Below are 54880 nucleotides of genomic sequence, written 5' to 3'. Positions count from 1 at the left end.
TGTTTTGCCGTGGTTGTCCGTTATGCTTGATCTCGCTGCTTTTACGAGGTTGGCAGTCCGGATAACGGGCTTCCTTTCCAGTGAAAGAAGTTGCGCGCGAGTGGCGGAACGGCAGACGCGCTGGCTTCAGGTGCCAGTGTCCGAAAGGGCGTGGGGGTTCAAATCCCCCCTCGCGCACGCAAATGGAAAAGCCCCGGTCTTAGGACCGGGGCTTTTCCGCTTTAACCACACGCTCCGAGGGTTATAGGACCACGCTCCGACCTCATTTCCCCGCCGCGCGACGTCGATCGCGCCAGCCCCCATCTAACTGACAGTTAACTTCGCTGAAACGGCTCAAGCAGATTCCTGAAACAACCGTTCCATAGTGTCGGTGCCAGACGGCCCCCGGGGGCCGCTTTCACACGTGACCGCCTCCCGATTTGGAGTAGAAGAATGACGGCTTTCAGTTCGGACAAAGGACCGCTGCGCCCATCGCGGCGGATGGTGCTGGCAGGATTTTCGTCGGCCGCCCTGGTGGCGCTGACCGGCTGCGCAGCCGAATCCGGCGCGACGGCTCCGGCCGCTTCAGGTACGGCTTCCGGGGCGGCCGCCGAGTTCGGCACGCTTGAGGTCCAGCTTTCGTGGCTGAAGAACGCGGAATTCGCCGGTGAGTATTTTGCCGACAGCAAGGGCTACTACAAGGACGCGGGCTTTAGCGCAGTCAACCTGATTGCCGGCGGCCCGGGAGGGGCATCGGCGGAGACCATGGTCCTGTCCGGCAAAGCCCTGGTGGGCACCTCCTCGCCGGTGGGCGTTGCGCCGGTGGTCCTCAACGAGGGTGCGCCGCTGAAGATCATCGGCTCCACCTACCAGAAGAACCCGTTCACCATCGTGTCGCTGGCGGCCAACTCCATCACCGCCCCGGAAGACCTCATCGGCAAGAAGATCGGCGTCCAGGCAGGCGTCAACGAAACGTTGTTCGATGCCCTGCTGGAGGTCAACAAGATCGACGCGTCAAAGGTCACCAAAGTACCGGTGCAGTACGACCCGCAGCCGCTGCTGAACGGCGACGTCGAGGGCTTCTTCGCGTACCTGACCAATGAGGTGCTCACGCTTGAGCTGGGCGGGCACAAGACGGCGGTCCTGCCGTTCGCGGACAACGGCCTGCCTTTCATTGCCGAAAGCTTCGTGGTTACCGAGGAATCCATCAAGGACAAGAGGCCGGAGCTGAAGGCGTTCCTTGTGGCCACCATCAAGGGCTGGAAGGATGCCCTGGCCGATCCGGCGGAATCGGCGCGGCTTGCCGTTGAGGTCTACGGCAAGGAACTGGGCCTGACCATGGCCAAGGAGAAGGGCCAGGCGGAAGCCCAGAACACCAAGCTCATTGCCACGCCGGAGACGGACAGCAACGGCCTCTTCACTGTGTCCAAGGAGCTGATGGACAAGAACATCGAGATCCTCAAGCTCGCCGGCTACGACACCACCGCGGACGCGATCTTCGACCTGAGCCTCCTCGACGAGGTCTATGCCGAAAACCCCGACCTTAAGTAGGACGCATGACTGAAGTGAGCACGGACGCCGTCGCCGGAGGACTGCTCTCCGGGACGGGCATATCGCTCAGCGGCCTGGGCAAGAGTTTCCGGATGGGCCGGAAGAGCGTGGTGGCACTGGAGGACGCCAACCTGATGACGTCCAAGGGAACGTTCCTCTCCCTGCTGGGACCCTCCGGATGCGGCAAGTCCACCATCCTGAGGATTCTTGCCGGCCTGGAAACCCCCACCACCGGACAAGTGACGGTGGACGGTCACACGCCGGCCGAGCTGCGGACGCGGCATGAACTGGGGATCGCCTTCCAGGATCCGGCTTTGCTGCCCTGGCGGAGCGTGGTGTCCAACATCCGGCTGCCTTTCGAGGTGGCCGGGCTCCCCGTTGACCACGCAATGGTGGATGACCTGGTGGAGTTGATCGGTCTGAAGGGCTTCGAAAAGGCAAAGCCGGGCCAGCTGTCCGGAGGCATGCGGCAGCGGGTGTCCATCGCCCGTGCCCTCGCGCTCAAGCCGTCGGTGCTGCTGCTTGATGAGCCTTTCGGTGCACTGGACGACATGACCCGCCAGCGGCTGAACCTTGAGCTGCTCCGGATCTGGACGGAGAAGCCCGCCACGACCCTGATGGTCACCCACGGCATCGCCGAGGCCATGTTCCTCTCCGACGTGGTGGCTGTGATGAGCGCCCGGCCGGGCCGGATCAAGGAGATCATCACCGTGGACCTGCCCCGTCCCAGGACTCCGGAGATGATGCGCACGCCGGAGTTCCACGCGCTGTGTGACCGTGCGTCCGAGCTCCTGTTCGGCGACGCCGGCGCGCCCCTTGAGGAAGTGGAGTCACCGTGACACGGCCCTTTCTGTTAAGTGCGAGGCTGTTAAATACGACGGCGGCCCGGCCGCTGCCGCCGTGGGCCGCGGCCGCGATCGGCGTGTCAGCCACGGTTGCGCTCTGGTGGCTGGCCGCCGCAACGGTGCTTTCCGGGGTGGGCGCCAGTGCGGACGGTTCCGGCGGTGCCGTGCCGACGCCGCCGGAAGTCCTGGGGCAACTGGCGCGCGACGGCGTCGGGTTTTACTGGCCCAACCTGGCGGTGACAACGGCCGAAGCGTCCGCGGGGTATCTGTGGGGGAACGCCGCTGCACTGCTGCTGTCCGCGAGCGTCCTGGTGCTTCCGTCCCTGGAACGGCTGGTCACCCAGCTGGCGGTGATCAGCTATTGCCTGCCCATCGTGGCCATCGGGCCGCTGGCCTTCATCGTCATCGGCTCGCCCGCACGCGGGGAATCGTCCGGCACGGCCGTCCTCTTGGCGGGCATCTCGGTTTTCTTCACCACCGTGGTGGGCGCGCTGGCGGCGCTGAAGAGCGCGGACCGGGCCAGCCTGGACCTCGTGGCGGTCTACGGCGGGGGACGGCTGATGCAGTTGGTGAAAGTCCAGCTCATCTCCGCATTGCCTGGGATCCTGAACGCGTTGAAGATCGCCGTCCCGGCCGCCGTCCTGGGCGCCGTGCTGGGCGAATACGTGGGCGGCGTGGACCGGGGCATCGGACCTGCCCTCGTCAACGCGCAACAAAACCTCGAGATCGCCAGGGCCTGGGGTGTCGCCCTGGTGGCGGGACTGCTTGCCGGGGCCGGCTATGGAGCCTTCGCGCTGCTGGCGCGGTTCGTGGCTCCGTGGTCCTCCGGGCGCCAGGCGGCATCATGAATGCCGGCCGTATGAAGACGGGTCCGGCGGCCGGCCTGGCCGCACTGAAAGGTGCGGGCCGCGCGGGCGTGGGCCTGCTGGTTTCCCTGGCCGTGGTGCTGCTGCTGTGGGTGGCGCTGCTCAAGATCTTCAACATCTCGCCTTTTGTCGGCAAGGGCCCGCTGGACGTGGTCAACTTCCTGTTCGCTGTGCCGGCCGCGGAAACCAACCGTCAAGCTGTCCTGCAGAACCTCGGCCAGACCATGGTGGACGCGTTCCTCGGGTTCACCGCGGGAATGGTGGGCGCCGTGGTGATTGCCGGTGTGTTCGTCCTGTTCCGCGGTGTGGAGAACGCCCTGATGCCGGTGGCCATGCTGCTGCGCTCCGTTCCGCTCGTGGCGCTGGCGCCCATCATCATCCTGGTCTTCGGCCGGCAGGAACCGGCGGTCGCAGCGATCGGCGGAATCGTGGTGCTGTTCCCCGCCCTGGTCACCCTTGTGTTCGGGCTGCGCTCGGCGTCCCCGGCCATGCTCGAAGTCATCGACGTCTATGGCGGATCACGCTGGACCGCCCTGCTGAAAGTGGCCCTGCCGTCGTCCCTGCCGGCCTTCTTCACCGCCGTGAAAGTCTCCATTCCCGGGGCTATCACCGGCGCGCTGCTGGCGGAGTGGCTCGCCACGGGGAAGGGGATCGGCTACGCCATCATCTCTGCCGTGTCCCGGGCAAGGAACAACGAGGTGTGGGCGTCGGTGGTGGTGATCACCCTGGTGTCGATCATCCTCTACACCGTGGTGGCGCTGCTCGAGGAGGCCATGCTGCGGCGGTCCGGGAGGTTGCCGTCGGCGTCCGGGTGACCCGCCGTCGTCGTCCGTTCCTTGAGGAAGTACACCAGGCCGGCGGCGAGGGTGGATGCCGCCGCCAGGGCGAACAGTCCCGGCACCACGCTTCCGGTCTGTTCCTTGATGATGCCGAAACCGAACGGCGCCACGAAGCCGCCCAGGTTGCCGAGCGAGTTGATGATGGCGATGGCCGGTGCCAGGACCAGGGGATGCAGGCCCGACTGGGGAATGGTCCAGAACAGCGGGGACGCGCTTTTGAAACCCATCGCGGCGACGGCCAGGAACACCAGGGCCAGGACCGGAGTGGCGACGGCCGCCGCGAACGTTCCCACGGCGGCCACGAGCAGGGCAACCACCAGCAGCGGGCGCTTGGAGGTGGCCTTGTCCTGCCACTTGGCCGCGAAGTACATGGCGACGACGGCGCACACCCAGGGAATGGCGGACAGGAAACCGACGCTCAGGTCCGTGGTGCCGGGGATCTGCTTGACGATGCTGGGCAGCCAGAAGGTGTTGGCGTAGATGGACAGCTGGACCGAGAAGTAGATGCCGCACAGCAGGAGGATCTGCGGGTTCAGCAGCATCTTCCAGCGGTTGATTTTGGTGTCCTGGCTGCTGGTGTGCTGGGCATCCTCGCTGGCGATGGCGCTGATGAGTGCAGCCTTTTCCTTGAGGGTCAGCCATTTGGCGTCCTCGATCCTGGCGTCCAGGAGGAAGTAGACGGTGATGCCAACGACCACTGAGAGCAGTCCTTCGAAACCGAAGAGCCACTGCCAGCCGCGGAATCCCAGGGCGCCCTGGAGGCTGAGCAGCATTCCGGCGATGGGCCCCGACAGGGCGGCGGCAACCGAGGAACCGGCGATGAAAATGGCGGTGGCCTTGCCCCGCTGGCCGGCCGGTACCCAGCGGGCGAAGTAGAAGATGACGGCGGGGAAGAATCCCGCCTCGGCCGCTCCCAGCAGGAAGCGCAGCACATAGAACATCATTTCGTTCTGCACGAAAGCCATCAGGAAGGAAACGATGCCCCAGCTGACCATGATCCTGGTCAGCCAGACCCTGGCACCGAATTTCTCCATCATCACGTTGCTGGGCAGTTCAAAGATCGCGTAGGCGATGAAGAACAGCCCTGCCCCGAAACCGTAGGCTGCGGCGCCGATGCCGACATCCGCTTCCAGGTGCTCGTGGGCGTAGCCGATGTTCGAACGGTTCAGCTGGTTGCAGACGAGCATGACCAGCATGATGGGCAGGACGCGCCGGAAGAACTTCTTGGTGGCAGACGCCAGATCCGTGACAGCGATGTCGACAGACTGCATGGGAAAAATCCTCTGAATCGATGAAAAAGCATGCGCTGCGGGGGACCGGGCGGCCAGTCCTTTGTGGTCCTCGCCACAGCTTTCCCTTTGACTTTATTCAACCGCGGCGATGCACGTCCAACACGTTTTTTGCATTGCGTGATACCCATGGGGCACTGCGGGGAATCCGGGGCGAACTGGCCGCGGCTCAGGTCCGCGGGCCGACGTCGGCTTTCACCGCCGTGACCGGGCATCCTGCCTCAAGGATGACACGCTGGGCAGTGCTGCCAAGAAAAAGCTTCCCCACCGGGGAGCGGCGCCGGACGCCTATCACCACCAGTTCAATATCTTCCTCGTAGGAGGCGTCGATCATGACGTCCGCTGCGTCAATGCCCTCGTTGGGTCGGAGGGTAGCTTGGACGCCCGCTGCGGCCGCGGCAGCAATGGCTTCGCGGATGTCCGACTCCGCCTCCGCGGAAGCTTCGCCCGCCACCGGGCCCATGATCTGCAGCCCGGTCTTCCTCAGTGCAGCCTCTCCGATGGCGGCACCCAGGGCGGCCCGGCCCTCCTGGCTGGCAACATATCCCACTGCGACGCTCATGCCTGCACCGCCGTCAGGACCGACCCGGACGCAACGAACTGCCGCAGGTTCGCGAGCGTAAGTTCCGCCATCGCCGCCCTCGTTTCGTGGGTTCCGCTGCCCAGGTGCGGCAGGAGGACCACGTTGTCCAGGGCGAGGAGGTCCTCCGGGACTTTCGGCTCCTCCGCAAAGACGTCCAGGCCGGCCCCGGCCAGCCGCCCGGCCAGCAGCGCAGCCACGAGGGCGTCCTCATCCACCACCGTTCCCCGGGCGATGTTGATCAGGTAGCCGTCAAGACCGATGGCGTCGATGACGTCGGCGTCCACGAGTTTGGCCGAGCCGGACCCGCCCGCGGCGGCGACAATCAGGACGTCGCAACCGGCAGCAAGCTCGCGCGGTGAGGCCTTGTATTCATAGCTGACCCCGTCCACCGGATTGCGGCTGTGGTAACTGATCTCGCAGTCGAATCCTTCCAGCCGGCGGGCGATGACCCGCCCAATCCGGCCGAGGCCCAGGATGCCCACTCTCTTCCCGCTGGCCCTGGTGGCGAGGGGGAAGTTGCCCTTGCTGAGCCAGTCACCGCGGCGGACGAACCGGTCCGCGGCGCTCACCCGGCGCAGGACGTCGAGGTACAGGGCGATGGCGGTGTCCGCCACGCAGTCGTTAAGGACGTCGGGGGTGTTGCTGACCGTGATGCCGCGCCGGGCGGCCTGGGCAACGTCCGTGGTGTCATAGCCGACGCCGAAGTTGATGACCGCGCGGAGGCCGGGAAGGGCTCGCATCAGGTCCGGGCCGACGCCGAACTTTCCGGAGGTCACGGCGACCTCGAAGGATCCGCCGTGGTGCTGCAGGAATTCCTCCCGCTCGGGGGTGGAGTCGGGGAGGCGCACGGCGTCGTACTCGCTCCGGATGGCTTCTTGGACGGTTGGCATCAGTGGCCCTACCTGCAGGACGGCGGTGTTCTTCATATCTGCACCCTAGGTTTCGGATCCATACGCGTCCAACATGTAAATGGCATGGTTCGATGCCCGAAGTGAATCGATTGAGGTACTCCGGCGGAACCACGCGGATTTCCGGGATGAGTGGTGCCCGTCACAGGGCGCCGGTGCCCGGAAGCGGCCCTGCGGCGCGGCTCCGGCGGCCGGCAGAAACCTTGTGGAGCCTGTGGACCTCAACTAGCTTGAGTCCAGCGCGGCCCGAACGACCTGATCTTGTTGCCCGGTTCCACTGGTGCAAGAGCACCCCCTGCCGCAAACACCCAATTCGGAGGAATCCAATGACGTCTTCTTCAAAGCCCCCATTTCCCGCCGCCTTGCTCAAATGGCCGGCCCTGGCATCCGTCGCGGTGCTCGGTCTGAGCGGCTGTTCCGTGGCCAATTCCGACGCCGGCGCCGCCTCCTCGACGACGGTGCGCGTGGTGCTCGGCCAGGAGCCGCCCACGCTGGAAGCCTGCGAGTCGAACCTGACGTCCACCGGTGTCGTGGTGCGTTCGAACGTCACCGAACCCCTGATTGAACGCAATCCCACGAGTGGCGAACTCGAGCCCAAGCTCGCCACTGAATGGAAGGCCACCACGGATACCGAGTGGACCCTCAAGCTGCGCGAAGGTGTGACCTTCCAGGACGGCACGCCGTTCAATGCCGAAGCCGCCGCCTTCACCATCGAAAGGGCGGTCAACTCCAAGCTCGGCTGCAACGTGGAAGGCTACGTCTTCGGCGACGCGGACCTCGCCGTGAAGGCCGTGGATGCCACCACCCTAACCGTCACCACTCCCGAACCTGATCCCATCCTGCCGCTGCGCCTTTCCTTCCTCGAGGTGGTTCCTACGTCCACCAGCGCCACGGAGAAGGTCCGTGAGCCGATCGGCACGGGTCCCTACAAGATCGAGAAGTGGGACGCCGGCCAGAAGATCACCCTCTCCAGCTGGGACGGGTACTGGGGAGACAAGCCCGCCTACGCCAAGGCCGAGTACCAGTGGCGCTCCGAGAGTTCGGTGCGCGCTGCCATGATCACCAGCGGCGAGGCGGATGTTGCCATGGGGCTGAGCCCGGACGACAACATCGGAGACCTCGGGGTGGACTACCCCAACAACGAGACCGTGGCCCTGCGGCTCGATGCCAATGAGGCGCCGCTCAATGACATCCGTGTCCGCCAAGCAGTCAACTACGCCCTCGACAAGGAGGGAATCGTCAACTCGCTCTACCAGGGCAAGCACCAGGTAGCCGCACAGCTGGTTCCCGAAGGCATCGTGGGGCACAACTCAGCGCTGAAGGCCTGGCCGTTTGACCTGGACAAGGCGAAGTCCCTCGTTGCCGATGCCAAGGCCGACGGCGTTGATACGTCCGCTCAGATCTCGCTGGTGGTCCGGAGCGCGCAGTTCCCGAAGATCACCGAACTCGGCCAGGTCCTCCAGGAGCAGCTGAGCCAGGCCGGCCTGAACGTCAAGCTCAAAATGCTCGAAACCAGCCAGCACCTGACCTACCAGGTCCGTCCGTTCCCCGATGATGAAGGCGCAGTGGCCCTGATGACCCAGCACGGCAACCAGGCCGGCGATGCAGCCTTCACCGTGGACCAATACATGCTGTCCACCGGAGCACAGAGTTACTTCGGCACCCCCGAGTTCGACGCCATGATCAAGAAGGCGGATGCGGCCTCCGGTGACGAGCGGAAGAAGGACTTTGAGGACATCTTCGCCTACCAGAACGACAAAGTGGTCCAGTTCGCCCACATCTCGCACCAGACCGGCATCATCGGCAAGGCGAAGTCCGTGAAGTACACGCCCAATTCGTCCAGTGGCGACGAGCTGCGTGTTTCGGAAATGACCCCGGCAAACTAGCCCGGACCCGGAGATAAGGACAGCCATGCTGATCTACTTGAGAAAGCGGATTGTCTCCAGCGCCTTGCCGCTGGTGGTGGTGATTGTTGGTGTGTTCGCGCTGGCCAGGATGACGGGAAACCCCGCCAGCCTGTACCTGCCGCTGAATGCCACACAGCAGATGCGCGACGATTTCACCGCACGCAACGGACTGGACCAGCCGCTGCTGGTGCAGATGGCCGACTACTTTGGCGGCGTGCTCCGGCTCGATTTCGGGCAGTCACTGCGCACGGGGCAGGATGCCGCGGCCATGGCACTGCGGGCTTTCCCGGCCACCCTGCAGCTGGCCGCCACCACCATGCTGCTGGCCGTGCTGCTGGCGCTGGTGGTCGGGTGCTGGGCTGCACTGAAGCCCAACGGCATCGCGGACCGCATCTCAAGTTTCGTCTCCATGGCTGCCGCCTCGATTCCGGACTTCTGGCTGGCAATCGTGGGCATCTGGGTCTTCGCCATCACCCTGGGCTGGCTCCCGACATCTGGTGTGTCGGGGGCCGGCGCCTGGGTATTGCCCATCGCCACGTTGCTCCTGCGGCCGTTCGGCGTGCTGGTCCAGATTGTCCGCGGCTCCATGGTCTCAGCCCTCTCGGAGCCTTACATCAAACTGGCCCGAAGCCGCGGCGCGGGCGAACTCCGAGTGGTCACGCACCACGCACTGCGCAACGCTGCCGCGCCCGCACTGACGGTGGCCGGCGACCTGACCGTGGGCCTCGTGAACGGCGCGGTGGTGGTGGAGACCATCTTCGGCTGGCCGGGCATTGGAAAGCTCATGATCGATTCGATCCTGCAACGGGACTTCGCTGTCCTTCAGGCCGCCGTCCTGCTCACCGCCGTCGCGATCTTTGCCCTGAACATCCTTATCGACATGGGCTACGCGCTGCTGGACGCGCGCGTCCGTCCCGTCACGGTCAAGGCCTAGGAATAGCCATGAAGAGTTCACTGACTGAGGGCACGGCACCCGAGACGCTGCCGGCGGCCCTCGAACCCCAGAATGAAAAGAAGGACGGAAAACAGGATGGAAAGCTGAGCCTCTTCCGTCTCCTGCTCAGGGACCGCTTTGCCACCGTCTCTGCGCTGATCCTGGTCTTCATCGGCCTGACCGCGCTCGTCGGACCTGCGCTGATGGGTGACCTGGCCACCAAACAGAACCTGCTGTTCGCCAACAAGGCACCGTTCACACTGGCGCACGGCTGGGAATACTTCCTGGGCAGCGATTCCCTGGGCCGCAGCATGCTGGCCCGGCTGGTCGTGGCGAGCCGGACCACCCTGTCCGTCGCCTTGCCTGCGGTGGCCGTGGCCCTGGTGGTCGGCTCCCTGTGGGGCGTGTGGGCCGGCTATCACCGGGGCTGGCGGGAGAACGTTTCCATGCGCATCGCCGACGTGATCATGAGCTTCCCCTCCCTGCTGCTCGCCGTCGTCGTGCTTTATGTCTTCAGCCCCAGCGCAGCGAACATCGTGCTGATCCTGGCCCTCACCCGCATCCCGATCTACCTGCGCACTGCCCGCGCCGAATCGGCGGAGCTGCAGAGCCGGACGTTCGTGGATGCGGCGCGCACATTCGGTGCCAAGCCCAATGCCATCATCGCCCGGCACGTCATTCCCGTGGTGCTGCCGACGCTCCTGACGCTGGCCACCCTCGAGTTCTGCTATGTCATGCTCGCCGAGTCCTCGCTGAGCTTCCTGGGCATCGGCATCCAGCCGCCGGACGTCAGCTGGGGCCTGATGGTCTCCCAGGGCAGGCAGTACCTGCAGACCGCCTGGTGGCTCTCGATTTTCCCGGGCGTCGCCATCGTGGTCACCACCATCGCCGCCAACGTCCTCGCCGCCTGGCTGCGGATCGCCACCGATCCGGCCCAGCGCTGGCGCCTGGCACTACCCCGCAAGCGGCTGATCGCCCGTATCCCAGCCAAGGAGGCACAGCCGTGAAAACAGCTGCCCAACAAGCCCCTATCCAGCGCGCCGGCGAAGCTGCCGGCGCTGCCACCGGCCAGGCCAAAGCGCACGACGTCGTCCTGCAGGTCCGAGACCTTGCCGTGGACATCCGCACGCACCGCGGCACCGTGCGCGCCGTCAACAGCGTGGCATTCGAAGCCCGTGCCGGGGAAACCCTGGCGCTGCTCGGCGAATCAGGGTGCGGAAAGTCCATGACAGCGAAGGCCCTCGCCGGGATCATGGACCCCGTCTGCGACCTCGCCGACGGCGAGATTGTCCTCAACGGCACCGACCTCGCCGCGCTCAGCGCCAAGGAACGGCTCAAGTTTGCCGGGCCCGAGCTGGGCATCGTTTTTCAGGACGCGCTGACTGCCCTGAACCCCGTCTACACGGTGGGGACGCAACTGGGCGAGGCCTTCCGCATCCACCGCGGGCTGAACGCCAAGCAGGCGCGGGCTGAAGCGATTGATCTGATGAAACGCGTCGGCATCCCCGAGCCGGAATCCAGGGTCAATTCCTACCCGCACCAGTTCTCCGGCGGCATGCGCCAGCGCATCCTCATCGCCATGGCCGTGGCCCTCAACCCGCGCCTGCTGATCGCCGATGAACCCACCACGGCACTGGACGTCACGGTCCAGGCACAGATCATGCAGCTGCTGCGGAAGCTCCGTGAGGAGGGCCAGATGGCCGTCATCCTCATTACTCACGACCTTGCGGTGGTGGCCGAGGAGGCCGACTCCGTGGCCGTGATGTACGCCGGGAATGTGGTGGAAAGCGGACCCGTCTCCGAAGTTTTCGCCGATCCGCGCCATCCGTATACAAAGGGACTGCTGGAGTCCGTCCCCGTCCACCTGGAGCGCGGCGCCAAGCTCAAGTCCATCGCCGGCAGCCCGCCGGAGCTCCACGACATTCCCGCCGGCTGCGTCTACCAGTCCCGCTGCCCGCTGGTGCAGGACATCTGCCGGGCCGAGCGGCCCGTGCTCCGCCCGGCAGCCATCCCTTCCGGCACGGAACCGCGGCCTGCCCGCACGGCCGCCTGCCACTTCAGCGAGGAGATCAACAATGTCTGAGCCGCTTCTGACAATCGACGGAGTCACCAAGACCTTCCACGTGGCCAGGAGCGCCAGCGGGAACACAAGGCTCAAGGCCCTGGACGGGATCAGCCTGACTGTCGGCAGGGGCGAGACCCTGGGGCTGGTGGGCGAGTCCGGCTGCGGCAAGTCCACCCTGGCGCGGACCCTGATGATGCTGGAAACACCGGATGAAGGAACCGTGACCTTCGAGGGAACCAACCCCTTCGGGCTTCGCGGGAAGGAACTGCTGAGCTGGCGGCGGCGCGTGCAGATGGTCTTCCAGGACCCGTTCGCGTCCCTGAACGCCCGGATGAACGCCGGCGACATCATCGCCGAGCCGTGGGCCACCCACCGCGGCCTCTACCCGACGTCCCGGGAGCGCCAGGCGCGGGTGAGTGAGCTGCTGCACATGGTGGGGCTGCGTCCCTCAGACGCCAGGAAGTCGCCGCAGGAATTTTCCGGCGGGCAGCGCCAGCGCATCGGCATTGCCCGGGCCCTGGCGCTGAACCCGGACGTCATCATCCTCGACGAGCCGGTCTCGGCACTGGACCTTTCCGTCCAGGCGCAGGTCCTGAACCTGCTCAATGAGCTCCAGCAGGAACTCGGTGTTTCCTACATCTTCATCTCCCACGACCTGACCGTGGTCCGCCATGTGGCGGACCGGGTGGCCGTGATGTACCTCGGACGGATCATCGAGACCGGGGCCACCGAGGAAGTCTTTGACCATCCCCGCCACCCCTACACGGCGGCCCTGATGTCGGCGTCCCCGAAGCTGGACGTCAGCGGAACCAGGCGGGACAGGATTGTCCTCCAGGGTGAGCTGCCCTCTCCGCTGGATCCACCGTCGGGCTGCCGCTTCCGGACGCGCTGCTGGAAAGCCCAGGACATCTGCGCCGAAGTATCACCGGAACCGCAGGTCCTGGCCGCCCCTGACGGTACGAAGCATGTTGCAGAATGCCATTTCCCGCTCGACTCCATCAAAGGCCTGACCGGCGCCGCTGCACCTGCCGCTGCCGTGCCCGTCCAGTGAGTGGTCCCGAGTGACCGGTGCCGAATATGCCCTCATCGCCGGGGTGGTCTTCCTGGCCGCATGCCTGCAGGCGTCCAGCGGCTTCGGCATGGGCATGCTGGCAGCGCCGGTGATCGCGATGGTGGATCCGGCGCTGCTTCCCGCCACGCTCATCCTCCTGGCCCTGCTGGTCACCGTCATGGTCACTGTGCGGGAGCGGCAAAGCCTGGACCTCCGTGGCACGGGCTGGGCCCTGGTAGGACGGATTCCCGGGAGCTTCCTGGGGGCGTGGCTGGTGACGGCACTGTCCCGCGAGGGCCTGGCCTGGGTGGTGGTGGCCGTGGTGCTGAGCGGCCTGGCGCTGGCGGGCCGCGGCTGGGCTCCCCGGCCCGTCCGCGCCAACCTGATCGCCGCGGGCGCAGCCTCCGGCATCATGGGCACCGCCACCTCCATCGGGGGACCGCCCATGGCCCTGGTGTGGCAGGGACACGACGGCCCCCGCTTGCGCGGCACGATGAGTGCCTTTTTTATGGTGGGATCGTCGATTTCGATGCTGATGCTGTGGATGACCGGAGCTGTCACCGCGGAGATGCTTTTGCTGGCGCTGTGGATGGTTCCGGCGGCCGTCTGCGGCTACGCGGCATCCCGGTTCGTGAACCGCTTCCTCAACGCCGCACGCCTGAAGGCCCTGGCCTTGGGTGCGTCGGCGCTGGGAAGCGCCCTGCTGATCGTGCAGCTGGTCCTGGCGGCTACGTAGACGGGACGGGACCAGCAGCCGGGACGGGCCGCGGCACCAGGTTTGCGAGTTTCCCGCCCCGTGCGAGCAGCCCGATGTTGGCGGCAATATCGGCCGCCCTGCGTTCAAAGGTGGTGCGTGCATGGCCGGAATGGTGCGGGGTCAGCACGGTGTTCTGCAGGGACGCGAAGGGCAGTTCAGCGGGCGGAATCACGCCGTCCGCGGGTGATCCCCACCAGACGTCGAGGCCGGCTCCGGCGATCCGCCGCTCCTTCAGGGCCGCGTACAGTGCCGCCTGATCCACCACCGGCCCGCGTGCCACGTTAATAAGGAACGCTGAGGGTTTCATGGCGGACAGTTCCGCCGCCCCGATCATCCCCTCCGTGCCGGAATCCAGCGGCACGGTCACCACCACGACGTCGGACGCCGCCAGGAGCCCGTGGAGCTCGTGGTTTCCGCCCACCCAGTCGAGGCGGACCCCCGGCGGCAGGGCGGCTGCCGGATTGCGCCGCACAGCGCGGACCTTCATGCCCAGCGCTCCCGCCACGCGGGCGACTTCGGCTCCGATGGACCCCAGGCCCACCAGGCCCAGTGTCAGGTCGGCGAGGACGGGATGGAACGGCACGTCGCGGTCCGTTGCGATGGTCCGCCACTGCCCCTGGCGGACGTCCCGGTCGGCGGCAGCGACATTGCGCGACAGCATCAGGGTGACCATCAGGACGTGCTCGGCGATGGGCCGTGCGTGATGGAAGGTGTTGGCCACCACGGCTGACGGCAGCAGGTGCGGGAAGGAAATCTTGTCGTAGCCAGCACCCGTCACATGGACCAGGCGCACGCGGCCGGCAGCTTCCGCTTCCGCTGGGCCCAGGGAGGAGCAAACCACGACGTCGGCGCCCGCCAGGGCGTCCAGCCGGCGGCCCGGAGTCCAAGCCGCCGCCATGTCCCACTGGTGAGTGCCGCCGTCGACCTTTAACCGGTCCTCGAAGCGGCTGATAATGGGGTCGGTGACCACGATTTTCAGTGATTCAAGACCATCCGGAGCCTGGTCCGCGGTGGTTACCACCGGGGGCCCTGGAGCTCGTAGGAGGGGTGGAGCCGCTGCATGTAGCCGGTGTCGTCCCGGCTCCTGATCCCGCAGTCCAGGTACTGGCGGTGCAGGCGTTCCAGGGCGTCGCGGTCCACCTCGACGCCGAGGCCCGGGCCGGTGGGGACCTGGACGGCGCCGTCCTTGAACGTGAACACACCGCCGGCAATGACGTCCTCCGACGGGTCCTTCCAGGGCCAGTGCGTGTCGCAGGCGTAGTCGAGGTTGGGGGTTGCCGCCGCCAAATGGACCATGGCGGCGAGGCTGATGCCAAGGTGGGAATTGGAGTGCATGGACAGGCCAAGGCCGAATGTCTCGGTGATGCCGGCCAGGAACTGGGTCCGGCGGAGGCCGCCCCAGAAGTGGTGGTCCGAGAGGATGACGTCCACGGCGCCGGCCGCCACGGCAGGGGCCACATCCGCGAAGCTGACCACGCACATGTTCGTGGCCAGGGGCATGCCGACCTCGCGGCGGACGGCCGCCATGCCTTCGATGCCTGGTGTGGGGTCCTCAAGGTACTCCAATACGCCGTGCAGTTCCTTGCCCACCCGGATGGAGGTCTCCACTGTCCAGGCGCCGTTGGGATCGATGCGGAGGGGGAGGTCGGGGAACTCGGCGCGGAGGGCGTGGATAGCCGCAATCTCTTCTTCCGGCGGGAACACGCCGGCTTTGAGTTTGAGCGCGCTGAAGCCGTAGCGGTCCACCATGGTCCGGGCTTGCCGCACAATCCCGGCGGGGTCCAGGGCCGCACCCCAGGCGTCGTCCGCCTGGCCGGGATGGCCCGCCCACTTGTAGAACAGGTACCCGCTGAACTGCACGGAGTCACGGACGGCGCCGCCCAGGAGGTCGCTGACCGGCCGGCCGAGGAGTTTGCCCTGGATATCCAGTGCGGCGACGTCGAACGCGGAGAGCACGCGGTCAGCTGTGCTTGAACCGGTGACCATGCCGCTCATGCCGTGGCCGCCCTGGATGGTGTCCTGCCGGAGTGCCTGGGCGATCCGGCTGCGCAGCAGGTTGATGTTGAAAACGTCCGTGCCGGGCACGGCTGCCGCGGCGAGCCGGAGCCGGGCAATGTGGCCGGCATCGCCGTAGGTTTCACCGAAGCCCGACACCCCGGCGTCCGTCTGGACCTCCACGATGGCCCGCAGCGCAAACGGCTCGTGAACGCCCACGGTGTTCAGCAGCGGCGGGTCCTTGAAGGCCACCGGCGTGATGGAGACGCCGGTGATCCTGGCCTGGTTGACGTACTGGGCGGGATCGTATGCCTGGTCCACAGCGCTGTGCTCCTTGATTGGCTCGGGGGTTGATTTACCTGCTCCGTTCACCGACCATAAGGGGAGTCATCGATCCAAGTCCAAGCCAATTTGTGCACTCAACAATTCAGTAAAGGTATGAATGTTTTCCCTACCCCAGTTAGAGGCGTTCGTGGCCGTCGCTGAAGAGCTCCACTTCGGTGCCGCGGCTGAGCGGCTGAACATGACCCAGCCGCCGCTGAGCCGCCAGATCCAGATGCTCGAAAAGAAGCTTGGAACCCAGCTTTTCGGCCGTACCAGCAGGAAAGTGGAGCTGACCGCCGCCGGCGCCACCCTGCTGCCGAGGGCGCGGCAGATCCTGGACATGTGCATCAAGACGGACCTGGATGTCCGTCGGGTGTCCTCAGGCGAAGCAGGTGCCATCACCGTGGGGTACACGGCCATCGCCGGCCAGAGTGCACTGCCGCTGATGCTGCGCCGGGCCGCGGAGGGGATGCCGGGCGTGTCCTTTGTGCTCCGGGAACTGGTCTCCACGGACCAGATGGACGGGCTGGTGAAGGGCAGCGTGGACATCGGCCTGCTGCGGCCCATCGTGGCCCGGCCCGGGGTAGTGTCCCGGCCGCTCATGCAGGACCGGCTGGTGGTGGCGCTGCCCGAGGGGAGTTCGCTGCTGGGCAATATGGCGGTGCCGGCGGGTCAGCCGCTGCCGCTGGGGTCCCTGGACAGGCTGCCGCTGCTGATGTACTCCACCAAAGAGGCCCGGTACTTCCACGACCTGGTGCTCCGGCTGTTCGCCAGCGCCGGCGCCCACGCCAACGTCACGCAGTACGCAAGCCAGGTTCCGGCCCTGTTGGCCTTCGTCCAGGCAGGTCTGGGGGTGACGCTTGTCCCCGCCTCGGCCATGGCGTTCGCGCCCGCCGGGGTGGAATTCCACGAGATTGACGGACGGCACGGCATCCAGGAGCTGAACCGCGTGGATCTGGAGCTGGCATGGAACGAAGAGACAGCCAACCCCGCAGTCCTGCGGCTCCTGAAGCTGATCGACACGCCTGAACGGCTGGCCGACCTTCACGCCTGAGCGGGGGCGCGCTTCCCGGACGCGCGGCCGGTTTCGCCCGGCAGCGGCAGCTGGCCGGGGCTACTGGCGTCCGTCCCTAAGCCGCCGTCTCGAGTTTGCCAGGTGGCTGCGCATTGCAGCCGACGACGACGGCACGTCACCTTCCGCGATGGCCGCATAGATGGATTCGTGCTCGTGGACCACCTGTTCAAAGTGGTCGCGGGCGTAGTGTTCGACGCCGGTCATCAGCCGGGTGCGCGGCATGGCGATCATGGTCTGGCCCAGGGACGCGAGGCAGTCCGAATAAAAGGGGTTTCCCGTCGCCGCGGCGATGGCTTTGTGGAATTCGTAGTCGGACTTCATGGCATGCGCCGGGTGGTCGCCGCTGGCAGTGAACTCCTCCAGGGCGTTCAGGACTGCCTTCAGTTGCCGGTCCGTCCGGTTTCGGGCCGCCAGTGCCGCAGCTTCCGCCTCGACGCCGATGCGGAACTCCAGCAGGTGGAGCCGGTCCTCAAGGCTCGCCACCGGCCGCCCGCCGGGGGAATGCGGATCGCCGTGCGGGGGCGGGGTCAGCGCAAAGCTGCCCCGCCCGCGTTCGGTTTCCACGAGTCCTTCAGCCTGGAGCCGGGTCAGGGCCGCCCGGACCACCGTGCGGCTCACGCCGAACTCGCCAATCAGCGTGTTTTCGCTGGGGAGCTTGTCTCCGGGCTGGATGACGCCGTCAACGATGCGGGTGCGAAGATCGGCGGCGAGGTCCGCGGTCAGGTTCCGGCTCATGCGTTCAAGGTTACGCGCCGAACTCCACGGACTCGGTTGTCCAGGCGCGGGCCTGGTCGCTGAGTGTCACGCCGAGGCCGGGGCGGTCCGGAACCAGCATGCGGCCGTTCTTGGTTTCGAGTCGCTCGTTGAACAGCGGGTCCAGCCAGTCGAAGTGCTCCACCCACGGTTCGCGCGGGTAGGCGGCGGCGAGGTGCAGGTGGATCTCCATGGCGAAGTGCGGGGCAAGGCCCAGGCCGCGCTCGTCCGCCAGTGCGGCGAGGCGGAGGAACTGGGTGATGCCGCCGACGCGGGGAGCGTCGGGCTGGATGATGTCGCAGCCGTTGGCGTTGATCAGGCCCTTGTGCTCGGCCACGGAGGCCAGCATCTCACCGGTGGCGATGGGGGTGTCCAGGACGTTGGCGAGGTGGGCGTGGCCTTCGAAGTCGTAGGCGTCCAGCGGCTCTTCGATCCACACGAGGTGGAATTCCTCCAGTTGCCTGCCCAGCCGCAGGGCAGTGGCGCGGTCCCACTGCTGGTTGGCGTCCACCATGAGCGGGACGTCCCAACCGATGTGTTCGCGGATTCCGGCGACGCGGCGCAGGTCCTCTTTGCTGTCCGGAAGGCCCACCTTGATCTTGATGCCGCCGATGCCTTCGTCGATGGACTGGGTGGCGCGCGCCTTGACCTCGTCGAGGGAGGCGTTGAGGAAGCCGCCGGAGGTGTTGTAGGTCTGGACCGAGTCGCGGTAGGAACCCAGAAGCTTCGCCAGAGGCAGGCCGGCGCGCTTGGCCTTGAGGTCGTAGAGGGCGATGTCGATGGCGGCCAGCGCCTGGGTGGCCACGCCCGAGCGGCCCACGGAGGCGCCGGCCCAGAGCAGCTTGGTGTAGATCTTGCCGATGTCGTTGGGGTCCTCGCCGATGATGCCCTCGGCCACCTCCTTGGCATGCGCGTACTGGGCGGGTCCGCCCGCGCGCTTGGAGTAGCTGTAGCCGATGCCGCTGTGGCCCTGCTCGGTGGTGATTTCAGCGAAGAGGAAGGCCACCTCGGTCATGGGCTTTTGGCGGCCGGTGAAGACCTTGGCGTCGCTGATCGGCACGGCAAGGGGAAGCCTCGCGGTGGAAAGTTTGACGTGGCGGATGAGGTCTACGGTGCTCATGGGGGGGCTCCTCGGAATCTGAAAGGGGCTTCGTCGCCCCTTGTTCTTATGCTACAAGTTGGAAACTTGTATTACAAGTAATTTGGGCGGCCGCCAGGGAAGCGGCTGGCGGCGTCGGCATTGTTCGGCGGGGTCGAGCCGTAGCTTGCGGGCGGTCAGGCAGGTTGGCTGATTCGATGCTTTTCGCTGTCGACCAACTTCCGTTCGCCCAGTTCCGTGTACATGCGACGTCCACGGCTCGCTGCCAGTGCTGTTTGGGGCGTTTGTTCTCTACCTCGAGGAACTCTCCTACTGAGAGCAGCAGAAAGGACTCGAGTTCTCCCATGACACGGGCCGGCCGTTTCGCTGGTTTGTGGATCGCAGTAAGCGCGGGGGACTCGCTAGTGGCGTCCGGTGGTGATGGATTCCGTTGCACGTCGTTCCCGGATTTGACTATGCGGAACATCGCGGCTGAGCGAAACCGTATAGAACGTGGGGCTGTGTTGGGTCACGAGTACGCCGTGTCCGCCAATGTCCATGGCATGGGCAACTGCTGTGGCCACGGCGCCGTTGAGGTCTTCACTGATCTGCAGTGGCTGCTCGCCCCTGATTTCCTGGAAGTGCGGGGTTTCAAAGTTTCCGGTCATCTCTATTCCTTTTGGAGCATCTGCCTGAAGTCTCGAACGGTCGTCTTCGCCGAGGGTGCGACTAGATGCGTGTGGGGTTGAATGAAAGGGCCGTGCGGGCGGGACTGGGCCAGTTGATGCCACGGGCAGCTAGCAGGGCCGCGCCGACGGCAGTGACTTCAGGTTCCGGGATGATGTGGACGTCCGTGCCGATGACGGCCCTTTTGATATCGATCCAGCCCTGGGATCTTGCCCAGCCGCCAGCGACATACACGGGAGCACCTGGAGGCATCATGGAAGCAACGGAGTGGATGGCCGCTCCGCCGGCACGGGCCAGTGCACCTGCCACGGCCGAAGCCCGGGACGAGGGTCCGGCAGGGGCGTCTGGGGCGTAGCGCGGCCGGACTCCACCTTGTCCGCCGGGAATAAAGCTCTCTGAATGCAGGTGGCCATCAGGTTTTTGGCTGCCGGCGACGATTGCGTCAAACGCCGCTGCGACAGCCGGGTCCTGCGAAATCCACTGGACGTTTCGGGCGAACTCAGTGACGGCCAACAAGGTGGTTCCGTGGCTGAGTATGCCCGGAGCGACATCGCAGCCGTCGAACCGGAGCACGTTTGCGGTCGGGGACTGGGCCACCACAACTTCCGCGGTGCCCATGGAATCAAGAATCGCGCCGGGGTGCAGCTGGTCGACACCCCATCCGCCGATGGGGTGGTCGTGCCCGCCTGCCACGACGATGGCTGTGGGTGCAAGGACTCCTGCATGGCTCAGGCGGGGGGAATAAAGGGGCCCAACCGGCTCCCCGGTCCGGAGGACTTCTGGCAGCAGTGCGGACGAACCGAGCGTCATTTCGACGCGTTCAGTCAGCCATGCGCGGGTCTGGACGTCCCAAGCTGCGGTGCGCGCTGCGAGGGTTTCGCTGATGAAAGTCCTGCGGGACCAGGAGCATGCGGCGAAGTCGGTGATGGCCGCCCAGGTTGAGGCGTTGCCGCCATGGTCCTGTTGGCTCGACCAGAGCCAACCGATGAGGGAGTGGGAGGGATTGGTGGTGACGCCGAGACCTTTTGACGCGGTCAGACGGGGTTCCAATGCGTCGAATAGCCGTGTCCGGCGTGGGTCGAACCAGGCCAGAGCGCGGCCCAGAGGCTTGCGGTTGCTGTCAACGAGGACCCCGTCTTCTCCGACTCCGGCTGATGCCACGGCAGCAACGATGTAATCGGATCCGCAGGCGTCGATGATCATGTCTTCAATTGCGTCCAGGATCGACTGGGCATCAATAGAAAGGTCGGACGGGTTGCGGGGTGTTGTTTGCCTGGCGCGTGCGACGACGCGGCCGTTGCGGTCAAGCGCGACTACTTTGAGATTTGTGCTGCCAATGTCGATGCCACAGACGACCTCTGTCTGTTCGCTCGTTCCGCCCATATTTCGCCATCCCTTGATCTATGCGGTGTAAAGATTGCCGGCCCCCTAGTCGTTGAAGGAAACGCCCTGGGTCAGGGAAGCAATCTCGGCGAGAGTCTTCTCGGCAATGACGCGTTCACGCTGCCAGATATTCCGGCCGACGATCACACCACGGGCCCCGGCGCGGATGGTTTCCGCAACTGCCTCGATGGTATCGGCAGGCTCGCCGGCGAGCGGACCTCCAGCGATCACCAGCGGCACGCCAAGTTCGTCGACGAGGCGTTTGGTGCGCTCTTCGCCGGGGAACGCAATCTTGATGATGTGGGCACCAAGGTCGTAGGCGATACGTGCCACTTGTTCTTCCTCAACGATGACAGCCTCCGAACGCGGGGCGCCCATGAGCACCGGTTCCAGAACCAAGGGTATGTCCCAACGCTCGCAGGCAGACACAACCTGTCCCACGCGCGTGCAGAGGGTGGCCCTTTCAGCGTTGGACATGTTCCAGGGGAACAGCATCTTCACGGCGTCGACACCCATGCGGACGGCTTCCTCAACCGTGGTGATCAGGCCATGGGAGCCTTGGCCGTCCACCTCCCGGTAGTCGTAGTAGGTGTCGATGGCCATAACGCGGCTCAGGTGGGGGGTGCGGGCGAAGAAGGCCTCGGTCTGCTTGACCTGTCCTGGGGTCATCATGAAGCCCGTGACACCTTGAGCGGACCAGGCAGCGAAGGGAGCTGCGGGGGTTTCAAGACCCTCGATGCGCTTAAAGATCAGGCCGTGGTCTACGGGCATAATGATTGCGGCTCGGTCGCTCGGGAGCGTACGGCGCATGCGGTATTCCATGGACATTGAAGCCTGCTTTCTGTAGACGAGCCACGCTGCTGTCGAACAGCTTGCTTGTAATGACGTCGCCCAGTGCCGGGGTCTGAGCCGCTCTGCTCTAACTGTATGTACAGTCTGGACAAGTAAATCCACCTTATGCGCGGCGGCCGACACCAGTCAAGCCCACCGCTGCGGCTGCGAGGACTCCACGACGCACCATTCCGGACTCTGACTGGACTGTACGGTCCGTCTATAATGAAGTGGACAATGTCCCTACTCGCAGACCTCATCGAAGGAGGACTTCGTGTCCATAGCAGCTGCTGAGGCGATCGACCGTCAGTCACCGACCCCGTATTACCGCCAGCTTTTCGACGTTCTGGAGCGCAGGATCTCTTCCAAGAACATCGAGTCCGGTGAGCGGTTGCCGAGCGAGAATGAACTCTGCACCGAATTTGGGTTGTCCAGGGCGACGGTGCGCCAGGCCCTGAAACTGCTGGAGTCCAAGGGCCTTGCGCACCGCATTCCGGGCCGGGGGGTCTTCGCGAGCGAGCCGTCGGCCGATCGGGGCTGGGTTATTCAAGGGCAACAGGGCTTCCTGGAGAACGCGCTGGGTCACCAGAACAGACCCGTCACCACTCAGGTGCTGCGTTCCGGACCCGTGGTTTTGCCGGAGAGCGCCTGCCGATCTTTGGAGCTTCCCGAGGGGACTAGGGGCTTTGAATTGGTCCGAGTGCGGTCCGTAGATGGCATCCCCGCGGTGTACAGCATTAACTACAGCCCGCCGGCGGTGGCACCGGTGATCGCCGGGGCACAGGAAGTCCTCGCCGGGCAAGCTCCCCTGTCCGCTTTGCTGACCAGTGCCGGGTACGGCTTGGGCGGGGCCAATAGGACTATCCGGGCAGTCAACCCGACGCCGGAGATCGCCCAAGCGCTTAACGTCACGGATTCCTCTCCGCTGCTCCGGATCCACTCCACGTCCTGGACGACGGCAGGGGAGCGCTTCGATGTCTATGAGACCTGGGTGCGCAGTGAGATCGTGCCGCTAGAGGTGAACGTCAGCAGCCTGGATCTCACTTCCGGCCGCTAGCGCAAAGAGGAGGAGCCCCCGTTTCGGTGTTGAAACGGGGGCTCCTCCTCTTTGCAACCGATGCGGTCATACTCCTACGAGATCGGACGCAGGAGTATCGCTTTTGCGGACCTCGGCCTCCTCGGGAATTCGAAGCCACCGGACGGCCACGCCCGCGGCGACATACAGGCCTGCGAAGATGATCGTGACCCCGCCGGGTCCGATGAGACCAAGGAAGACCGCGACGATCAGCGGCCCGACGAACGTTGCCGCTCCGGCGCCCAGATTCAGCAGCGCCACGGCGTTGCCTTTCTGTCCCGGGGCCATCAGGGACATCAGCACCGAGATGGGCGTGAAGCCGGCCAGGGTCACACCGTAGAAGGCGGCGCACACAACTGCCACCCAGTACTGCGAGCCCGTCATCTGCGGAATGAAGTAGAAGCACAAGGAGCTGACGGCTGAGCCGATGCAGCCGAACCAGCGCAGCGTGCGGTGCCAGCCGAGTTTGTCGCTGAGGACGCCGAAGAAAAGGTTGGCGAAGATGTTCGCGAAACCCATGGTGAAGATCAGCTGCAGCCACCCTGCGGTGCCGAAGCCGAGCTGCGTGCCGAAGACTGTCGGAAGGAAGACCAGGAATCCAAACTGGGGCGCGGTGTTGACGACGCGGATGAGGCAGCCGAGGCCGACGCGGGGAATCTTGACAGCGATGGAGACACTGTTGACGATGCTCTGGCGGGCGGTCACGCCGGGGGCGGCCAGGCGGTTGCCCCCTTTGGCGTTGCGGATTCCGATGAGGCAGATGATGCCGCCGGCGATAACCGTGACCAGCGAGACCCACAGGGTCATGTATTCACCGATGAGGGGTTCGGTGCCGCTGGCAAGCAGCGAGCCGAGAGTGGGGAGCCCTCCGGTGAAGGCGAAGTAGAACCAGCCGACAGCGGAGCCGAGCCGGTTCGCCGGGCTACCTGCCAGGATCCAGACCAGGAAGCCATAGGCAAACAGGGGATAGCCGAAGCCGCGGATGCCGTAGGTCAGCAGTATCAGTGTGAAGTTCTGGGACGGGACCGCGACTGCCAGGAAGAGGACCTCGAAGACAGCCCAGGTAACGAGACCGAACAGCATGACCTTGCGGGGACCCAGGACGTCGGAGAGAGCTCCGGCGAGCCAGGAACCCAGAGTGACGATCAGGCCGTAGGCGGTGATGATGACAGCGGCGCTGGTTTCGGTGCCGGCACCGTTGGCGGCCAGGAACGGTGCGATGTAGCCGGATTCGACGCCGTCGCCGACCATGAAGAGCAGGAGCCCGACGAAGCCCCAGATCAGGGGGCGGGGCAGCCCGAGACGGTCCAGGAGAGCCGGGCGGGTGGGGCTGTTTGCAGCGGATTGTGCAGACATCAGTGAGTACTTTCGTGAAAGGGCGAGCGGGGTTTAGCGCTGCGGCAGGATGTGGACTTTTCGAGCGGATTCGGAGTGTGCCGCTTCGAGGGCTGCAGCGTAGTCTTCGAGCCCGAACGTGTGGGTCACCATGCGGGATGCAAGTTCAGGGAGATCCTTGATGGCCTCGACCGCGGCCGGGTAGGACGTCGCGAGCGACTGTGAGCCCACGAAGGACAGCTCCCGGTCAAAGAGGTCATAGGGGAAAAGGTCGATGCTGGCGGTCGGGCTGACGACGCCCATCTGCAGCAGGGTGCCTCGTTCAGCGAGTTTGGCGATGGCGTCCTTGACGGCCGAGGGGTGGCCGCTGGCTTCGATGACCAGGTCGATGTCGCGTTCGGTGGTTCGTTCCCCGGGGGAGTAGGCGTTGTCTGCACCGAATTCGAGGGCTGCTTCGCGCCGCACCGGGCTGGGCTCGACGATGTCGATGCTGGCTGCGCCGCGTGCCTTGACCAGTGCGGCGGCCAGAAGGCCGATGGAGCCTGCGCCGTAGATCAGGACACGCTTGCCGGTGACCGGGGCGACCCGGCCCAGGGCATGCAGTACGCAGGCCAGGGGTTCAATCAGTGCCGCGGTGGTCCAGTCGATACCGTCGGGCAGGGCGAAAACGACGGATGTCGGGACTTTGACCAGTTCTGCGACAGCGCCGTTGCTGGTGACTCCAATGGGGACAAGATTCCGACAGAGGTTCGTTGCACCTGCTTGGCACTGGTCGCAGGAGCCGCATGCCACGTTCGGGTCGACACAGACCCGGTCGCCGACTTTGAAGCCATTGACATCGGAACCAACCTGGACGATCGTGCCGGCAAATTCATGCCCGGGGACAACGGGAAAGGTCCCGGTGGGGTAGTCGCCGGAGGCGAGGTGGATGTCAGTGCCGCAAATACCCACCGCTTCAGGGGCAATGACGACCTCGCCTGCGCCGGCGATCGGGTCCTCGATCTCTGCAACCTCGACTGATCCGGTTCCGTCCAGAATTACGGCGCGCATCTGCGCTCCTCTCCGCTTGGTTACGGCAGAGGGCGATCCTCGACCGTGAGAGTTTGGTCCGGCTCCGCAATTGCCCGGAGCGGGATGTCTACTGGATCACAAGAATACGACAAGTTGAGACGAAATGTCTAGACGAAGCGTACTGTACGTACAGATGACGCCCGACGCCCGGGTACGCAAACAGGGAGGTGCTTCGCGCCCAACAGTAAAGGCTCCCGCCGCCGGCGGGAGCCTTTACTGTTGCCACATGTTCTGTCAGGTCTAGGGAGGATCCGTGTGCATCCGGTTTTGGCTTCCTATTTCACGGCGCCGAAGAGCAGACCGCGGACGAGGGACTTCTGAGCCATCCAGCCGGCGATGATGACGGGGATGCTCAGCAGCGTCGCGGCAGCCGCGACGTGGGCCGTGTAGAGCTCGCCAAAGCTGAGGAACTTCTGCAGAAACAGCGGAAGGGTGGACGTGGAGTTTGTCAGGTTCACGGCGAAGAAATACTCGTTCCAGGAGAAAACAGCACATAGCAGGGCTGTGGATGCCAGTCCCGGGCGAACCAGGGGGAGGATGATCGACCGGGCTGCCCGCCACCGGGACGCACCGTCGACAGAAGCTGCCTCCAGGATTTCTTCCGGGATTTCCTGCATGAACGACCGGATCATCCAGATCGCCAATGGCAGGTTCATGCCGATGTGCATCACGATGAGAATTCCGAGAGTATTCAGCACTCCCAGGGCGGTTGCAATCACGTACACCGGAATGATCGCAGCTGCCATGGGCATCATCTTGGTGGAGATGAAGAAGAACAACCCGTCCTGGGCCTTCTCCACCGGTCGTACCGAGAGGGCATAGGCCGCAGGCACAGCCAGGACCAGGACAACCAGCGTGGACACCACGACCACGATCAGGGAGTTGATGGCATAGGGCCAGAAGCCGGCCGAAAAGACATCCTCGTAGTTCTCCATGGTCGGGGCGAAGAACACCTTCGGCGTTGCCGCAGCGGCGTCACTCTCCGTCTGGAAGCTCTTCAGGAGCATGTAGGCGATCGGCAGGAAGAGGATGAGGCTTCCCAGCCAACCACCCACACCCATCAGCACATTCTTTAGGTGCTTGGTGGGCTTCGGGCGGCGGATCACGACATGGGTGCGCGCCCGGACCTCTGCCGGTGGGAGGGTGGTGGTGGCGGTCATCGACGTCCTTCTTTCTGGAAGATGCCCGAGAGCAGGCGCAGGGCGGGCAGTACGAGGGCGATGGTGATCAGCAGTGCCGCGATGCCGAGGGCCGAGGCGGTGCCGAAGTCGAACCCGTTGAAGCCCTTCAGGTAGATGTAGTAGGTGATGTTGGTGGTGCCGAACGCAGGGCCGCCGGCGGTGAGCAGCGCAATCTCACCGAAGGTCTGGATGAGGTTCATGGCCAGGAGCAATGCGGCCAGCTCGATGTAGGGGCGCAGGTGCGGGATGAGAATGAAGCGGAACTGGCGCAGCGGCCCGGCGCCGTCCACCCTGGCGGCTTCCAGCTGTTCCTGCGGTGCAGACTGGAGTCCGGCAATGAGGATGAGCATGGCAAACGGCGTGAACCGCCAGGTCAGCAGGATGATCAGTGCCGCCATGGGGTATTCACTGAGCCATGAAATCGCGGGCAGTCCTACCAAGCGGGAGAACCAGCCCAGGAGCCCGAATCCCGGGTCGAACATGGCAGATCTCCAGAACAGTGTGACAGCGACGGGCATCACGAAGAACGGGGTGATGGCCAGGGTGCGGGCGATCCCGCGCCCCGGGAACGTGTGGTTGAGAAGCAGCGCCAGGAGCAGCCCGATCACGATGCAGGCGACGGTGGAGACTCCGGTCATGACTCCCGTGTTCCCGATGGAACGCCAGAAGATTTCATCCTGGACGGTAGTGAGGTAGTTCGCTCCTCCGTTGAACTGTGCGGGCTTGTTGCTCAGCAGGCTCCAGCTCTGGAAGCTGTATATCAGGGTTAACAGGAACGGGAGCTGGGTGAGGAGGATGGTGAAGATGAGGGCCGGCAGGAGCGGGCCGCGGATCTTCCAACGTTCCGCCCGGGTGAGCTCGCGGACGAGCGCCGGGGGCCGGGGTGCGGTGATGGTCTTAGCCAATTGGGGGTCCGATCGTAGCTAGCGATGGCCGTGGGAACCAGCGATGGTCCCCACGGACAGCACGGTTGTCCTACTTGAGATAGCCCGCGGTCTTGACCGCGTTCGTGGCGTAGTCCTGGCTCTTCTTCAGGGCCTCTTCCACGGTTTGCGTGCCGCTGATGGCGCCGGCGACCTGTTGTGAGACGAAGTCGCCGATGTCAACGAACTCCGGGATCTGGACGTACTGGACGCCGGAGTATGGGACCTTGTCCTTGGTGGGCTGAGTTGGGTTCGCAGCGTTGATGGAGTCCAGCGTCAGGTCCGCATACGCGGCCGTTGCCTTCTTGTACTCCGGCAGCTCATAGGTGGAGGTACGCGATCCCGGCGGGATGGAGTCCCAGCCGGACTTCTCCCCGGCGAGCTTGATGTATTCAGGGCTGGTCACCCATGAAATGAACTTCCAGGCAGCGTCGGGGTTCTTGCTGCTGGAGGTAATGCCCAGGCCCCAGGACCACAGCCAGCCGGACTTGATGTCGGCCGGGCCGGTCGGCGCCATCGCAAAACCGAGGTTTTCCTTGACGGCGGGAGTGGCCTGGTTGAGGACGGATCCGGCGAAGACCGTGTCGTCGTACCACATGGCCGTGGTTCCCTGGCTCATCTTCTGCAGGCACCCTTCCCAGCCGTCCTTGGCGGCGTCGGCCTGGCCGTGTTCGCGGAGAAGGTCAACGTAGAATTGAACAGCCTTCGTGGTCTCGGGCGAGGTCAGCTGCGGCTGCCATTGCTCGTCGAACCAGCGCCCGCCAAAGGTGTTGATGACGGTCGTGAGGGATGCCAGGTTCTGGCCCCAACCCGGCAGTCCGCGAAGGCAGATGCCGGATGTTCCGTTGGCCTTGTCATCCATCTTCGCCGCCGCTGCTGCGATCTCTTCCCAGGTCGGCGTCTGGGAGATCGTGACTCCGGCTTTCTGGGCAAGGTCCTTGCGGTAGAACAGGAACGAGGACGACCCATAGAACGGGGCACCGTAAAGCTTGCCGTCGGAGGAAACGATGTCCTTGATCGGCTCCAGAAGGTCATCCTTCTTCCACGCCGTATCCTTCGTGGCGTAGTCCTCCAGCGGGATGATCCAATTGTTCTTCGCCCAGATCGGGACCTCGTAGCTGCCCATCATGGCCACATCGAACTGGCCGGCCTTGGTGGCGACGTCCTTCGTGACCGCAGGACGAAGATCATTCTCCGGCAGGGTCGTGAACTTGACCTTGATTCCCGGGTTCTTCTGTTCAAAATCACTGATTAGGGATTCGGCGGTTTTCATCTGGGGATTCGCGGCGAGGGCCACGTTGATGGTGACGTCGCCGCCGGCGGTGCCGCCCTTATTGTCTGTTGAGCATGCGGTGAACGAGCCCGCGAGGAGCGCTCCCGCCGCGGTCACGGCGAGCACCCGGGCGGCTGCCTTGGTGCGCTGGGGTCCGATTTGCATATTAAACCTTCCTGGATAAACAACACTGGTTATCGAGCTTGTACGTACAAGACGTATCGGCTGGACTGTCTATATCATAGGGCTGAGCGTGATAGCGGTCAATATGGCCTGGGTTGTTGGTCACATCCCCGCGTTATCCGGGCCACCCTCGGTGATTCGCGACAGCTTCCAGTTCTTCTGTACGTACAGACTCGACAATATGTACATCACGGTTTATTGTGATTGACGGAACAGCTTGGCATCCGCGAAGCCGTTTTTCTCTCAGATTCATACGCAGGCACGACCGCCGGTCAGCGCATCGCTCGTGTCCCCGCAGCCGCCTGAACGCGGGGGCGGGTTTGGAAAGGACTCACAATGGCTTTGGTCAGTGGCATGGACATCATCAAGGAATGCACGTCCCGCGGACTCGTGGCAGGTTCGTTTAACACCACCAACATCGAGACCACGATGGGAATCATCGCCGCGATCGAACGCGTGGGTGTCCCTACCTTCATTCAGGTGGCTCCGACGAACGTGGCACTCTCGGGCTACGAGTACATCTACGACATGGTGACCCGCCGGCTGGCGACCTGCGATGTACCCGTCGCGTTGCACCTCGATCACGGCAAGTCGCTCGAATCCGTCGAAGGCGCCCTCGCCGCCCAGTTCACCTCGATCATGATCGACTACTCCGAGTACCCGTTCGAAGAGAACATTCGGGTTTCCGCCCGCGCCCGGGAGATGTGCCCTCCGGGTGTGTCGCTTGAGGCCGAGCTTGGCAGCATCGGCGGCAAAGAGGACGATGTCGCCCCCGAACACGCCAGTTACACCAATCCGGACCAGGTGAAGCAGTTCGTCGAGTCCGTGGGCTGCGACATGCTCGCAGTCTCGGTCGGCAACCAGCACGGTTACGCCCCGAACGCACGCATCAGCTTCGACCTGCTGGCCAAGGTGCAGGCCGAAAGCCCCGTCCCTCTGGTCATCCATGGCGCTTCAGGGCTGCCGTCCGAGCAGCTCGGCCGTCTGCATGAGTTCGGCGTGGTCAAGGTCAACGTCGCAGCCGACCTGCGCAATGCCATGATCCGGTCGTTCGGCGAAGCCTACGTGGCCGACCCCAACGAAAACTCCCTCATTCGCGTCTCCACGGACGCCGTGTCCGCCATTGCAGACGTTGTTGAGGCCCGCATCCGCACACTCAACCCTTCTGTGGCATAGCGAGGAACACCCGGTGCTACCCACAATCACGGTCGACGTCGGCACGACCAGCATCAAACTGTGCATGTTTGGCGCGGGCGGGGGACTGGTGGCCTCGGCGCGCCACACCACGCCTACCGTCCAGGACGCCTGGGGAGAGATCTATGACCTGGAATCCGTAACGGAAGCCATCACCGGGTTCATTCGCGGTCTGGATCCATCGGCACGGGCGACCGTGAAGAGGGTAGCAATCACCGGAGTGGGAGAGTCCGGGGGCCTCGTCCGCCCTGACCTCTCCCTGGCTTCTCCGATGATTCTTTGGCACGACCACCGCGGCGCAGACTACCTCGCGACGCTGAGCGCAGCCGACCGGGCGCTGATGTACCGGATTACCGGGCTGCCGGTGAACGCCAATTACGGATTGTCGAAGGTGGCCTGGGCCTCCGGCCAGTCCAGCCACCCCGGCGATCAGGCCCAATGGCTGAACATCGCCGAGTACCTGGCCGCACTGATGTCCGGCCAGCGCTGGTCCGAGTACTCCCTGGCGAGCCGGACGATGGCGCTGGACCTCAATTCGGGCAAGTGGTCAGCTGAGGCCTGCGCCCTCCTGGGCCTCGATGCCGGCATTTTCCCCGAACTGCGCAACGCATTGGACGGCTCCACTATCGCCGGCGGGTATGCCCGGACAGCCGGCCTTCCTGACGACGTGCTAATCCATGTAGCAGGCCACGACCACATGGTCGGAGCGGTCGGCGCCGGGCTCCAGCATGGCGAACTATTGAACTCCACCGGCACCACCGAGGGGCTGCTGTTCCTCCGCGATGCGCCCAGCCTCGATGAATCCTCCGCGCAGGCCAAGCTGGCCAACGGGTTCTCCTGCACAGGAGCCGAGTACACACTGTTCGCCTCAATTCCCACCGGCGGTTCAGCATTCGCCACGCTGCAGAGCATGCTCGGACTGACCGCAGACCAGCTCTCTGCATGCATCAGCACGCTGCATAAACGTTATGTTGCAGGGCAAGTGGACCTCGGCGCCATCCCACTGGTCCTGCCGCAGTTCCGCGGAAGCCCGCCGCCGAGCAAACGCGCCACCGCCCGCGGAGTGATCGCCGGGCTCCGAACGGACACCAGCGCCGAGGACCTCGTCCTGGGTTGTTTCCTGGGCATGGCCTTGCAGTTCCAGGACGTACTGAGGCTCTTCCCCACTCAGCCTGACCGCGTCAAGGTCATCGGACCGGCAAGCCTGAACCCCTTGTGGCTTCAACTGAAGGCCGACCTGCTGGGAACACCGCTGAGCGTCTCACAGCTCAACGAAGTCGTCTCCAGAGGAGCCCAGGCCCTAGCCTCCGGTGTCCCGTGTGATTGGGACGACTGCCAACCCGAAGACGTGCTCGTCAACGCCCGCCAAAACGCCCTTCTGGGCGAGTGGTACGCCGAGATCCAACCCCAGTGGGAGTACCTGAAAGGAGTTCCAGCGTGAAGGCCGGAGCGAACGACCAAGGTCGAGGAGGGCAGCAATGATGCTGGTTGCAGGAGTTGATTCGTCCACCCAGACCTGCAAGGTCACCGTGAGGGACCTTGCCACCGGAATGCGGGTTCGCGAAGGCAAAGCCTCGCACCCGCCCGAAACCATCGTTCACCCCGACGCCTGGTGGAACGCACTGCTCACCGCGGTGCAACGCGCCGGCGGACTGGACGACGTTGTCGCCATCTCCGTCAGCGGACAGCAGCACACGCCCGTGTTCCTAGACGCGGCGGGCGACGTAGTCTGCGAGTCGCCCCTGTGGAACGACACCGCGTCCCACTCGCAGATGGTCGACCTGAACAACGAACTCGGTCGGGAAGAATGGATCCGCCGCACCGGCCTGCCGCTGACGCTCTCTGACACCGTTACCAAAGTGCGCTGGCTACGGGACACCAACCCGGAAGCCGCCGGACGAACGGCAGCTGTAGCCGTCGTCCATGACTGGCTGACCTGGCGTCTGATGGGCTTTGGTCCGGGAACAGGAAGTGTCGACCAGCTCATCACCGACCGGTCCGAGGCCAGCGGCACGGCGTACTGGTCCGGAGAAACCGGCGAGTACTGCATGGATCTGTTTGAGCATGCATTCGGAAAGACCGCCGTCCTGCCCCGCGTCCTTGACCCAATGGACAAAGCAGGAGTGACCGGCACAGGGCTCCCAGGCATCCCTGCCGGCATTCCCATCGGCATTGGCAGCGGCGACAACGCGGCCGCCGCCCTGGCCCTCGGACTTTCCGAGGGAGACGCTGTGCTGTCGCTGGGGACATCAGGCGTCGTCTACGCCAAATCGGCAACCCCCGTTCATGACTACGCCGGATACGTCTGCAGCTATGCCGACGCCACAGGAGCCCACCTTCCCCTGGTCGCCACACTGAACGCGGCGCGTAACTTTGACCTGGGAGCGGCACTATTGGGCTGCAGTTACACAGAGCTGTCCAACCTGGCTCTGCAGGCCGCTCCAGGGGCAAGAGGCCTGACGCTGCTGCCCTACTTCGAGGGTGAGCGAACTCCCGACCTGCCCAATGCCCGCGGTTCGCTGCACGGGGCATCCCTGACGAATTTCAACCGCCCCAATTTCGCACGCGCCGTCATTGAGGGCACACTGGCCAGCCAGGTGGCGATGCTCGACACCCTCCGTGATTGCGACGTCAACGTTGGCCGGCTACTGCTCATCGGCGGCGCCGCGGAGAGTCCCGCCGTCCAGAGAATTCTCAACCAGATGGTGGACATACCCGTCGTTGTGCCCGAATTCGACGAGTACGTAACCAAGGGCGCAGCGATGCAAGCCGCTGTTGCCCTGACCGGCTCGTTTCCATCTTGGCAGGTGGCTGTGGCTGAACTGCCCGCAGCGCCTTTGGAAGCCCAAATTGTTGAGCAGCACACCGCCGCCAAGACGATGCTGGGCTACGACGAAGCGAAATCGGACCAACTGACAGGGTGACCTCCGCCTTGCCCGAAAACGCGGCCGCCTTACCGCCTCAGCACACCACAGGAGTCAGCATGCCCACGACCATCCCAAAACCCGGCTCCGGAACAATCGACCGCAACCTCGGTCTTGAACTGGTCCGTGTCACAGAAGCGGCAGCCATCGCCGCGGGCCAATGGGTCGGAGTGGGCGATAAGAACTCCGCCGATGGTGCCGCCGTCGACGCCATGCGATCCTTCCTGTCCACCGTCAGGTTCAACGGAACCGTTGTCATCGGCGAAGGGGAGAAAGACGAAGCCCCGATGCTTTACAACGGAGAGGACATCGGCGACGGTAGCGGAGCAGCATGCGACGTGGCCGTAGACCCGATTGATGGCACCCGCCTGGCCGCCCTGGGCATGAACAATGCCCTCGCCGTCCTGGCTGTCACGGAACGCGGAGCCATGTTCGACCCTTCCGCGGTCTTCTACATGGAGAAACTGGTCACCGGGCCGGACGCTGCCGAGTTTGTAGACCTCCGCCTACCCGTGCGCCAGAACCTGCACCTGATCGCCAAGGCCAAAGGCGTCAAAATCAACCAGCTCACGGTCGCCGTCCTGGAACGGGAGCGCCACGCCGGCCTCGTAGAGGACATACGATCCGCCGGTGCACGGACCAAGTTCATTCTCGACGGCGACGTAGCGGCCGCCATTGCCGCATGCGTACCAGGCACCGGCGTCGACGCCCTGATGGGCACAGGAGGCACACCAGAGGGAATCGTGACGGCATGCGCCCTCAAAACACTCGGTGGCGTGATCCAAGGCAGGTTAGCGCCCACCAATGATGAAGAGCGCGCCAAGGCAGCCGACGCGGGCCATGACCCCTCCAGGATCCTGACCACAAACGACTTCGTCCGCAGCGACAACTGCTATTTCGCGGCCACGGGTATCACCGACGGAGACCTGCTCAAGGGCGTCAGTTACCAAAAATCCAAAATCACCACACAGTCCATCGTGATGCGATCCCAGTCAGGAACCGTCCGAAGGATCGACGGAGAACACCACCTGTCCAAGTGGTCCCAGTACGGGCCAAAAGCTGCCATCTAGAAGCGCACAAACAGCACGCACACAGCTAGGTTCATAAGTGAGCGCCTCATGCCTTCCACCTGCCCAGTTGGCCCCCGGCCCCGGCCCTAATGCACCAGCCACGCCACCACCAGCAGCGCCCCGACGCTCAGCACGGTAGTGCAGAGGATGACGTCGCGGGCCACGGTCATGCCTCGGCCGTACGGTGACGCGAAGAGGAACACATTCTGGGCCGTGGGGAGGGCTGCCATGATGACGCTTGCCAGCAGATGCTGCCCTTCCAGTCCGAAGACAAACCGGCCAAGGACCCAGACAACCACCGGCATCCCGGCAATCTTCAGGAACGTCGCCACGAGCGTTTCAACCCGGCCGTCATCCTTCTGCAGCGGTGCCCGTCCGGCGAGGGACAGCCCGAAGGCCAGCAGCACCATGGGCACGGCGCCGCCGGCCAGCATGTCGATGGGCTTCTGCAGCAGGTCCGGGGCGCTCCAATCCGTCAGGGCAACGACGACGCCCAGCGCGGAGGCGATGATCATGGGGTTGGCGAACGGCTGGAGCAGCACTTTCCGCCACGAAATCCGCGCACCTGACACCAGGCCCAGGACCGTGAGGTAGAACGGCGCCATCACCAGGATCTGCACCAGCAGCACGGGGGCCACGTGCTGCGCCGTGCCCACTGCATACAAGGAAACCGGAATGCCGATGTTGTTCGCGTTGGCGTAGCTGCTGGCCATGGCGCCCACGGCGGTCTCGGCTGCCGGCCGCCGGAAGAACAGGAAACTGGCCAGGCAGTAAAGAAGCCCCACTATCGCCGCCGAGAGCAGCGCCAGCGGGGCATCCGTTCCGAGGGCGGCCCGGATGTCGCTGCCGGCCACCACTGTGTACAGCAGCGCCGGGTTGGTCACGTAATAGGCGGTGCGGGTCAGTGCGCCCTGGACTTCCGGTCCCAGGATCCGGAAGCGGGCGGCGAAATAGCCCACGGCAATCACAGCGGAGACGATGAGTATTCCGGAGACAACGCCGCCCAAAAGTGCGCCCTTCTATTTATCTTTAGGTCTTGGGTCCCGCACGGCCGTCTTCCTGTTGCGCCAGGAGGGCCGGCCGTGCGGAAGCTTCAGTTCTATCGCAGGACGCCTAGCGCACCAGGCACGGGCGCTTCGGATCGAAGGACCAGCCGTCGATGTAGTACTGCATTCCGATGCTGTCGTCGCGGGCATCCAGCCCGTGCTCCAGGTACAACTGGTGAGCCTTGTCCAAGGCGTCGCGGTCCAGCTCGATGCCCAGGCCGGGCGCAGCCGGAACCTCGATGGCGCCGTCCTTGATCTGCAGCGGGTCCTTGGTCAGTCCCTGGCCGTCCTGCCAGATCCAGTGGGTGTCCAGCGCGGTGATCTCGCCGGGGGCCGCTGCACCGGTGTGCGTAAACATGGCCAGCGAAATGTCGAAGTGGTTGTTGGAGTGCGAGCCCCAGGTGAGCCCGAATTCGTGGCAGAGCTGCGCCACCCGGACGGAGCCGTGCATGGTCCAGAAGTGCGGGTCCGCCAACGGAATATCGACGGCGTTGCTGCGGATCGCGTGGGACATTTCGCGCCAGTCCGTGGCAATCATGTTGGTGGCCGTCTTGAGCCCGGTGGCGCGGCGGAATTCCGCCATGACCTCGCGGCCGGAGAACCGTCCTTCGGCGCCGCACGGATCCTCGGCGTACGCAACAACTCCCTGCATCCGCTTGCCGAGCCGAATGGCTTCCTCGAGGAGCCACCCGCCGTTCGGGTCCAGCGTGACGCGGGCTTCGGGGAAGCGCTTGGCCAGCGCGGTGACAACGTCCACTTCGTCGTCGCCGGACAGCACGCCGCCCTTGAGCTTGAAGTCGCTGAACCCGTACCGTTCCTGCGCGGCTTCGGCCAGGGCCACCACCGCTGCCGGGGTCATGGCTTCCTGCCGCCGCAGCCGCTCCCAGCGGTCCGCCGGCGCATCCTCCACCAGGTACGGCAGGTCCGTCCGCCGGCGGTCGCCGATGAAGAAGAGGTAGCCGAGCATCGGAACAGAGGAGCGCTGCTGCCCGTCACCGAGCAGTTCGGCCACCGGGACGCCCAGGAACTGGCCGTGGAGGTCCAGCAAGGCCGATTCGACGGCGGTGACGGCATGAACGGTGGTCCGGAGGTCGAAGGTCTGCAGCCCGCGGCCGCCGGCGTCCCGGTCCGCGAACTCGGCCGCGATTTCCCGCAACAGGGAACGGTAGCGGGCCACCGGCTTGCCGGCGATGAAGGCCCCGGCCTCCTCGATGGTGGTGCGGATCTTCTCGCCGCCGGGGACCTCGCCGAGGCCGGAGCGTCCGTCTGAGTCAGTAATGATCACCACGTTGCGGGTGAAAAACGGTCCGTGCGCGCCGCTGAGGTTCATCAGCATGCTGTCGTACCCCGCGACGGGAACTACCTCAACCTTGGCGATGGTGGGCTGGGTGCTCATGCGTTGACCTTATCTTCTGCGTCGGCTGCGGCTGCGGCTTCGACCGTACCGTCGATCCTGCGGTTCAGGTGCCACGGGTTGGCGTCCTGCAGCGGAGCCGGGAGCAGTTCCTGGGGCAGGTTCTGGTAGGCGACCGGGCGGAGGAAGCGGTTGATCGCCAGGGTGCCGACCGACGTCGTACGGGTGTCCGACGTCGCCGGGAAGGGGCCGCCGTGGACCATGGCATGGCCCACTTCGACGCCGGTGGGCCAGCCGTTCACGATGATCCGCCCCACCTTCTGTTCGAGGGCGGGCAGCAGCTGCGCCGCCGTCGGGTAGTCCTCTTCGGTGAGCTGCAGGGAAGCCGTGAGCTGTCCCTCAAGCCGGTTGATGGCGTCGATCAGTTCATCTGTGGTGGCGTAGCGGATCACCAGGGACGCGGCGCCGAAGATCTCGGCGTGCAGCACGTGGTTGGACACGAAGTCGGCGATGTCGGTCCCGAAGATGGTGGGGGCCGGCGCGTTTTCGGTGGGGCCGGCGGTTCCCTGGCCGACGACGGTCACGTTGTCTGCGGCGCCGAGCGCCGTGGCCCCGGTGTTCCACGAGCCGGCGATGCCCGCGGTCAGCATGGTCTGGCCGGCGCAGGCGGATACTGCGCGTCCGACGGCGGCAGCCAGTTTGTCGCCCAGCTCACCTGCGGGGGCGAACAGCAGGCCGGGGGAGGTGCAGAGCTGTCCGGAGCTGCCGGTGACGGCGGTGACGTACTGCTGCGCCAGTGCGTCGATCTGCTCGGCGGAGCCGGTGAGGGCGCCGGGGAAAACGAAGACCGGGTTGAGCGAGGACATTTCCGCGTAGACCGGGATGGGCTCCGGGCGGGCGGCCGCGGTGCGCATCAGCGCGATGCCGGCGCTCTGCGAACCGGTGAAGCCCACGGCCTTGATGGCCGGGTCCGCCACAAGGGCCTGACCGATGCTGCTGCCGGGTCCGTAGATCAGCGAGAACACGCCCGGGTGGAGCCCGGAATCGCGGACGGCTTTGACGATGGCCTGGCCGACAAGCTCGCCCGTGCCGGGGTGGGCGTTGTGGGCTTTGAAGACCACGGGACAGCCGGCGGCGAGGGCCGAAGCGGTGTCTCCGCCCGCCGTCGAGAAGGCCAGCGGGAAGTTGCTGGCACCGAACACCGCCACGGGTCCCAGCGGGATCTGGCGCTGGCGGATGTCGGCGCGGGGGAGCGGGGTGCGTTCCGGCAGGGCCGGGTCGATGCGGACACCGCGGAAATCGCCCTGGCGGACCACGTTCGCGAACAGGCGGAGCTGGCCGGTGGTGCGGGCCCGCTCGCCCTGCAGCCGGCCCGCGGGCAGTCCGGTCTCCTGGCCGGCGCGGATGATCAGGTCGTCGCCGATGGCCTCGATGTTGTCCGCGATGGCTTCCAGGAAGCCGGCATGCGTCTCGGGGTCCAGCGTGCTGAAGGACGGGTAGGCGTCGGCGGCCGTGGCCGTGGCTGCCTTGAGCTGGTCCTCGGTGAGCAGGGTGTAGGCGGGCTCAAGCTGTTCGTTGCTGGCGGGGTTGAAGCCAAAGGCGGCCTTGCCTTCGCCGACGACGGCCCGCCCTGCGATCAGGGAATGTCCGGTGAGTGTCACGGTGGTAACTCCTAGGAAGGGGATCGATCAGGAGACGGTGGGTCAGGAAACAGTGGCGATAAGTGCCTTGAGGTCGGCGAGGTCCTGCGGCGCCAGGTTCTGCAGCGGCGGGCGGACGCCGCCGGCCGAGCGCCCGATGGCATCCAGGCCGCCCTTGACGATGGACACCGAGTAGCCCTTGACCCGGTCGCGGATGTCCAGGTAGGGGATGACGAAGTCGTTGAGCTTCTTGTTGACGGCCACGCGGTCCTGGTTGCGGACATCCTGGTAGAAGTCCAGGGCGAACTGCGGGACGAAGTTGTACATGGCGCTGGAGTAGGTGCTCATGCCCAGCTGCAGCAGCGGCAGGGCGAAGGTCTCGGCCGTCGGGAGGCCGCCAAGGTAGAACAGGCGGTCACCGAGCTTGGCGTAAACGCGGGCGTCGTGTTCGAGGTCGCCCACGCCGTCCTTGAAGCCGATCAGGTTTTCGTGCCGGTTTGCCAGGGTGGCCACGGTGGTGTCCTTGTAGATCGCGTTGGCGCGGTTGTAGATGATGACGCCGAGCGAGGTGGCACTGCAGACGGCGCTGACGTGCTCGATCAGGCCGCCCTGGTCCGCTTCCGTCAGGTACGGCGGCAGCAGCAGGATGCCTTCCGCGCCGGCGGCCTCTGCGGCCTTCGCGTTTTCAATGGCCTGGGCCGTGGACCCGCCGGCGGATGCCAGGACGGGAACGGTGCTGCCGACTTCTTCGACGGCGGCGCGGACCACGCGGGCGGATTCAGCCGGCGTCAGGGAGAACCCTTCGCCGGTGCCGCCGGCGGCGAAGAGCCCCGCCACCGGGTAGCTGGCCTGCCAGGCAAGGTGCTTGCGGTAGTTCTCTTCGTCGAACTGGAGCTGCGAATCGAACGAGGTCACCGGGAAGGAGAGCAGCCCGTCTTTGAGAACGCTGGCAAGTTCCTGGGGTGAATGTTTGGCCACGATGAGTCCTCCATGTCGGCGCCGCGTCGGTGCGGCAGTAGATGTTTTCTCCTTCAGCCTAGGGAGCCATGTGATGCCTGTCTAAGTTCATTTTTGTATGCATTGATACCCTTCGTGCATGGTGCGGGCGGGCATGGGAACGTGGCGTTCCAGTGGCTGTTCCGGCGCGACGGTTCAGTTCTCCTGGAAGTCGAGGGTCCTCAAGGCCAGGGCGAGTGCGGGGTTGGTGATGTTGCGGGTCCAGATGGCGTGCAGTTCCACGGGGTCGTTCACGCTGCTCTCGAGCGGGAGGAATTCCACCGCGTGCACGCCCAGCAGGGTTGCCGAGTGCGGAACGAAGGCCACGCCGCGCTTGGCGGCAACAAGGGACACCATGGTGAGGATCTGGCTGACCGTGTGGACCACGTTGGCGTGCTGGACGGGGAACATCCGGACCACCAGGTCATAGAAGTACCGGGCCTGGGTGGAGGAGTGCATGATGAGCGGCTCGTCCCGGAGGTCCTTTTCGGTGATGTCCCTGTTGAGTTCAGCCAGCGGGTGGCCGGACGGCACCGCCAGGACCATGGCTTCCCGGTAAAGCAGATGTGAGTCGAAGATTTCGTTGTCAAAGGGCGGCCTTGCCAGTCCGAGGTCGAGCTCACCGGATAAAAGTCCGGCAATCTGCTCGCCCGTCACGAGCTCCTGCAGGTCGATGTCGACGTCGGGCAGTGTTGCGCTAATCTCCTCCAGCAGTGGGCCAAGGATGCTGAAGCCGCTCGCGGCCGTGAAGCCGATCCGGAGCAGGCCTGAGCGCCCCGATGCAATCCGACGTGCCGTCACGGGTGCCCGGCTGGCCAGGGCCATCAGCCGGCGGGCCTCCTCCAGGAAGGCCCGTCCCGCGGCCGTCAGCTGGACTTTCCGGTTGTCGCGTTCCAGCAGTTCGGCACCTACGGCCTTTTCCAGCTTCTGGATTTGGCGGCTCAGCGGCGGCTGGGTCATGTTGAGCCGTTCCGCGGCCCTCCCGAAGTGGAGTTCCTCAGCTACGGCGATGAATCCCGCCAGTTGGTCAAAGGTAAACATGATGCCTTCCGGGTATCACTCGATGCATATTTGGGCTTAGACATGCATCATAGTGGGTTCCTACACTCGATACAGCCGACCGGCAGTGATCCGGTTCACAAACGTATTTGGGCGTAGCCCGATAGCGCCAACGAGGAGTTCCAATGATGCACTTCCCCACCCGCCGAGCCGTACTCGGAGCGACGTCCGCCATGACGCTCCTGGCACTGACCGCCTGCGGCAACGTTGCCGGCGGGAGCACGGATTCTTCTAAATTCCCCAGCGGTCCGATTAGCGTCACCGTCGGCCAGGCGGCCGGCGGCAGTACCGACCTGATTGCCCGGGCCGTGGCCGAGGGCGCCTCCAAGACGCTCGGCACGCCGATGCCGGTGGTCAACAAGCCCGGAGCCAACGGCGCCCTGGCCACCAAGGAAGTGGCCGGCAAGCCTGCCGACGGGCAGAACCTCCTGCTCGTGACGGCGTCGCTCGTGACCATCACGCCGCTGGCGGTCACGGCGGAAGAAGCCGTCAACATCGACGACCTGGATATCATCACCGGCCTCTCCCAGGACGACTACGTCCTGGTTGCCAGCACCCAGTCCGGCTTCAAGGCCATCAAGGACGTGACCGGTGCAGGCCGCAACATCACGTTCGGCACCACGGGTGTGGGCACCGGCAGCCAGCTGGCTCAGACCGTGCTCTTCAAGCAGGCCAACGTGCAGGGTACCGACGTTCCGTTCGACAGCGGCAAGCCCGCCCTGACGGCCGTCCTGGGTAACCAAGTGGAGCTGGCAACCATCCAGCTGGGTGAAGCCATGCCGCAGATCCAGGCCGGGAAGGTGGCCCCGCTGCTGGTCTTCTCCGAGGAGCGCAACACTTTCCTCCCGGACGTTCCCACCGCCAAGGAATCCGGCTACGACGTTCCCGTCGCGCAGTACCGTGCCGTGGCCGCGCCCAAGGGAACGTCGCAGGTTGCGAAGGACAAGCTGCTCGCGGCCTTCAAGGAGACCTTCAAGTCGGAGGCCTATCAGGAGTTCAACAAGAAGAACATGCTGACCCCCAAGGAGATCTCCGGCGACGAAGTGGTCACGCAGTGGAAGGAATACGCCGCCAAGTACAAGTCCCTGGTTGAGAAGTACGACATCAGCCTCAGCGGAACGAAGTGATTCCAGTGAAGGAAACCTCCGCGGACCCGGTGGTCGAGGACGACCTGACGCCGGAACAGCTGGCCGCGCAGTGGGAAGACGAAAAACCGCCGGCCGCCGGCCCCCTGGCGAATGCGGCCTCATCCCTGGTGGTCCTCGGCGTCGGCATCGGCGCCGTCATCCTGTCCGTTGCCATGGGACTCGGCACGCCGTCGGCACCGCAGCCCGGACTGTGGCCGTTCATCATCAGCTGCGTCATGGTGGCCCTTGGGCTGTTCCAGCTGATTGCCGGGCGGCACAACAGGGACGCGGAAAAGTTCACCCGCATGTCCATCTCCCCGCTGACAGGCCTGGTGACGCTCGCCGCCATGGTGGCCGTGATGCCGCTCATCGGCTTTGAACTGCCGGCGCTGGTGCTGTGCATCATCTGGATGCGGTTCCTGGGCGGCGAAACCTGGCGCTCCACGGTGCTCATCAGCGCCATCGTCGTCGCGGCGTTCTACGGCATCTTCGTGCTGGCGCTCGGCACCTCCATCCCCCACCTCTTCTAGGAGACCCCCGTGGATTTTCTAAATCCCGTCATCAACGGATTCGCCGTTGTCCTGGAGCCGACCAACCTCCTGTACTGCCTGATCGGCGTCGTGATCGGAATGCTGATCGGGGTGCTGCCCGGACTGGGGCCCGCGGCAACCATCGCCATCCTCCTTCCGCTCACCTACAACGTGGAGCCCGTCACCGCCATCATCATGCTGGCGGGCATCTTCTACGGTGCCCAGTACGGCGGCACCATCACCTCCGTGCTCCTGCGGCTGCCCGGTGAGGCGTCGTCCGTCGTCACCGTTTTCGACGGCTACCAGATGGCCAAGCAGGGGAAGGCCGGCACGGCCCTGGGCCTGGCAGCCATCGGCTCCTTCGTCGGCGGCACCGCGGCCATCATCGGCCTGACCTTCCTGGCACCGGTAGTGGCCAGCTTCGCGCTGGACTTCGGACCGCCGGAGTACACCGCGCTGGCCCTCCTGGGCATCCTCCTGGTGGCCACCATCAGCAGCGGCGCCAAGGCCAAGGCACTCATCGCAGCAGCCCTCGGCCTACTCCTGGCCACGGTTGGCCGGGACATCTTCACGGGCGAAAGCCGCTTCACCTTCGGAAGCCTTGACCTGGCGGACGGCATCGACTTCGTGCCGATCGCCATGGGCATCTTCGGCCTCGGCGAAATCCTCTACAACCTCGAAGAACGGCACCGCGCCGCCAAGGCGCCGTCCAAGGTGGCCAACGTCTGGCCGTCACGCAAGGAACTCAAGCAGGCTTCCGGCGCAATCGGGCGCGGCTCCGTCCTGGGATTCTTCCTGGGCATCCTCCCCGGCGGCGGCGCCACCATCGCGTCGATGGCGTCCTACGCCATGGAGAAAAAACGGGCCAAGCAGCCCGAGCGCTTCGGCAAGGGAGCCCCCGAAGGAGTCGCAGGTCCGGAAACAGCCAACAACGCGGCAGCGACGTCATCCTTCATCCCGCTGCTGACCCTGGGCATACCGGCGAACGCCACCATGGCGCTGATGTTCGGTGCCCTGCTGATCCAGGGCGTAACCCCGGGACCGCAGCTCGTGGAACAGGATCCGGAGCTCTTCTGGGGTGTTGTTAACTCGATGTACATCGGCAACGTCCTGCTGCTGATCATGAGCCTGCCGCTTGTGGGAATCTTCGTGAAGATCCTCCGCGTCCGCGCCGCCATCCTTGCTCCCGTCACCGCCCTCATCACGCTGCTGGGCGCTTACACCATCAACAACAGCATGTTCGAGGTCTCGCTGGTGGTGGTCTTCGGCATCGTGGGCTACCTGATGAAGAAGTTCGGTTTCGAACCCGGGCCGCTGGTGCTGGCGTTTGTGCTCGGCGAACTCCTGGAAAGCTCCATGCGCCGCTCCCTGCTGGTCTTCGGCGGCGACCCCATGGGCTTCTTCGGCCGCCCGATCTCCGCCACGCTGCTCGCGGTGTTCGTGCTGGTGGCCGTGCTTCCGGCGCTCAAGTCCATGCTGGCCAAGCGCAAAGCCTCCGCGGCTGTGGAGCCCGCACCCACCAAAATCAAGGAGAAGGTATGAGCATCATCGTCGGATTCGTTCCCACACCTGCAGGCGAGGCCGCGCTCACGGCGGGCATCGCCGAGGCAACCCTCCGCAACGAGGACCTGGTGATCGTCAACTCCGCCCGTGAAGGCGCGCTGGTGGACAAGACCGTGGCGGGAGAGGACGTCCTGGCGCGGGCCGCGAAGCGTGCGGAGGAGGCCGGCGTCACGGCAAAGATCATCCAGCCGCCGTACCACCATGACCTTGCCGATGAGTTCCTGGAGGTGGCCCGTGAAGCGAATGCGTCCCTGATCGTCATTGGCCTGCGGCACCGCTCCCAGGTGGGCAAGTTCATCCTGGGCAGCCACGCCCAGCGCATCCTGATGCAGGCCGACCGGCCCGTCCTGGCCGTCAAGGCCGACGGCGCGCACTTCTAACGGCGGGCACTTCTAACGGCGCCCACGTCTAGGGGCTCACGCTGCATCCAAGGGGCGGTACGCGACCTTCCACAGGGCCGCGGCCGCCCCTTTCCGCACCTTTTTAGCCATCCAAACACCTGAGGACACCATGACCATTGTTGTGAACGCGCCTGCTGTGAACGCGCCCGCCCGGGCATCGAGCAACCCCCGACGGCGCCCTGCCGGCCCGCAGCACCCGGCCCGCCAGGCCCGCAGCGGAACCCGCCCCCTGGAACCGATGCCCAACTGGGTGAAGCTTTCACGCAAGGATGAGGTGGAGATCTACCGCGATGGCGGGCTCGTCGCGTCCGGCCGGGTGGACATGCTTGCCCTCGACGGCAGTGTGTTCTGGGTTGTCCAGAACGACGGCCGGGGCCGCGCCATGTTCCTGCACAGCGACGGATTCACCGTCCTCCGGCTGCCACGCGCGCGGCCGGCCGACTGACCGAGTCCGCTACCGCCGCAAGGCACCCAGCCCTGAAATCAACGCCTCCAGGCCAAGGCTGAAGGCGGCATCGGCAGGCTTTTCGTGGCCCTGTTCGGCGAGGCTGCGAACCGCGGCCGTAAAACTGGGTGTGGATTCGGCCATGCTGCCCGGATCGAATATGTCCGCGGGGGCGGTGACGTCGAAGGCCGAGCCGAAAATGAAGGACTCCAGCGCCACGATCGAGGAGATGATGCGTTCCTCCGGGAAGCCGGCCTCCCGCAACCCTTGGCTGACGGCCTCGTACATGGCCAGGGTCTGCGGCGCATCCGTGACGGGCAGGACCGCGATCACCGGGATCAGCGGCGTGTGCTTGGAGAAGACATCCCGGTAGCTCCACGCCCACCGCCTTACGGCTTCATCCCACGGTTCAGCACCGAAGGCGGACACGTCCACCAGGGCGGCGAGGTGGTCCTCCACCAGGACCAGCACGTCCCGTTTGGACGCCACGTGGTTGTACAGGGCCGACGGCGCCACATTCAGTGAGCGGGCCAGTGCAGCCATGGTGAGGCCGTCGTAGCCGCTCTTCCCGATGAGCTGCAGCGCTGCCGAGGTAATCACTGCCTGATCCAGCACCGCTGTGGCCGGCCTGCCCGCGCGGCGCTTCGCCGGGGCCGCGGCCACGCGGGGCGCGGCGTCCCTCGGTGCCACTGGGGGCTTGGTGTTCGGACGGGCGGCTGCCGGCATCGCTGGCCTTTCTGCTGGCGGGGTCCCCAGCATTATTCCACTGAGCTCTTCCGTGACGGTGCTGGAACCGCTATAGTCATCATAAATGAATGGCATTCATTTAGTGGTCCGCATCACTCGAGCGGCCACGGAGAGGACATCATGCTGGAACTTGACCGCGACGTCGTCGTCGTAGGCGCCGGCCCCTCGGGTCTCACTGCGGCCCGTGAACTGAAGAAAGCCGGCCTCAGCGTCGCCGTGCTGGAAGCGCGGGACCGCGTGGGCGGCCGCACCTGGACGGACACCGTTGACGGCGCCATGCTGGAAATCGGGGGCCAATGGGTCTCGCCGGACCAGACGGTGCTGCTGGAACTCCTGGACGAACTGGGGCTGGAAACGTACTCCCGCTACCGCGATGGTGAATCCATCTACGTGGGTGCCGACGGCAGGAAGACCCGCTACACCGGAGACTCCTTCCCGGTCGGTGACACCACGGCTGCTGAAATGGATAAGCTGATCGGCCTGCTGGACGGGCTCGCTGCGGAGATCGGCGCCACCGAACCCTGGGCCCACCCCAAAGCGCGCGAGCTGGACACCATCTCCTTCCACCACTGGCTCCGGCAGAACTCGCCAGATGAGGAAGCCTGCAACAACATCGGCCTGTTCATCGCCGGCGGCATGCTGACGAAGCCCGCGCACGCCTTCTCCGCGCTGCAGGCCGTCCTGATGGCCGCCTCGGCGGGGTCCTTCAGCCACCTGACGGATGAGGACTTCATCCTGGATAAGCGGGTTGTAGGGGGCATGCAGCAGGTGTCGCTGCTGCAGGCGCGCGAACTGGGTGACGACGTCGTGCTTAACAGTCCGGTGCGGACCATTAACTGGACGGAAGAGCGCGACGGCGGCCCGAGCGTCACCGTGGTGTCGGAGCGGGCCACGGTCAATGCACGCTACGTGATCATGGCGGTGCCGCCGAACCTGTATTCGCGGGTATCCTTCAACCCGCCGCTGCCGCGCCGCCAGCACCAGATGCACCAGCACCAGTCGCTGGGCCTGGTCATCAAGGTGCACGCCGTCTACAAGACGCCGTTCTGGCGCGGCGAGGGGCTGTCCGGCACCTGCTTCAGCGCCGGATCGCTGGTGCAGGAGGTGTACGACAACACCAACCATGGGGATTCCCGCGGCACGCTGGTGGGTTTCGTGTCGGACGAGAAGGCCGACGCCGTCTTCGAGCTCAGTGCCGAAGACCGCCGCCGCGCCATCCTGGAATCGATCGCAGCCTTCCTGGGGGACCAGGCGCTGGAACCCGAGGTGTACTACGAGTCCGACTGGGGCTCGGAGGAATGGACCCGCGGGGCGTACGCCTCCAGCTACGATCTCGGCGGCCTGCACCGGTATGGCAAGGACCAGCACCAGCCCGTTGGTCCCATCTACTGGAGCTCCTCCGACCTCGCGGCAGAGGGGTACCAGCACGTGGACGGCGCCATCCGGATGGGCCAGCTGACTGCCGCCCGGGTTGCCGCCGTCGCCAGGGTGGGCGCCCCGGCTTAGGGCCGTGGCCAAAGGGTCCGGACGAGTCCCCGCCAATCGTTGAAAGTAAGCAAACTTACTAATACGCTGGGCTGGCGGGGAACTTCCCCGTTCGATACGAACGAGGTGAATGCATGTCTGACACTGAGCGCATCAGCAAAGTCACGGAAATCATCAACAGTTCCCACATCGGGATGCTGACCACCCTCAACGAAGAAGGCGCGCTGGTCAGCCGGCCGCTGGCCGTCCAGGAAGTCAAGGACGACGGCGACATGTGGTTTTTCACGTCGTCGGAAACTTCCCAGGTGGCGCACGTCCGCGCCGACCCGCGCGTGAACGTGTCCTTCGGCAAGAACACCGAATGGGTCTCCGTGGCCGGCACCGCGGAAGTGGTCACCGACCGGCAGAAAATCCACGACATGTGGAACCAGGTGGTTGAAGCCTGGTTCCCGGACGGACCGGATACGCCGGAGGTGGTGCTGCTGCGGGTCGACTCGGACTCGGCGGAATATTGGACCAGTCCGGGCGGCAGGGCCGCCACGGTGCTTCAGTGGGTCAAATCCAAGGTGACGCACAGCCGCATGAGCGTCGGCGAAAGCGGGACCGTGGACCTGTAGTCCCTGCGGCTCCGCTCAACCTACGGCACCCGCCTACGGCACCTGCCGGAGGGTCGACAGCACCTCCGGCAGCAGGACGTCGTTCCGGCCCCACACCGGATCCAGGACTTCCACGTACCAGGAGTCGGCGAGAAGCAGGGCCAGCGTTTCGTTGGTTTCGTCGGACCAGTCGCGGAGCTGGTCCTCGTCCACCGGGCTCTCACTGGACCCGAGGACGGTAACCACTGCATCGCCGTCGAACGTTACCGGGATGGCCGCGGCGCTCACTTCACCGGGGGCGTGGCCAACGGTGATGAGCTCGGACCTGGTGGACAGGGCCATGAGTTCAGCGGCCGCCTCCGCGCTGCAAAAGCCGGTCACGTATTGTCTTTGCGCGTGGCCGGCGTCGGCGCGCATGCCGGGCTGGGATTCTTTGGTGAAGAGGCCGTTCCGGTTGATCTCCGCGAGTTCGGCGGCGATGGGCCGGGTCTCCTCATCGAAGCTGGGCGCAAACGTTCCCGGCTGGAATTCGCTCTGGGATTCAAGCCATCTTGCGGTGAGTTCGCCCGCCGCTGCGAGGGTTGTTGCCTGCCGCCAGACTCCCCGGTCCGATCGCAACCTGCCGTGCTGGTCTCGTGTGTCCGTGACTAAAGGCTCCATTATGGGATGCTACCGCCGCCGGTTCCGGCCTTTCCAATGCTCACGACACACCAGTTAACGTCCGCTGGCCGGGCTTTACCTGGAGGGCACGCCCGCGGCGGCTTCCGCCCGGCCCAGGGCATGTTCCAGCCGGTCGACGGCGGGAAGGTAGCCGGCTGCCTCGGCCGCCCGGAGCCGTTCGGCCTCCCTCATGGCCTTGATCAGGGCCGCCGTTTCCGGACGGCGCACATCGGTCATGTCCGGGTAGTCGATGCAGCATGCGGGATCAAGCTCGTAGCGCTGCCACCGGGTCAGCACTGTCCGGTGCCGAGCCGCTGCCGCTTCGATCTCCGCCCGGGCGGTTCCGGTGTGGACCCGGGCGTCCCGCCAGGCCATGACACGGGGACTCCACACGTAGGCGGCCGCAGCTGTGGCGGCGGCGAGCGAACCTACGGCGAAGCCCAGCCACGGCGAGGCGAGCGAAGGAATCAGGATGGCCGGGAACACGATCACCAGCCCGGCGAAACCGTCCCAGAAGACGGCGTCCGTCAGCTGTCCGGCGTCACGCCTTGCGTGATAACGCGCCGAAAATACTGCGCCCGCAACGCCGCAGACCACGACGGCGGCGCAGACCGCCAGTTGCAGGGGTCCCATGGGGACCGACTCCGTTATGACAGACACCGTTCCACCTCCAACGGAACCTGTCCGGGCTGGCTGGCTCCGCTACTTCCATTGGAGTCCCGGCAGGGCCGGCCGTCAATGGGCAGGACTTCCTGACGGGCGGCGCGTCCGGCGTTGCCGGCCGGCCCCGTTCCGGGGCAGGCGGGGCACCGGTAGCCTAGGCTCCATGCGACTAAAAATGTGCAGCATCCACGTCAAGGATCCGGCCTCGGCCCACCAGTTCTACACGGAGACCCTGGGTTTCGAAACGCTCATGGCGATGCCCGAATACAACCTGTACATCGTGAAGGATCCAGGTTCCGCCGGAGGAAGTTCCGGGTCCGTGGGACTCCTGCTGGAGCCCAGCGACAACCCCATCGGCGCGAACTACATGAACGCCCTGCACGACGCCGGGATGCCGGCGATCGTGTTCGGCGTTCCGGACGTGCGGGCCGAATATAAGCGGCTGGCAGCCCTCGGCGTCATCTTTCAGGACGAGCCGGCGGAAGGCCCTACCGGGACCTCGGTGGTGCTGGACGACGGCTGCGGAAACTTCGTCCAGCTGCACCAGGACTAGGGGCTAAAGGACTCTGGACTCGGCCACTGCCCCGGCTGGTACTGTGGCCGCATGACAGCAGCATTGGTTCGGCCCAGGAATGGCAAAATGATCGCCGGCGTCTGCGCCGGGCTCGCAGCCAGGTTCGGTGTGTCAACAGCCCTCGTCCGCATTGGCTTTGTGCTGTTCGGCCTGTTCGGCGTGGGCGAATTGGTCTACATCGCGCTGTGGATCATCATGCCCAAGGAGTGACTTCCTGACCTGAAGGCGGCGCAACGGAGTTTCGCGCAACCAGGGTGCATGGCATGACCGCGGGAAGGGCCGTTAGCGGCCCCGCGCCGGTGTTGCCTTCAATGGCGTCGATGAGTATTTCCACGGCCCGGGCGCCCATTTCGTAGTGCGGCAGCGACACTGTAGTGAGGGCCGGATGGAGGTTTCCGGCGATGAGCTCCTGGTTGTCGAAGCCGACCACCGAGAGCTCGCCTGGAATGCTGACACCCAGTTCGGCGGAGGCCCGGTAAAGGCCCATGGCCATGAGGTCGTTGAAGCAGAACACCGCTGTAGGCCGACGGTCCCGCTGCATCAGGCGGAGGGCGGCGCGATAGCCGCCGGCCGCGTCCGTGGAGGGCTCAGACTGGACCAGTTCGGCGCGGAATTCCAGGCCGGCATCCACCAGCGTGTCCTTGAAGGCCAGCAGGCGGGAATGTGCCTCCGGGACGTCGTCGGTGCTGGCGATCATGCCGATCCTGGTGTGGCCGGCGTCGATGAGAGTCTGGACCGCTGTTCGGGCCCCGCCTTCCTCGTCCGGGATGACCGACGAGACGGAGTGGCCCATATCTTCGGCGTCCACGAGCACCGCCGGAAGCCCAACGAGGCCGGCCGGGACACGGAGCCGACGGCGGCCTTTGGCGGCGTAAAGTATCCCGTCCACCTGGCGGTCCATCAATGTGGCCACGCCGGCATCGCCGGAGCCATCCGGACCGGTGCCCGGGGCGTTGATGATCATGATGGTGTAGCCGCGGACCTTGGCCGCCTCCACCGAACCCAAAATGACGAGGCCGGAGTTCGGGGCCGTGGCCATATCTTCACAAATAACTCCGATGACGTCCGAACGGCGGGTGCGCAAGGCTTGGGCCAGCCGGTTTGGACCGTACCCGAGCCGGCGGGCGGCCTGATGGACCCGGTCCCGGGTTTCGGCCCCCACCCTGGCGTAGGCGACATTGTTGAGGACCTGGGAGACGGTGGCGATGGAGACTCCCGCGGCGGCTGCCACGTCCTTGATTCCCACTTGCCTGGTGCTCATGCGTCTCCCGTGTCCTCATGATCTAGGACCCGATTCTACGTGCGGCCCGTTCGGCCGGAGGCCCTGGTCCGTATCACCGGCCACCCCTATCCAACAGCCCGCGGCCGGAGCACAATGAATCCACCCTTATGTTGGTGGTGATGACCCGTGGCGCTGGCAATCGTGGTTGTTTGTACGCTGTTGCTCCTTGTTGGCGCCGCCATGGTCATTGCCTGGGGAGGGCGCACGCTGGGGGCGCCGGCTTCAACCGCGGATCTTCCGGTGCCTTCGCCGGCGTCCGCTCGGGATGTCGTGGTCGGGGCCCAGGTCTCCGCGCTGCGCAAGTACTTGTGGTGGGCCAACGTGGCCACGGTGGCCGGGGTCGCATCAGGGCTGCTGGTCGGGTGGGCCGGCGGCAGGTTGGTGATGCGCGTGCTGGCCGTCACCTCGCCAGCGTCAGCCCAGGGCCGCCTGACCGAGGCCCAGGCCAATGTGGGCTTTCCCACGGTAGAGGGCAGCATTGCCTTGCTGTTCTTCGCGGGACTTCCGGCCGGCTTCGCCGCAGCCATCGTTTACGTGCTCATACACCGGTGGCTTCCTGCCGGCCGGTGGGCAGGGCCGGTGCTGGGCGTGTTGCTTCTCCTCGTCTTCGGTGCCTCCGTGGAACCGTTCCGTGCGGACAACATCGACTTTGCCATTGTGGGTCCGGGCTGGCTGTCCGTGGTGCTTTTCTCCGTGATGGCCATCCTGCACGGTGCCGTCGTGGCGGCCGTGGCGGGCGCCTTCAGTCAACGCCTTCCTCTTCCTTCCGGACAGAACTGGAAGTACTACCTGCCGTTGCTGGCGGCCGTGCTGTTCGTTCCTGCGGGCGTGTTGCTGGGCGCCGGTGCACTCGGGGTGCTGGTGTGGGCGCAGGCCGCTGCAGTTCTCCGGGCCCGGCGGCTGCGTGCGGGCCGCGAGGCGCGGGTGGCCAGGCTGCCCGGGACCGGCCGCCGCGGAGTGGCCGTTGACTGGGCGGTGCGCGGCCTTCTCGGCGTTGCAGCCGTGGCGGCCGTCCCTCCGTTCGTCAGCGCAGTGACGTCGATTGTTTCTCGCTGATCCGCCCGGCCCCGCCGGTTTGTCCGGTCCTGCCGAACGGATTGACCGCCGTACCGCCGGCTGCGCCGTGGATCGCATCGGTGAGCGCGACAAGGACCCCGTCCTGGGTGGCGCCGGCGTCGATCAGGGCGAACCGGGCAAAGTCCGGGAAGGCTTCGGTAGCCCTCACTCAGCGCGGTCAGTTCCTCCAGTGTTTCGCTGTCCGTCCCCCGCCGGAGGATGCGTTCCAGCGCCCGCTCCGGAGCGACGTCGAAGTGGATCACCAGGTCCGGCGCCGGGAGGTGCCGCAGCAGCCAGGGGAGGAACCGGCCGGGCCGAATCTTCCGGACGCTGCGCAGGGCAAGCTGGCAGTAGAGGTGGCGGTCCATGACCACCAGGCCGGAAAACCTGCGGGCCCGGGCGTGAGACACCAGCACGTTGACTGTCCGGATGACCGTCTCCAGTGCGTCAGCGAGGCGGGGATTTAGGGGAATTCCGGAGCGTTCCGACCACTGCGTCATGTTGCGGCGGCCAGCGTGATTGCGCAGCAGCAGGGCACCGCAGCCTGCCAGGCGTGCGGCGTCAACGGCTGCGCGTGCAGCGGTGGTCTTTCCGGCGCCGTCAATTCCGGTGAGGACAATCAGCAGGGGTGGCTCATTTCGTTGGGGGCGGACTGTATAGCGCGCAGCGTCACTGGTTCAACGAGGCGGCCGTCCGGATTGTCCCCCGCGGAAACTTGTTCGTTGTTCGCCGTCCGGATTTCATGCGCCGTTAATGGCGGGGTTCTAGCGTGGTCCTTCAGGCACCATTCGCTAGAAGGGATCCACCATGGCCGACATTGCTGCTGTGCTGGGACGGCTCACTCCGGAAGAGCTCGACGAGCTCCGGGAGATTGGTCCGCAGGGGCACCTCACCAGACGCCTTGTTGACGCCCTGGACCGGGCCGCCGGCGGGGCAGGCGCGGGCCGGGGCTACTACGTGCCCACGGGAAGCGTGAGTGCGACGGGCGGTCCCCACCTTGTGCTGCGAAGTGACGTGTCCGCGTGGCTGTTCGGCGCGGGGCCGCATGTTCCGCACGGACACCAGGCCGACGACGTGCCAGCCGCGTCCGCACGGCCGGAAACCGACTGGTCGGAGCTGCGTCCCGGAGACAAGGTGGCGGTTGTACGGGGCAACCGGGTCACGGCGTCGGGCATTGTTGACTCCATGACCGACGACGCCTCCACCGTGTGGGTGCTGTTCGAAGGCGTCGCACCGCGGCGCATGTTCCACCGCGAGGACCCGGACGACCTTCGCCCCGTCCGCTGAACAGCCACGCGTCAGAAGCTTGTTCGCAGATCCTGCCCGTCACGGCGCGGATGCGCGGACAAGCCTAGGATTTCCGCGGCGTCGCCAAATTCCGCAGCACGGACAGGGGGCCTACTCCGCCTTGGCGCGGGCTTTCTTGGCGTCCTTCTTGGCGGCCTCGTCCTTGACGCGCTGGGCTTCGGCGCGGACCGCGGCGTGCGTGGAGCGCTCGGTGACCAGCCACGCCGGGGGAGCCTGCAGCAGCGCGGTGATTTCCGCCGTCGTGAGTGCTTCTTCGACGCCGCCGCGGGCCAGGCCGCTGATGGAAACGTTCAGCTTCTGCGCCACCACCGGGCGGGGGTGCGGGCCGTTGCGGCGGAGTTCGGCCAGCCACTCCGGCGGGTTGGCCTGGAGCTCGGCGAAATCGGCGCGGGTGATAACCGAATCCTGGAACTCCTGGGGTGTTGCGGGCAGGTAGATGCCAAGCTTCTTGGCAACGGTGGCCGGCTTCATGGACTGGGAGTTTGCAGAGGTCATGCTTCAAGGGTATCCGGCCCGGGGCTGAGTGGGCACCGGTACTGGACACTGACACCCGCCATGCGCCGGGCCGGGCGGTACTGTGAACATGTGTCCGCAGCAGAAGAAGCACCCCAGACCCCCGACGAAACCGCCGCGATCCCGGCCGAAGCTGCCGTGCGGGAGCTCCGCTTCGCCTACGTTGCCGGCGTTACGCCGGGGAAGTGGATCCGGCGGTGGGAAGAGCGGATGCCGGACGTTCCGCTGCACTCCTTCATGTCCGACGACGGCACACAGCTTTCGGTCCTGCGTGACGGTTCCGCGGACCTCAGCTTCGTCCGGCTCCCGGTGGAACGCGAAGGCCTGAACGTGATCCCCCTCTACGAGGAGCGGCCGGTGGTGGTTGCTCCCAAGGGGCATGAAATTTCGGTCTTCGAAGAGGTGGCGCTGGCGGACCTTGACGCGGAATCATTCCTGGACGTGGCGGAGCTCGGCGGCCCGGAAGCGGCCCTGCAGGTGGTGGCATCCGGTGCGGGGCTTGCCATCCTGCCGATGTCCGTCGCCCGCCACCTCAACGTCAAGGACACGGTGGCGCGGAAACTCACCGGCGCACCCACCACCCAGATTGCGCTGGCCTGGCTCAACGATGCCGGGCGGGCGACCTCGCGCGAGGCAGCGGCCGACGCTGCGGACAAGCCCACGGAGGAAGTGATCGAGGAGTTCATCGGCATTGTCCGGGGCCGGACCGCCCAGAGCTCACGCCAGCCATCCGCGAAGGTGGAGCCGCCCAAAAAGGAACCGAAGCCGGACCGGCGGGGGACCGGCGTCAAGAAGCCCAAAGTGGCCCAGCGCTACGCGCCCAATCCGGACAAGGGACGCGGCAAGGGATCCCGCAAGAAGGGCAAGCGCTGACGGGCAAGGCCTGAACCAGCAACCAGTAGTGCCTTTCGGTCCGCCACTCTGTTTTGAACCGGCATTCCGGGCCTATGGTTGGGCGTGTGGAACCTTCGACGGGAGCAGCCTTCATGATCACCCTGCAGATTGAACACCAGGTCCGGGACTTCGCCATGTGGCGGAAGGCCTTCGACAGTGACCCGCTGGACCGCTTGGCGTCGGGGGTGCGGTCCTACCGGATTTCGCGTCCGCTCGACCAGGAGGACTACGTGATGCTGGAGTTGGACTTCGATACCCAGGAGGCGGCGGTGGACTTCCTGGCCCGGCTGCAGACCGACACCTGGAAGACAGGGGTGACTGCTCCTGCGCTGGTCGGTGAACCGTCCACCCGGATCATTGAAACGGTGGAGGTCCAGACCCTGCAGTGACACGCACCTGCTGCCGAGGCTTAGGCGGTGCAGGCATCCTTGAGGGCTGTGACGGATTCCGCCGGAACCTGATCGCCCGATGCCGCAATCTGACGCAGCGGCGTGGTGATCTCGGACGGCACACCCGCCGTCTCGGCGCCGGCCACGAGGCCGCCCAGGAGTTCCTTGTCCTTGACGGAAACCAGGCCGTCTTCCACGAGGGCGCACACCTGGCCCTTGACCTGCTCCGCCGCGGCAGTGGCGACCTGGGAGGCGCCGTCGTTCACGGCCTTTTCGGCTGCCTCCTGGACCTGGCCGCAGCCGGTCAGTGCAACGATGAGGGCGGCAACGGACAGGGCGGCGAGGCGGGATTTCATGGGTCCAGCCTAACAAGGGGTGCCGGGCGCAGGTTCCGGCGCCGTGGTTGTCAGCCGGAAATACGGGCGGTGGTGCCGCGGACCACCAGGACGGGTTCGATCAGCTTGCGCTCGGGTTCCAGCGCCGGATCCTGGATCCTTGCCAGCAGCGTGCGTGCCGAGTCAGCTCCGACCACGTCGCTGCGGTTGTCCACGGTGGTGATGTCCAGGTACCGCGATTTCGCCAGCGGCGAGTTGTCGTAACCGATCACCGACAGGTCTTCCGGC

General features: G+C 65.5%; 57 protein-coding genes, 1 tRNA gene and 1 pseudogene (1 of these 59 cut by a window edge). 30 read left to right on the top strand and 29 right to left on the bottom strand.

Annotated features, from left to right (window positions below; all coding sequences use genetic code 11):
- The first annotated feature begins 94 nt into the window (after positions 1–94).
- The 5 genes from AC6JAC_RS22275 to AC6JAC_RS22255 all read left to right on the top strand — a co-directional run bounded on the left by AC6JAC_RS22275 (position 95) and on the right by AC6JAC_RS22255 (position 4056).
- Positions 95–177 (top strand) — tRNA-Leu (locus AC6JAC_RS22275).
- Positions 178–432: 255 nt separating this feature from the next.
- Entirely contained in the window at positions 433–1530 is a 1098-nt protein-coding gene (locus AC6JAC_RS22270; RefSeq protein WP_028272347.1) for an ABC transporter substrate-binding protein, read from the top strand.
- Positions 1531–1535: 5 nt separating this feature from the next.
- Positions 1536–2369: an ABC transporter ATP-binding protein gene (locus tag AC6JAC_RS22265; RefSeq protein ID WP_497966717.1), complete on the top strand. Its 834-nt coding sequence runs from the start codon at positions 1536–1538 to the stop codon at positions 2367–2369.
- Positions 2366–3223 carry an ABC transporter permease gene (locus AC6JAC_RS22260; protein ID WP_497966715.1) on the top strand — a complete coding sequence of 286 codons (858 nt, stop codon included), beginning with the start codon at positions 2366–2368 and terminating at the stop codon, positions 3221–3223. The genes AC6JAC_RS22265 and AC6JAC_RS22260 overlap by 4 nt, the downstream gene beginning before the upstream one ends.
- Positions 3220–4056 (top strand): ABC transporter permease, encoded by an 837-nt coding sequence (locus AC6JAC_RS22255; protein ID WP_347896872.1) that lies wholly within the window; start codon positions 3220–3222, stop codon positions 4054–4056. Before AC6JAC_RS22260 ends, AC6JAC_RS22255 begins: the two co-directional genes overlap by 4 nt.
- On the opposite strand, the gene AC6JAC_RS22250 is transcribed toward AC6JAC_RS22255, so the two are convergent.
- From AC6JAC_RS22250 to AC6JAC_RS22240, 3 genes are all read right to left on the bottom strand, one after another.
- A complete protein-coding gene (locus tag AC6JAC_RS22250) occupies positions 3984–5351 on the bottom strand; it encodes an MFS transporter (protein WP_028272351.1) in 1368 nt (455 codons plus the stop codon). The two genes, AC6JAC_RS22255 and AC6JAC_RS22250, sit on opposite strands and share 73 nt — an antisense overlap.
- Before the next feature lie 187 nt (positions 5352–5538).
- A complete protein-coding gene (locus tag AC6JAC_RS22245) occupies positions 5539–5931 on the bottom strand; it encodes a universal stress protein (RefSeq protein ID WP_028272352.1) in 393 nt (130 codons plus the stop codon).
- Positions 5928–6878, bottom strand: coding sequence for a 2-hydroxyacid dehydrogenase (locus tag AC6JAC_RS22240; RefSeq protein ID WP_497966712.1), 951 nt, complete (start codon positions 6876–6878; stop codon positions 5928–5930). Before AC6JAC_RS22240 ends, AC6JAC_RS22245 begins: the two co-directional genes overlap by 4 nt.
- Before the next feature lie 308 nt (positions 6879–7186).
- On the opposite strand from AC6JAC_RS22240, the gene AC6JAC_RS22235 reads away from it, so the two are divergent.
- Genes AC6JAC_RS22235 through AC6JAC_RS22210 form a run of 6 tightly spaced genes read left to right on the top strand, consistent with a single transcriptional unit; the run spans position 7187 to position 13553 of the window.
- The gene (locus AC6JAC_RS22235) at positions 7187–8746 is read left to right on the top strand and encodes an ABC transporter substrate-binding protein (protein WP_497966710.1); all 1560 of its coding nucleotides are present in this window, start codon (positions 7187–7189) and stop codon (positions 8744–8746) included.
- A gap of 25 nt (positions 8747–8771) precedes the next feature.
- Complete coding sequence (locus tag AC6JAC_RS22230; RefSeq protein ID WP_497966708.1) at positions 8772–9701, top strand: ABC transporter permease; 930 nt, start codon at positions 8772–8774, stop codon at positions 9699–9701.
- Between the two features lie 8 nt (positions 9702–9709).
- Entirely contained in the window at positions 9710–10708 is a 999-nt protein-coding gene (locus AC6JAC_RS22225) for an ABC transporter permease (RefSeq protein WP_497966706.1), read from the top strand.
- Positions 10705–11784 carry an ABC transporter ATP-binding protein gene (locus AC6JAC_RS22220; protein ID WP_497966704.1) on the top strand — a complete coding sequence of 360 codons (1080 nt, stop codon included), beginning with the start codon at positions 10705–10707 and terminating at the stop codon, positions 11782–11784. Before AC6JAC_RS22225 ends, AC6JAC_RS22220 begins: the two co-directional genes overlap by 4 nt.
- Entirely contained in the window at positions 11777–12817 is a 1041-nt protein-coding gene (locus AC6JAC_RS22215) for an ABC transporter ATP-binding protein (RefSeq protein WP_028272358.1), read from the top strand. Before AC6JAC_RS22220 ends, AC6JAC_RS22215 begins: the two co-directional genes overlap by 8 nt.
- 10 nt (positions 12818–12827) lie before the next feature.
- The gene (locus AC6JAC_RS22210; protein ID WP_454697201.1) at positions 12828–13553 is read left to right on the top strand and encodes a sulfite exporter TauE/SafE family protein; all 726 of its coding nucleotides are present in this window, start codon (positions 12828–12830) and stop codon (positions 13551–13553) included.
- On the opposite strand, the gene AC6JAC_RS22205 is transcribed toward AC6JAC_RS22210, so the two are convergent.
- Positions 13546–14595 (bottom strand): 2-hydroxyacid dehydrogenase, encoded by a 1050-nt coding sequence (locus AC6JAC_RS22205; RefSeq protein ID WP_497966701.1) that lies wholly within the window; start codon positions 14593–14595, stop codon positions 13546–13548. The genes AC6JAC_RS22210 and AC6JAC_RS22205 overlap by 8 nt on opposite strands.
- Complete coding sequence (locus AC6JAC_RS22200; RefSeq protein ID WP_497966699.1) at positions 14589–15890, bottom strand: glucarate dehydratase family protein; 1302 nt, start codon at positions 15888–15890, stop codon at positions 14589–14591. The genes AC6JAC_RS22205 and AC6JAC_RS22200 overlap by 7 nt, the downstream gene beginning before the upstream one ends.
- A gap of 121 nt (positions 15891–16011) precedes the next feature.
- On the opposite strand from AC6JAC_RS22200, the gene AC6JAC_RS22195 reads away from it, so the two are divergent.
- The gene (locus tag AC6JAC_RS22195; protein WP_497966697.1) at positions 16012–16947 is read left to right on the top strand and encodes a LysR family transcriptional regulator; all 936 of its coding nucleotides are present in this window, start codon (positions 16012–16014) and stop codon (positions 16945–16947) included.
- A 60-nt stretch (positions 16948–17007) separates the two neighbouring features.
- Here AC6JAC_RS22195 and AC6JAC_RS22190 read toward each other — a convergent pair whose 3' ends face one another.
- From AC6JAC_RS22190 to AC6JAC_RS22170, 5 genes are all read right to left on the bottom strand, one after another.
- On the bottom strand, positions 17008–17703 hold the full coding sequence (locus tag AC6JAC_RS22190; RefSeq protein ID WP_028272362.1) for a FadR/GntR family transcriptional regulator: 696 nt from the start codon (positions 17701–17703) through the stop codon (positions 17008–17010).
- A gap of 10 nt (positions 17704–17713) precedes the next feature.
- Positions 17714–18841 carry an L-talarate/galactarate dehydratase gene (locus tag AC6JAC_RS22185; protein WP_497966695.1) on the bottom strand — a complete coding sequence of 376 codons (1128 nt, stop codon included), beginning with the start codon at positions 18839–18841 and terminating at the stop codon, positions 17714–17716.
- 380 nt (positions 18842–19221) lie between these two features.
- Positions 19222–19467, bottom strand: a complete 246-nt coding sequence (locus tag AC6JAC_RS22180; RefSeq protein WP_497966693.1) for a hypothetical protein — start codon at positions 19465–19467, stop codon at positions 19222–19224.
- Between the two features lie 61 nt (positions 19468–19528).
- Positions 19529–20869, bottom strand: a complete 1341-nt coding sequence (locus AC6JAC_RS22175) for an FGGY-family carbohydrate kinase (protein ID WP_497966691.1) — start codon at positions 20867–20869, stop codon at positions 19529–19531.
- 45 nt (positions 20870–20914) lie between these two features.
- Positions 20915–21640, bottom strand: a complete 726-nt coding sequence (locus AC6JAC_RS22170) for a class I fructose-bisphosphate aldolase (RefSeq protein ID WP_497966904.1) — start codon at positions 21638–21640, stop codon at positions 20915–20917.
- 334 nt (positions 21641–21974) lie between these two features.
- Here AC6JAC_RS22170 and AC6JAC_RS22165 point away from each other — a divergent pair, with 334 nt between their 5' ends.
- Positions 21975–22757, top strand: a complete 783-nt coding sequence (locus AC6JAC_RS22165; protein ID WP_454697209.1) for a GntR family transcriptional regulator — start codon at positions 21975–21977, stop codon at positions 22755–22757.
- 66 nt (positions 22758–22823) lie between these two features.
- Here AC6JAC_RS22165 and AC6JAC_RS22160 read toward each other — a convergent pair whose 3' ends face one another.
- The 5 genes from AC6JAC_RS22160 to AC6JAC_RS22140 all read right to left on the bottom strand — a co-directional run bounded on the left by AC6JAC_RS22160 (position 22824) and on the right by AC6JAC_RS22140 (position 28723).
- Entirely contained in the window at positions 22824–24131 is a 1308-nt protein-coding gene (locus AC6JAC_RS22160; protein WP_497966689.1) for an MFS transporter, read from the bottom strand.
- A gap of 33 nt (positions 24132–24164) precedes the next feature.
- Positions 24165–25160, bottom strand: a complete 996-nt coding sequence (locus AC6JAC_RS22155; RefSeq protein WP_497966687.1) for an alcohol dehydrogenase catalytic domain-containing protein — start codon at positions 25158–25160, stop codon at positions 24165–24167.
- A gap of 296 nt (positions 25161–25456) precedes the next feature.
- Positions 25457–26341, bottom strand: a complete 885-nt coding sequence (locus tag AC6JAC_RS22150) for a carbohydrate ABC transporter permease (RefSeq protein ID WP_497966685.1) — start codon at positions 26339–26341, stop codon at positions 25457–25459.
- Complete coding sequence (locus tag AC6JAC_RS22145) at positions 26338–27267, bottom strand: carbohydrate ABC transporter permease (protein ID WP_454697213.1); 930 nt, start codon at positions 27265–27267, stop codon at positions 26338–26340. The genes AC6JAC_RS22150 and AC6JAC_RS22145 overlap by 4 nt, the downstream gene beginning before the upstream one ends.
- Before the next feature lie 70 nt (positions 27268–27337).
- Positions 27338–28723: an ABC transporter substrate-binding protein gene (locus AC6JAC_RS22140; protein WP_454697214.1), complete on the bottom strand. Its 1386-nt coding sequence runs from the start codon at positions 28721–28723 to the stop codon at positions 27338–27340.
- A gap of 354 nt (positions 28724–29077) precedes the next feature.
- Here AC6JAC_RS22140 and AC6JAC_RS22135 point away from each other — a divergent pair, with 354 nt between their 5' ends.
- The 4 genes from AC6JAC_RS22135 to glpX are packed head-to-tail and all read left to right on the top strand — an operon-like array spanning position 29078 to position 33929.
- Positions 29078–29917, top strand: a complete 840-nt coding sequence (locus tag AC6JAC_RS22135) for a class II fructose-bisphosphate aldolase (RefSeq protein ID WP_497966683.1) — start codon at positions 29078–29080, stop codon at positions 29915–29917.
- Positions 29918–29930: 13 nt separating this feature from the next.
- A complete protein-coding gene (locus AC6JAC_RS22130) occupies positions 29931–31376 on the top strand; it encodes an FGGY-family carbohydrate kinase (protein ID WP_497966681.1) in 1446 nt (481 codons plus the stop codon).
- A gap of 37 nt (positions 31377–31413) precedes the next feature.
- A complete protein-coding gene (locus AC6JAC_RS22125; protein WP_497966679.1) occupies positions 31414–32859 on the top strand; it encodes an FGGY family carbohydrate kinase in 1446 nt (481 codons plus the stop codon).
- A 59-nt stretch (positions 32860–32918) separates the two neighbouring features.
- Entirely contained in the window at positions 32919–33929 is a 1011-nt protein-coding gene (glpX, locus tag AC6JAC_RS22120; RefSeq protein ID WP_497966677.1) for a class II fructose-bisphosphatase, read from the top strand.
- An 86-nt stretch (positions 33930–34015) separates the two neighbouring features.
- Here glpX and AC6JAC_RS22115 read toward each other — a convergent pair whose 3' ends face one another.
- The 5 genes from AC6JAC_RS22115 to AC6JAC_RS22095 all read right to left on the bottom strand — a co-directional run bounded on the left by AC6JAC_RS22115 (position 34016) and on the right by AC6JAC_RS22095 (position 40006).
- A complete protein-coding gene (locus tag AC6JAC_RS22115; protein ID WP_497966675.1) occupies positions 34016–34936 on the bottom strand; it encodes an AEC family transporter in 921 nt (306 codons plus the stop codon).
- Between the two features lie 106 nt (positions 34937–35042).
- Positions 35043–36371: an enolase C-terminal domain-like protein gene (locus AC6JAC_RS22110; protein ID WP_454697220.1), complete on the bottom strand. Its 1329-nt coding sequence runs from the start codon at positions 36369–36371 to the stop codon at positions 35043–35045.
- Positions 36368–37990 carry an aldehyde dehydrogenase (NADP(+)) gene (locus AC6JAC_RS22105; protein ID WP_497966673.1) on the bottom strand — a complete coding sequence of 541 codons (1623 nt, stop codon included), beginning with the start codon at positions 37988–37990 and terminating at the stop codon, positions 36368–36370. The genes AC6JAC_RS22110 and AC6JAC_RS22105 overlap by 4 nt, the downstream gene beginning before the upstream one ends.
- A 42-nt stretch (positions 37991–38032) precedes the next feature.
- Entirely contained in the window at positions 38033–38947 is a 915-nt protein-coding gene (gene kdgD / locus AC6JAC_RS22100) for a 5-dehydro-4-deoxyglucarate dehydratase (RefSeq protein WP_497966672.1), read from the bottom strand.
- A 174-nt stretch (positions 38948–39121) separates the two neighbouring features.
- Positions 39122–40006: a LysR family transcriptional regulator gene (locus AC6JAC_RS22095; protein ID WP_028272303.1), complete on the bottom strand. Its 885-nt coding sequence runs from the start codon at positions 40004–40006 to the stop codon at positions 39122–39124.
- A gap of 143 nt (positions 40007–40149) precedes the next feature.
- Between AC6JAC_RS22095 and AC6JAC_RS22090 the strand changes: the two genes are divergently transcribed.
- From AC6JAC_RS22090 to AC6JAC_RS22070, 5 genes are all read left to right on the top strand, one after another.
- Entirely contained in the window at positions 40150–41151 is a 1002-nt protein-coding gene (locus tag AC6JAC_RS22090) for a Bug family tripartite tricarboxylate transporter substrate binding protein (RefSeq protein WP_497966670.1), read from the top strand.
- A 5-nt stretch (positions 41152–41156) separates the two neighbouring features.
- A complete protein-coding gene (locus AC6JAC_RS22085) occupies positions 41157–41681 on the top strand; it encodes a tripartite tricarboxylate transporter TctB family protein (protein ID WP_231511333.1) in 525 nt (174 codons plus the stop codon).
- A gap of 9 nt (positions 41682–41690) precedes the next feature.
- Entirely contained in the window at positions 41691–43223 is a 1533-nt protein-coding gene (locus AC6JAC_RS22080; protein WP_028272300.1) for a tripartite tricarboxylate transporter permease, read from the top strand.
- On the top strand, positions 43220–43624 hold the full coding sequence (locus AC6JAC_RS22075; RefSeq protein ID WP_347896834.1) for a universal stress protein: 405 nt from the start codon (positions 43220–43222) through the stop codon (positions 43622–43624). Before AC6JAC_RS22080 ends, AC6JAC_RS22075 begins: the two co-directional genes overlap by 4 nt.
- A 130-nt stretch (positions 43625–43754) precedes the next feature.
- Entirely contained in the window at positions 43755–44090 is a 336-nt protein-coding gene (locus tag AC6JAC_RS22070; protein WP_497966667.1) for a hypothetical protein, read from the top strand.
- A 9-nt stretch (positions 44091–44099) separates the two neighbouring features.
- Here AC6JAC_RS22070 and AC6JAC_RS22065 read toward each other — a convergent pair whose 3' ends face one another.
- Complete coding sequence (locus AC6JAC_RS22065; protein WP_028272297.1) at positions 44100–44849, bottom strand: TetR/AcrR family transcriptional regulator; 750 nt, start codon at positions 44847–44849, stop codon at positions 44100–44102.
- A 108-nt stretch (positions 44850–44957) separates the two neighbouring features.
- Between AC6JAC_RS22065 and AC6JAC_RS22060 the strand changes: the two genes are divergently transcribed.
- Both AC6JAC_RS22060 and AC6JAC_RS22055 read left to right on the top strand, forming a co-directional pair.
- The gene (locus tag AC6JAC_RS22060) at positions 44958–46343 is read left to right on the top strand and encodes a flavin monoamine oxidase family protein (protein WP_028272296.1); all 1386 of its coding nucleotides are present in this window, start codon (positions 44958–44960) and stop codon (positions 46341–46343) included.
- 113 nt (positions 46344–46456) lie between these two features.
- On the top strand, positions 46457–46939 hold the full coding sequence (locus AC6JAC_RS22055) for a pyridoxamine 5'-phosphate oxidase family protein (protein WP_028272295.1): 483 nt from the start codon (positions 46457–46459) through the stop codon (positions 46937–46939).
- A gap of 33 nt (positions 46940–46972) precedes the next feature.
- Here AC6JAC_RS22055 and AC6JAC_RS22050 read toward each other — a convergent pair whose 3' ends face one another.
- Together AC6JAC_RS22050 and AC6JAC_RS22045 are read right to left on the bottom strand one after the other, a co-directional pair.
- Entirely contained in the window at positions 46973–47578 is a 606-nt protein-coding gene (locus tag AC6JAC_RS22050; RefSeq protein ID WP_497966664.1) for a DUF6919 domain-containing protein, read from the bottom strand.
- A gap of 75 nt (positions 47579–47653) precedes the next feature.
- The gene (locus AC6JAC_RS22045) at positions 47654–48238 is read right to left on the bottom strand and encodes a hypothetical protein (protein ID WP_497966662.1); all 585 of its coding nucleotides are present in this window, start codon (positions 48236–48238) and stop codon (positions 47654–47656) included.
- Positions 48239–48404: 166 nt separating this feature from the next.
- Here AC6JAC_RS22045 and AC6JAC_RS22040 point away from each other — a divergent pair, with 166 nt between their 5' ends.
- Positions 48405–48794, top strand: coding sequence for a VOC family protein (locus tag AC6JAC_RS22040; RefSeq protein WP_028272292.1), 390 nt, complete (start codon positions 48405–48407; stop codon positions 48792–48794).
- Positions 48795–48845: 51 nt separating this feature from the next.
- Complete coding sequence (locus tag AC6JAC_RS22035; protein ID WP_051629032.1) at positions 48846–49025, top strand: PspC domain-containing protein; 180 nt, start codon at positions 48846–48848, stop codon at positions 49023–49025.
- Here the strand turns inward: AC6JAC_RS22035 and AC6JAC_RS22030 are convergent.
- The gene (locus tag AC6JAC_RS22030) at positions 49009–50076 is read right to left on the bottom strand and encodes a LacI family DNA-binding transcriptional regulator (protein ID WP_497966660.1); all 1068 of its coding nucleotides are present in this window, start codon (positions 50074–50076) and stop codon (positions 49009–49011) included. The genes AC6JAC_RS22035 and AC6JAC_RS22030 overlap by 17 nt on opposite strands.
- Before the next feature lie 147 nt (positions 50077–50223).
- Between AC6JAC_RS22030 and AC6JAC_RS22025 the strand changes: the two genes are divergently transcribed.
- On the top strand, positions 50224–51153 hold the full coding sequence (locus AC6JAC_RS22025) for a hypothetical protein (protein ID WP_497966658.1): 930 nt from the start codon (positions 50224–50226) through the stop codon (positions 51151–51153).
- Here AC6JAC_RS22025 and AC6JAC_RS22020 read toward each other — a convergent pair.
- Positions 51122–51322 carry a hypothetical protein gene (locus AC6JAC_RS22020; protein ID WP_497966656.1) on the bottom strand — a complete coding sequence of 67 codons (201 nt, stop codon included), beginning with the start codon at positions 51320–51322 and terminating at the stop codon, positions 51122–51124. The two genes, AC6JAC_RS22025 and AC6JAC_RS22020, sit on opposite strands and share 32 nt — an antisense overlap.
- Positions 51323–51383: 61 nt before the next feature.
- A pseudogene (locus tag AC6JAC_RS22015) lies at positions 51384–51704 on the bottom strand (thymidylate kinase); the annotation flags it as partial.
- Positions 51705–51960: 256 nt separating this feature from the next.
- On the opposite strand from AC6JAC_RS22015, the gene AC6JAC_RS22010 reads away from it, so the two are divergent.
- Positions 51961–52440, top strand: coding sequence for a hypothetical protein (locus AC6JAC_RS22010; RefSeq protein ID WP_497966654.1), 480 nt, complete (start codon positions 51961–51963; stop codon positions 52438–52440).
- Between the two features lie 111 nt (positions 52441–52551).
- On the opposite strand, the gene AC6JAC_RS22005 is transcribed toward AC6JAC_RS22010, so the two are convergent.
- Complete coding sequence (locus tag AC6JAC_RS22005; protein ID WP_028272288.1) at positions 52552–52956, bottom strand: DUF5997 family protein; 405 nt, start codon at positions 52954–52956, stop codon at positions 52552–52554.
- Between the two features lie 90 nt (positions 52957–53046).
- Here AC6JAC_RS22005 and AC6JAC_RS22000 point away from each other — a divergent pair, with 90 nt between their 5' ends.
- Both AC6JAC_RS22000 and AC6JAC_RS21995 read left to right on the top strand, forming a co-directional pair.
- Positions 53047–53847 (top strand): LysR family transcriptional regulator substrate-binding protein, encoded by an 801-nt coding sequence (locus AC6JAC_RS22000; protein WP_497966652.1) that lies wholly within the window; start codon positions 53047–53049, stop codon positions 53845–53847.
- A gap of 86 nt (positions 53848–53933) precedes the next feature.
- Positions 53934–54257, top strand: a complete 324-nt coding sequence (locus AC6JAC_RS21995; protein ID WP_231511330.1) for a hypothetical protein — start codon at positions 53934–53936, stop codon at positions 54255–54257.
- Between the two features lie 20 nt (positions 54258–54277).
- On the opposite strand, the gene AC6JAC_RS21990 is transcribed toward AC6JAC_RS21995, so the two are convergent.
- Both AC6JAC_RS21990 and AC6JAC_RS21985 read right to left on the bottom strand, forming a co-directional pair.
- On the bottom strand, positions 54278–54613 hold the full coding sequence (locus AC6JAC_RS21990) for a hypothetical protein (protein ID WP_028272285.1): 336 nt from the start codon (positions 54611–54613) through the stop codon (positions 54278–54280).
- A gap of 50 nt (positions 54614–54663) precedes the next feature.
- Positions 54664–54880, bottom strand: partial view of a LacI family DNA-binding transcriptional regulator gene (locus tag AC6JAC_RS21985; protein WP_028272284.1) — the 3' portion only. The gene runs 797 nt beyond the window's last position; the window shows 217 of its 1014 coding nt (coding positions 798–1014); its start codon lies off the right edge, out of view; the stop codon is at positions 54664–54666.

The organism is Arthrobacter sp. KUASC02 (genome assembly GCF_059739395.1).
The sequence above is the reverse complement of the archived record's forward strand: the minus strand, read 5'-3'. Positions and strand labels throughout refer to the sequence as shown.

Excerpts from the sequence above, each read along its gene's own strand:
- AC6JAC_RS22250 (WP_028272351.1), bottom strand. The coding sequence starts at position 5,351 with ATGCAGTCTGTCGACATCGCTGTCACGGATCTGGCGTCTGCCACCAAG.
- AC6JAC_RS22035 (WP_051629032.1), top strand. The coding sequence starts at position 48,846 with ATGACAGCAGCATTGGTTCGGCCCAGGAATGGCAAAATGATCGCCGGC.
- AC6JAC_RS22175 (WP_497966691.1), bottom strand. The coding sequence starts at position 20,869 with ATGGGCGGAACGAGCGAACAGACAGAGGTCGTCTGTGGCATCGACATT.
- AC6JAC_RS22050 (WP_497966664.1), bottom strand. The coding sequence starts at position 47,578 with ATGGAGCCTTTAGTCACGGACACACGAGACCAGCACGGCAGGTTGCGA.
- AC6JAC_RS22255 (WP_347896872.1), top strand. The coding sequence starts at position 3,220 with ATGAATGCCGGCCGTATGAAGACGGGTCCGGCGGCCGGCCTGGCCGCA.
- AC6JAC_RS22245 (WP_028272352.1), bottom strand. The coding sequence starts at position 5,931 with ATGAGCGTCGCAGTGGGATATGTTGCCAGCCAGGAGGGCCGGGCCGCC.
- AC6JAC_RS22070 (WP_497966667.1), top strand. The coding sequence starts at position 43,755 with ATGACCATTGTTGTGAACGCGCCTGCTGTGAACGCGCCCGCCCGGGCA.
- AC6JAC_RS22235 (WP_497966710.1), top strand. The coding sequence starts at position 7,187 with ATGACGTCTTCTTCAAAGCCCCCATTTCCCGCCGCCTTGCTCAAATGG.
- AC6JAC_RS22170 (WP_497966904.1), bottom strand. The coding sequence starts at position 21,640 with ATGCCCGTAGACCACGGCCTGATCTTTAAGCGCATCGAGGGTCTTGAA.
- AC6JAC_RS22075 (WP_347896834.1), top strand. The coding sequence starts at position 43,220 with ATGAGCATCATCGTCGGATTCGTTCCCACACCTGCAGGCGAGGCCGCG.
- AC6JAC_RS22160 (WP_497966689.1), bottom strand. The coding sequence starts at position 24,131 with ATGTCTGCACAATCCGCTGCAAACAGCCCCACCCGCCCGGCTCTCCTG.
- AC6JAC_RS22150 (WP_497966685.1), bottom strand. The coding sequence starts at position 26,341 with ATGACCGCCACCACCACCCTCCCACCGGCAGAGGTCCGGGCGCGCACC.
- AC6JAC_RS22110 (WP_454697220.1), bottom strand. The coding sequence starts at position 36,371 with ATGAGCACCCAGCCCACCATCGCCAAGGTTGAGGTAGTTCCCGTCGCG.
- AC6JAC_RS22005 (WP_028272288.1), bottom strand. The coding sequence starts at position 52,956 with ATGACCTCTGCAAACTCCCAGTCCATGAAGCCGGCCACCGTTGCCAAG.
- AC6JAC_RS22195 (WP_497966697.1), top strand. The coding sequence starts at position 16,012 with ATGTTTTCCCTACCCCAGTTAGAGGCGTTCGTGGCCGTCGCTGAAGAG.
- AC6JAC_RS22180 (WP_497966693.1), bottom strand. The coding sequence starts at position 19,467 with ATGACCGGAAACTTTGAAACCCCGCACTTCCAGGAAATCAGGGGCGAG.
- AC6JAC_RS22240 (WP_497966712.1), bottom strand. The coding sequence starts at position 6,878 with ATGAAGAACACCGCCGTCCTGCAGGTAGGGCCACTGATGCCAACCGTC.
- AC6JAC_RS22125 (WP_497966679.1), top strand. The coding sequence starts at position 31,414 with ATGATGCTGGTTGCAGGAGTTGATTCGTCCACCCAGACCTGCAAGGTC.
- AC6JAC_RS22230 (WP_497966708.1), top strand. The coding sequence starts at position 8,772 with ATGCTGATCTACTTGAGAAAGCGGATTGTCTCCAGCGCCTTGCCGCTG.
- AC6JAC_RS22030 (WP_497966660.1), bottom strand. The coding sequence starts at position 50,076 with ATGAGCACCAGGCAAGTGGGAATCAAGGACGTGGCAGCCGCCGCGGGA.
- AC6JAC_RS22155 (WP_497966687.1), bottom strand. The coding sequence starts at position 25,160 with ATGCGCGCCGTAATTCTGGACGGAACCGGATCAGTCGAGGTTGCAGAG.
- glpX (WP_497966677.1), top strand. The coding sequence starts at position 32,919 with ATGCCCACGACCATCCCAAAACCCGGCTCCGGAACAATCGACCGCAAC.
- AC6JAC_RS22040 (WP_028272292.1), top strand. The coding sequence starts at position 48,405 with ATGCGACTAAAAATGTGCAGCATCCACGTCAAGGATCCGGCCTCGGCC.
- AC6JAC_RS22135 (WP_497966683.1), top strand. The coding sequence starts at position 29,078 with ATGGCTTTGGTCAGTGGCATGGACATCATCAAGGAATGCACGTCCCGC.
- AC6JAC_RS22090 (WP_497966670.1), top strand. The coding sequence starts at position 40,150 with ATGATGCACTTCCCCACCCGCCGAGCCGTACTCGGAGCGACGTCCGCC.
- AC6JAC_RS22265 (WP_497966717.1), top strand. The coding sequence starts at position 1,536 with ATGACTGAAGTGAGCACGGACGCCGTCGCCGGAGGACTGCTCTCCGGG.
- AC6JAC_RS22215 (WP_028272358.1), top strand. The coding sequence starts at position 11,777 with ATGTCTGAGCCGCTTCTGACAATCGACGGAGTCACCAAGACCTTCCAC.
- AC6JAC_RS22095 (WP_028272303.1), bottom strand. The coding sequence starts at position 40,006 with ATGTTTACCTTTGACCAACTGGCGGGATTCATCGCCGTAGCTGAGGAA.
- AC6JAC_RS22065 (WP_028272297.1), bottom strand. The coding sequence starts at position 44,849 with ATGCTGGGGACCCCGCCAGCAGAAAGGCCAGCGATGCCGGCAGCCGCC.
- AC6JAC_RS22190 (WP_028272362.1), bottom strand. The coding sequence starts at position 17,703 with ATGAGCCGGAACCTGACCGCGGACCTCGCCGCCGATCTTCGCACCCGC.
- AC6JAC_RS22225 (WP_497966706.1), top strand. The coding sequence starts at position 9,710 with ATGAAGAGTTCACTGACTGAGGGCACGGCACCCGAGACGCTGCCGGCG.
- AC6JAC_RS22270 (WP_028272347.1), top strand. The coding sequence starts at position 433 with ATGACGGCTTTCAGTTCGGACAAAGGACCGCTGCGCCCATCGCGGCGG.
- AC6JAC_RS22055 (WP_028272295.1), top strand. The coding sequence starts at position 46,457 with ATGTCTGACACTGAGCGCATCAGCAAAGTCACGGAAATCATCAACAGT.
- AC6JAC_RS22060 (WP_028272296.1), top strand. The coding sequence starts at position 44,958 with ATGCTGGAACTTGACCGCGACGTCGTCGTCGTAGGCGCCGGCCCCTCG.
- AC6JAC_RS22185 (WP_497966695.1), bottom strand. The coding sequence starts at position 18,841 with ATGAGCACCGTAGACCTCATCCGCCACGTCAAACTTTCCACCGCGAGG.
- AC6JAC_RS22140 (WP_454697214.1), bottom strand. The coding sequence starts at position 28,723 with ATGCAAATCGGACCCCAGCGCACCAAGGCAGCCGCCCGGGTGCTCGCC.
- AC6JAC_RS22010 (WP_497966654.1), top strand. The coding sequence starts at position 51,961 with ATGGCCGACATTGCTGCTGTGCTGGGACGGCTCACTCCGGAAGAGCTC.
- AC6JAC_RS21990 (WP_028272285.1), bottom strand. The coding sequence starts at position 54,613 with ATGAAATCCCGCCTCGCCGCCCTGTCCGTTGCCGCCCTCATCGTTGCA.